The following is a 56,455-nucleotide window of genomic DNA, read 5'->3' as shown; positions in this document are numbered from 1 at the left end:
CGCACCGCGCGGGCGAGCAGCCAGCCCTGTTCGAGCCCGACCACGTTGTCGGTCGCGCGAGGAAAGCGGTTGTGCGGATCGGGCACCACGGCGATGAAGCGCGCCGCAGCGCCATCCAGTTCGCCGTCGCGCGCGCGGACCGGGCCGCTTTCGGCGTCGGAAGGTGCCGTCGTCAGCGCATCCAGCCAGCACGCGCCGCGCGAAGTCATGGCGTTGATCGTGCTCATCGTTGCGATCCTCCAGTCTGGTTCCACAGCGCGCGCAGCGTGTCAGGATCGATCGCGCTGGGGTCGACACGCGCAAGGCGTTCGATAAACCCGTCCACGTCCTCGCTGCGATGCCGCGCCGGCACCCCGCGCGCGAAAGCCGCGAGCACCGCGTCGCGAACCTGCGCCGTATCGTCTTCGACGAGCGTATCCGCCAGCCCGACCGCCACGCGCTCTTCGCCGCCGATCATCGACCAGATGAGCCGGCGATCACCCGCGTCGAGTTCCTCGATGCCCGCTTCCTGCTCGATCACTTCCGGCCCGTTCATGCCGAGGCGCGCCTGCCGCGTCATCACGAGTTCCGTGCACAACGCGGCAGCGAGCGACATGCCGCCGAAGCAGCCGACCATCCCGCCGATCACGCCGACCACCGGCACATGCCGCCGCAGCGCGACGATAGCCGCCTGAATCTCCGCGATCGCCGCAAGGCCGAGGTTCGCTTCCTGCAAGCGGACGCCGCCCGTCTCAAAGAGGATCACCGGACGAATCGCGCGACCCGTCTCGAATTCGCCGAGCGCGAGTTCGAGCGCGGCCGCGATCTTCGCGCCCGACACTTCCCCGATGCTGCCGCCCTGAAACGCCGGCTCGATCGCGGCGATGACGGCCGGCTCGCCGCCGAGCGTGCCGCGTGCGATCACCGCGCCGTCGTCGGACTGGCAGACGATGTTCTGCATCGCGAGCCACGGCGATTCGAGCCGGTCGAACGGGCCGAGCAGTTCGCGGTACGTGCCCGCATCGAGCAAGGCCCGGGCGCGCTCGCGCGCCGTCATTTCGATGAAGCTGTGCCGGGCGAGAAACGTGTCGTGGGCATTCATCGCGCCGCTCCGCTTTGCTCGGCGTCGCTGGCTTCGGCCGCTTCCGAAAGGCGCAGCATCACGACGCCGGGCGTCGCGCCGAAGTCGTTCAGCTCGAATTTCGCGGCGCCGTCGTAGCGCTGGAAGAAGCGGTCGAGCACGCTTTTCCAGACGTGCTCGTATCCGTCGACGCTCGTACGGATCACCACTTCCGCGTTGGCCGTCTGCGACGGCGTGAGCAGCACTTCGAGATCGCCCGATCCGACCACGCCCACGTGCGCGCGGCGCGTGACGGGCCGTTTGGCGGGATATTCGTATCGCATGTTTTCCATCTTCGTTCCTCTGGTTGCGTCTCAGGACGATTGCCCGAGGCTGTCGAGAAAGAGCGTGGCGGCGAGCAGGTCGGCCGCGCCGCCGGGCGATGCGTGCAGCGCCAGCAAGTCACCGTCCAGCCGCGCGAGCGCGGCGCGTCCCGCTGCGTGCGCCATTCCGCCGTGTTCGATCACGCGTCGCGCGCCGTCTTTGGCGACGGCGAGCGCCTGCATGCCGCCGCGATGCAAGAGGCATGTATCGTCGAGCGAGGCCATGATGGCGACGAGCGCGTCGAGCCGCGCGTACGTGTCGGAAAGGCCGCGGCGGCGCGCATCGGCGAGCGCCGGCAAGCCGATTCGCAACGCATGCGGAAAGCCCTCGCGCGCTTCGCCGCGCGCGCCCGCGACGCGAAAGCGCGCCGTCACGCGCGCGCCGTGGCTCGCCTGCGCACACGCGGGCGCGAAGCGGTCGTCGTATCGCGCGATGCTCGCCGCCGACGCGCAGATCGCTTCGCTGTCGCCGGGCGCATGCATCGCCGCGCCGGCGCACAACAAGCCGACGATCCAGATTGCGCCGCGATGCGCATTGCTGCCGCCGGTCGCGCGCAGCATCGCGGCTTCGCCTTCGCGGCCGATGCGCGCGAGCCGTTCGCGCAGCGCCTGCGACGGCGCCACGCCCGACGCGGCCCGCGCGATGGCGAGAAACGTCGGTTGCAGCGCGCCCGCCGAGCGCAGCATCGTGTCGAGATCGAGATCGCGATGCGCGCCGCTGCCGCGTTCGTCGACGAGCGCGGGTTTCGGCGTGAGACGCGCCTCGGCGATCAGCGCATCGACGGCGAGCGCGGCGATGACACGCGCGGACGCGGCGCGCTCGCTCCGGCAGGCGTCATCGAGAAGAAGGGGAAGGGCGGCGGTCATCGCGCTCACCAGCTTCTGAAGCGCGCGGGCGGCGCATACAGACCGCCCGACCACGCGGCGAGATCGTCGATGCTGCGCGCGGCGAGTAGCGACCGTTTCGCGTCGCCGCGCCGCACGCCGAGGTCTTCCGGGAACGCAACGATGCCGCGCCTGCGCAGCTCTGCCGTCTTGTTCGCATCGGCGCGCATGCCGATCGGCGTCACGCCCGCGACGGCGGCGAGCGCCGCGCGCCGTTCGTCGATGCCTTCGGCCGCGTGCAGATACGCGATGCCTTCTTCGGTCACCACATGCGTGACGTCGTCGCCGTAGATCATTACGGGCGCGATCGGCATGCGGCTCTTTTCACCGACGGCGATCGCGTCGAGCGCATCCACGATGGTCGGCTCGCCGCCTTTCTTGTACGTCTCGGCGGTCTGCACGACGAGCTTGTGCCCCCGCGCGATGGCCGGATTCGGGCCGTCGTTTTTCAGGAGCCTGAGCCACGCCTCGCTCGAATGGCGGCGTCCGCGCGGATCGTGGCCCATGTTCGGCGCGCCGCCGAAGCCCGCGAGCCGCCCGAGCGTGACGGTCGATGAATTCGCGTCCGCGTCCATCTGCAAGGTCGAGCCGATGAACAGATCGACGCCGTACTGTCCCGCAAGCTGACAGAACACGCGGTTCGACCGCAGGCTGCCGTCGCGCCCGGTAAAGAACACGTCCGGGCGCGCCGCGATGTACTTCTCCATGCCGACTTCGCTGCCGAAGCAGTGCACGCTTTCGACCCAGCCGCTTTCGATGGCGGGAATCAGCGTCGGATGCGGATTGAGCGCCCAGTGCGTGCAGATCTTGCCCTTGAGCCCGAGCGATTCGCCGTACGTCGGCAGAAGCAGTTCGATCGCGGCCGTGTCGAAGCCGATGCCGTGGTTCAGCGACGTGACGCCATAGCGCGCGTAGATGCCGCGAATGGTCATCATCGCCATCAGAATTTGCAGCTCGCCGATGTGGCGCGGATCGCGCGTGAAAAGCGGCTCGACGGCGAACGGCCGGTCCGCCTTCACGATGACATCGACCCACGAGCCGGGAATATCGACGCGCGGCAGTTCATCCACGATCTCGTTGACCTGCGCGATCACGATGCCATGCCGGAACGCGGCCGCTTCCACGATGGTCGGCGTGTCCTCGGTGTTCGCGCCGGTGTACAGATTGCCGTGGCGGTCCGCCTTTTCCGCGCAGACGAGCGCGACGTTCGGCGTGAGATCGATGAACATGCGCGCGTACAGTTCGATGTACGTATAAATCGCGCCGATTTCGAGCAGCCCGTCTTCCAGCAGTTGCGCGACGCGCAGGCTCTGCGGACCGGCATAGGCAAAATCGACCTTGCGCGCGATGCCCTGTTCGAAGAGCGTCAGATGCTCGGGCCGGCTGATGCTCGAAATCAGCAGATGCACGTCGTGCACGCGCTCCGGATCGAGCCGCGCGAAGGCGCGGGACAGAAAATCCGCCTGCTTCTGGTTATTCCCTTCGAGCGCGACGCGGTCGCCCGTGACGATCAACGCATGCAGCGCGTCCACGATGCGTTCGGTGTCGAGCACCGGACCGTCGAGCCACGGCTCGATCAGCTTCAGGCGCCGCGCTTTTTCCTGCGCGCGCGTGTTCCAGCTTCGGGATGGCGTGAGGGCATCGGCGGAAGGGGACGAATTCATCGGTCGGCCTGTCGGGAAGTCGTTCGTGAGGATGCAGCGGCGGAAGGGCGCGCGCGGCGCTTGTTTTTCACCTCTTTCGATGCGGCAAGCGCCTGCGCATCGGCGAGAAAGCGGTGAATCAGCTCGCCCGTCGCCAGCAAGTGACGCGCGACGAGCGTCTGCGCAGCTTCGATGTCGCGTGCGGCGAGCGCATCGAAGATCGCGCGGTGCTCGGCATCGGAGGAATCCTTGTGGATCGGCAAGCCGAGTTTCAGGCGCAGATACCGCTCGCCGCGCCGGTGCATCTGGCCGATCAGCTCCATCAGATGCGGGCGACTGGCCGGCGCGTACAGGCTCGCATGGAACTGCTCGTTGCGCATGACGTAGAGCGCGGGGTCCCGCTCGTTCTCGGCGGCTTCGAGCAGGCGTTTGCATTCCGTGAGCGTTTCCGGCGTGTGGTGCGCGATTGCAATGCCGATGGCGAGACTTTCGAGCGAGGCGCGAATCTCGTAGATCTCGCGCGCTTCGTCCGCCGATTGCGGGCTGACGGCGGCGCCGCGATTCGGCTCGATCTTCACCCAGCCTTCGCTTTCCAGTTGACGGAAGGCTTCGCGCACGGGTATCGCGCTGACCGAAAACTGCCGTGCGATCGCATCCTGACGCAGCGGCTCGCCGGGCGTGAGCGAGCCTTCGACGATGGCGGCGCGCAACGCATCCGCGATGAAGCGCGACGTGCTCTGGCGCGGCTCGAACTGCGCGTCGCGAAACGAAGCCGCTTGTGAAGAGAGATTTGTCGACATGGCTGCTAGGTGAAAGTGCGGAGTTGTCGCGTGCTGTTGTTCAAATATTATATATAAAACCGTATGCCGAACCACGGTGCTTTCCCTAGACGCCGACACCCATACCGATAACACGCGCGTCGAATTTCCCGTCAGTTGCCGACCCGCAGAGAAAGGAGAGACACGCCATGCCTAGCACGCTAGATCGACCGATCAGCGCCACGCGCGCCACGAGGACACCGCTCAACCGTTCGCAAATCACCGGCTTCTGGGGCGCATGGGCGGGCTGGACGCTCGACGGGATGGACTCGTTTATCTACGCGCTCGTGCTCGCGCCGGCGCTGACCGAATTGCTGCCGCGCTCCGGCTATGCCGCGACGCCCGCGAATGTCGGTCTCGCCGGATCGATCCTTTTCGCGCTGTTTCTGGTCGGATGGGGACTGTCGTTCATCTGGGGGCCGCTCGCGGACCGCTTCGGGCGCACGAAGGTGCTCGCGGCGACGATCTTCACGTTCGCCATCTTCACCGGACTGGCCGCCACCGCCCACACGGTCTGGGCGCTCGGCATCTACCGCTTCTTCGCGGGCGTGGGCATAGGCGGGGAGTGGGCGCTCGCCGGGACGTACGTCGCGGAAGCGTGGCCGGAAGACCGCCGCAAAATGGGCGCGGGCTATCTGCAAACCGGCTACTACGCGGGCTTCTTTCTGGCGGCGGCGCTGAATTACACCATCGGCGCTGCGTTCGGCTGGCGCGCGATGTTTCTCGTCGGGCTGTTTCCCGTCGTCGTGTCGATTCTCGTGCTGACGCGCGTCAAGGAAACCGACAAGTGGGAGCGCGCCGAAGCCACGGCGGCGCCCGCGGTCAAGCATCAGAGTCCGCTGCGCGCCATTTTCTCGGCGCAGTATCGCAAGCGCACCATCGTCGCGGCCGTGCTGCTCACGGTGGCGATCATCGGGCTGTGGGCCGGCGCGGTGTATGAACCGTCGGCGGTCATCCAGCTTGCGACGCGCGCCGGCATGACCAAGCCCGAAGCGGCGCGCATGGCGTCGATCGCGACGGGGCTCTTGTCCATCGGCACGATCATCGGCTGTCTCGCGCTGCCGCCGATGGCCGAGCGCATCGGCCGCCGCAAGACGCTCGCGGTGTACTTCGTCGGCATGGCGGTGTCCATCGCGCTGTCGTTCGGCTGGGCGTTCTATCTGAACAACGGGCTCGTGCCGTTCATCGCGCTTCTGTTCGTGCTCGGCTTCTTCGGCGGCAACTTCGCGCTCTTCAGCCTTTGGCTCCCCGAGCAGTTCGAGACCCGCGTGCGGGCGACGGCGTTCGCGTTCTGCACGTCGATTGGGCGCTTCTTCGGCGCGATCGTGAACTTCGGCATCGGCGCAATGGTGCTGAACATGAAGACGCTCGGCGTGCCGATCGCGCTCACGGGCATTGCGTTCCTGATCGGCCTCGCGGTCATTCCGTTCGCGCCGGAAACGAAGGGCCAGGAATTGCCCAACTGATTGGTATGACATGCGGTACTATCGCGGGGGCCCTGCTTGGGCCGCCGTTCGTTTTGGCGCGGATAGTGGAAGCGGCAACGCCTGGCTGCTCGTCAGGATCTCGCCCGAAAGAAGCGGCGAGCGGCTGGTAACGAGAGGTTACGAACTCGAACAACTGTCTGGCAAATCGTTCGATATAGTCGATTCAACACAACAAACATCCCATCGAGGTGGGCTTCACATGAACAAGGTTTCGAAGGCTTCCGTGGCGTACGCGCTCGTGCTCGGCGGCTTGACGTTGTCGGGCGCGGCAATGGCGGGAGTGTCGGTGGGCGTGAACATCGGGGTGCCCGCGCCGGTTTACGTCGCGCCGGCGCCGGTGTATGCGCCGCCTCCGCCGCCCGTCGTGTACGCGCCGCCGCCGCCGGTCTATGTGCAGCCGGCCGTCGTGATCGGCTGGCACGGCGATCGTTACTGGGACGGCCGTCGCTACTGGGATCGCGACGACTGGTATCGGTATCACGGACACGGCCACGCCTATGGCCACGAGGAACACGGTCACGGAGACCACGGGCATCACGGCTGGCATTGAGCGTCGGCTTCGCTCGCTTGGTTTTCTACCGGAAGCCACCCGCACGAGCGCGGGTGGCTTTTTGTTTTGCGGCTTTGCGATGTAACTAAACGTAAGCTTTCCTCTGACTTAACGCCGAATGGCGCACGAACTTACAAAGCGGAAATATCCGACTGAAAGCATTCCGTTATATTTCGTGGCACGCCAACAACGAGAAAACGAGGATCGAAGCCATGAAAGTCAATACGACGAGGGCGTCGCTCGCAGCCGCGCTGAGCGTCGCGGTCTGGGCCGCGGGCAGTTCCGCGCAAGCGGCGGATGTGCACGTCGGCGTGAATATCGGCGTCCCGGCGCCCGTATATGTCGCGCCCACACCTGTCTACGCGCCGCCACCGCCGCCGGTCATCTACCAGCCCGCGCCAATGTATGCGCCGCCCCTGGTGATCGGCTGGCACGGCAACCGGTACTGGGACGGACGGCGCTACTGGAGCCGCGCCGACTGGAATCGCTATCACGGCTACGGCCATGAATACGAGCACAGACACGGGAACGGTCACGGCAATGGCCACGGCCACGGCCACCGTTGATCTCTCGACTGCCGCCAAACGACGAAGGGGCCGTTCCGCGAAGGGACAGCCCCTTTTTTTAACCCGATGCAGCGAAAGCGCTTACTCGCCGATGCCCGCCATGCCGCCGACGACCGCGTGGAAACCGGCATCGACATGCACGATTTCCGCGCTCACGCCGCCCGCCAGATCCGACAGCAGGAACGCGGCGACGTTGCCGACCTGTTCGATCGTGACGTTGCGCTTGAGCGGCGCGTTGTCTTCCACGAAATCGAGAATCTTGCCGAAGCCCTTGATGCCGCTCGCCGCGAGCGTCTTGATGGGACCGGCCGAGATGCCGTTCACGCGCACGCCCTTCTGGCCGAGCGATGCCGCGAGATAACGCACGCTCGCTTCCAGCGACGCCTTCGCGAGTCCCATCGTGTTGTAGTTGGGAATCGCGCGTTCCGCGCCGAGATAGCTGAGCGTGAGCAGCGACGCGCTGTCCGATAGCATGGAATGCGCGGCCTTGGCGAGCGCCGGGAAGCTGTACGCGGAGATATCGTGCGCGATGCGGAAGTTCTCGCGCGTCATGCCTTCGAGAAAATCGCCGGCAATCGCTTCGCGCGGCGCGAAGCCGATGGAATGCACAAGGCCGTCGAGCGTATCCCAGCGTTCCTTGAGCGACGAAAAGAGCGTCTCGATGTCGGCGTCGCTGCTGACATCGCACGGGTAGATCATGTCGCTGCCGAATTCGGTCGCAAATTCGGTGATGCGGTCCTTGAAGCGCTCGCCGACATACGTGAACGCCAGTTCCGCGCCCTCGCGCTTGCAGGCCTCTGCGATGCCGTAAGCGATCGAGCGGTTCGACAGCAAGCCGGTCAGCAGAATTCGTTTTCCAGCGAGAAAGCCCATGAATGCTCCTTGAATGTCAATGTCACGCGAGGCTCGCAAGGCGTCTCGATTGCGGCTTCGCGTCGGGTGCGGCGCGCATCGGTCGGGCGGACGAGAGGGCATCGGAGGAGACGCCTTCCGTGCGCCAAACCGCATGGCGTTTGGATTGGGTAGAATTCTCTCACATCGCCAGAGCCGTCCGGCCGCTCGCTCGGGTCCTGCGTCTCGCGTTCCGTGAGCGCCGGGCCATTCACTCATCTCGCAAGGAGCCTATGACCGGGCTGTCGACGTCCCGCCTGCCGTTCGCATCACCGCCCGCGCGGGGCAAGCGCCTCGCGCTCATGCTCGCCGCGTGCATCGCCTTCTTCGCGGGCGGCCCGGCGTTCGCTGCGCACGCGTACGCGCAGTACGGCGAGCCGAAGTATCCGCCGGACTTCAAGCACTTCGATTACGTGAATCCCGACGCGCCGCGCGACGGCACGCTGGTGCTCGCCAATCCGAGCCGCCTGACGAGCTTCGACAAGTTCAATCCGTTCACGCTGAGAGGCAATCCCGCGCCGGGCCTCGGGCTCATGTTCGAAAGCCTGACGACGGGAAGCTCCGACGAAGTGGCGAGCGCTTATTGCCTGCTCGCGGACAATATGGACGTGGCGCCGGACGGATTGTCGACGACCTTCCACATCAACCCGAAAGCGCGCTTCAGTAATGGCGATCCGGTCACGGCCGAGGACGTCAAGTTCTCCTTCGAGACGCTCAAGAGTCCGAAGGCCGCGCCGCAGTTTTCGGTGTACTTCGGGCAGATCGCGCGGGCAGTCGTCGTCGATCGCCTGACGATCCGCTTCGAATACAAAGTGGCGACGCGCGAAATGCCGCTGCTCGCGGGCGGCATTCCGGTGTTCTCGCGCAAATGGGGCATGCGGGCCGACGGCACGCGCATTCCATTCGATCAGCTCGCGTTCGAAAAGCCGATTGCGAGCGGCGATTACCGGATCGACTCGTTCGACAACGGCCGCACGATTACCTACAAGCGCGATCCGCATTACTGGGGCGCGTCGCTGCCGGTGCGCGTCGGCACGCACAACTTCGCGCGCATCGACTACAAGCTGTATTCGGACGCCACCGCACGGCTGGAAGCGTTCAAGGCCGGCGAGTACGACGTGCTCGTCGAGAACGTCGCGCGAAGCTGGGTCCGGCGCGATATCGGCAAGCGCTTCGACAACGGCGAACTCATCAAGCGCGAGTTTCCGCATCACAACGGCACCGGCATGCAGGGCTTCTTCATGAACCTGCGCCGGCCGCTTTTCAAGGACGTGCGCGTGCGGCAGGCGCTCGATCTCGCGCTCGACTTCGAGTGGCTCAACCGGCAACTGTTCTTCAGCCAGTACAAGCGCACGGACAGCTTTTTCGTCAACACGGACTTGCAGGCGAAAGGCATGCCGAGCGAAGGCGAGCTCGCGATTCTCAATCCGCTGCGCAAGCAGCTCGATCCCGCGGTCTTCGGCGAGATGCCGAAGCAGCCTGACACCGATCCGCCCGGCTCGCTGCGCGCGAATCTCATCAAGGCGCGCGAGTTGCTGGCGCAAGCCGGCTGGACGTATCGCGACGGCGCGCTGCGCAATGCGAAGGGCCAGCCGTTCGCGTTCGAGATACTCGACGACACGGGCGGCGGGGCATCGATGGAGCCGGTCGCGGCCGCGTTCGGGCGCAACCTGCAAAAGCTCGGCATCACGATGAATTTCCGCACGGTCGATTACGCGCTGATCCAGAAACGCCTCGATGCGTTCGACTTCGACATGACGAGCGTGCGTCTGCCCGACGTGCAGGTGCCGGGCACCGAGCAGGTGTCGCGCTTCGGCAGCAAGTACGCGGACGAGCAGGGCTCGGATAACCTCGCGGGCGTGAAGTCGCCGGCCATCGACGCGATTCTGCGCAAGGTCGTATCCGCGCAGACGCGCGATCAGCTCGTGGACGCCACGCACGCGCTCGACCGCGTGCTGATGAACGGCTACTACGTGGTTCCGCACTGGTACTCGGCGACGCATCGGGTCGCGTACCGCAACACGCTCGGCTATCCGTCGACGCTGCCGCTCTATTACGTCGCGGACGAATGGGTGCTCTCGACGTGGTGGCAGAAGCCCGCGGCGGTATCTAAATAAGGACGACGCGATGTGGAGCTACATCCTCAAACGCATTTTGCTGATGATCCCGACGCTCGTCGGCGTGCTCACGCTGACTTTCGTCGTGATCCAGTTCGTGCCGGGCGGTCCGGTCGAGCAGGCCGTTCACGATTTGCGGCGCGGCAACGCGGAAGGCGGCGCGGCGTTCGGCATGCGCTCGCACACCGGCGTCGATGCGCAGCAGATCGCGCAACTCAAGGCGCTTTACGGCTTCGACAAGCCGCCGCTCCAGCGTTATCTCCTGATGCTCGGCAAGTTCGCGCGCTTCGATCTTGGCGAGAGCTACTTCCGGCATCAGAGCGTGTGGTCGCTCATCGTGTCGAAGCTGCCGGTGTCCATCAGCATCGGCTTGTGGACGTTCTTCATCACGTATCTGATATCGGTGCCGCTCGGCATCGCGAAGGCCGTGAAGAACGGCTCGAAGTTCGATGTCGCGACGAGTCTCATCGTCCTGATCGGCTTCGCGATTCCCGGCTTCGTGCTGGGCGTGCTGCTCCTCGTGCTGTTCGGCGGCGGGACGTTCTGGCAACTGTTCCCATTGCGCAACCTGACCTCCGACAACTGGGCGACGCTCTCGCTCGGCGGCAAGATTCTCGATTATCTGTGGCACATCACGTTGCCCGTGGTGGCGTCGGTGGTCGGGAGCTTCGCCATCGTCACGATGCTGACGAAGAACGCGTTCCTCGACGAGATTCGCAAGCAATACGTGCTCACCGCGCGCGCGAAGGGCCTGAGCGAGCGGCGCGTGCTCTGGAAGCATGTCTTTCGCAATGCGCTTTTGCCGCTGATCGTCGGCTTTCCGGCGGCCTTCATCGGCGCGTTCTTCACGGGCAGCCTGCTGATCGAAACACTCTTTTCGCTCGACGGCCTCGGGCTGCTTTCGTATGAATCGGTCGTGCGGCGCGATTATCCCGTCGTGCTCGGCACGCTGTATCTCTTCACGCTGATCGGCCTCGCGACAAAGCTCATCTCGGACCTTTGCTACGTATGGGTCGATCCGCGCATTCAATTCGAGCAACTGGAGCGTTGACTTGAACCGAGCCGCATCGTCGCGCCGCGCCGCGACCGCAACAGACGGCCAGCCGCTGCGCCCCGAGGTCTCGATGACGCCCGGACGGCGCGTGTGGCAGCGTTTCAAACGCAACCGGCTGGGATACTGGAGCCTCGTCGTGTTCGTCGCGGCGTTCGTCATCAGCCTCGCGGGGCCGCTATGGTCGAACGACAAGCCGCTCGTCGTGCGCTATCAGGGGCAGTTCTACTTTCCGCTTGTCAAGAATTACGCGGAGACGGCCTTCGGCGGCGACTTCCCGACGCCCGCCGATTATCTCGATCCTTTCGTGCGCGACCGCTTCAACGCGCCCGGCAACTTCGCGATCTATCCGCCGAATCACTATTACTACGACACGCTCAACTACTTTTCGAAGGGCTCGAACCCGGCGCCGCCGTCGCGCGAAAACTGGCTCGGCACGGACGACCGCGGCCGCGACGTGTTCGCGCGGCTCCTCTACGGTTTTCGCGTGTCGGTGCTATTCGCGCTCGTGCTGACGGCCATCGGCACGGTGCTCGGTGTGATCGCGGGCGCGGTGCAGGGCTATTTCGGCGGACGCATCGACATTACCGGGCAGCGGCTGATCGAAATCTGGAGCGCGTTGCCGGAGCTTTATCTGCTCATCATCTTCGCGTCGATCTTCGAGCCGAGCCTGATCCTGCTCATCGTGCTGCTGTCGCTTTTCGGCTGGATCGGCCTGTCGGATTACGTGCGCGCGGAGTTCCTGCGCAACCGCACGCAGGACTACGTGCGCGCCGCCCGCGCGATGGGCTTGTCCAACTGGCAGATCATCTGGCGGCATGTGTTGCCCAATAGCCTGACACCCGTCATCACATTCCTGCCGTTTCGCATGAGCGGCGCCATACTCGCGCTGACGAGCCTGGATTTCCTCGGCCTCGGCGTGCCGCCGCCGACGCCGTCGCTCGGTGAACTGCTCGCGCAAGGCAAGGCCAATCTCGACGCGTGGTGGATTTCGGTCTCGACCTTCGGCGTGCTCGTCGCGACGTTGCTCCTGCTCACCTTCATGGGCGATGCGCTGCGCAATGCGCTCGACACGCGCATCGCGGATGCGGTCAAGGCCGGAGGCGGTCAATGAGCGCGCCGCTGCTGTCGATCGACAATCTGCGCGTGCGCTTCGGCGACACGCTCGCCGTCGACGGCGTGAGTCTCGACGTTCGCGCGGGCGAACGCGTCGCGCTCGTCGGCGAGTCGGGCTCGGGCAAGAGCGTGACAGCGTTGTCGGTGCTGCGTCTGGTGCGCGACGCCGAAATGACGGGCGCAATCCGCTTCGGCGGCGAAGATCTGCTCGCGAAAAGCGAACGCGAGATGCGCGGCCTGCGCGGCTCGGATATCGCGATGATCTTTCAGGAGCCGATGACCGCGCTCAATCCGCTGTACACGGTCGGCGATCAGATCGGCGAGACGATTCAGCTTCACGATGGCGCGACCCCGCGACAAGGCCGCGAGCGCGCCATCGCGCTCCTGGCGCGCACGGGCATCACGGAACCGGAGCGGCGCGTCGACAGTTATCCGCATCAGCTTTCGGGCGGGCAACGGCAGCGCGTGATGATCGCGATGGCGCTCGCGTGCCGCCCGCGTCTGTTGCTCGCCGACGAGCCGACGACCGCGCTCGACGTGACGATTCGCGCGCAGATCGTCGAACTGCTGCTGGAACTCCAGCGCGACGAGGCCGAGAAGCGCGGCATGGCCGTCCTGCTCATCACGCACGATCTGAATCTCGTGCGGCGTTTTGCAGAGCGCGTGGCGGTGATGGAAAAGGGCGTGCTGGTCGAAAGCGGTGCGGTCGACGCGATTTTCGAGTCGCCGCAACACCCGTACACGCAGCGCCTGCTGAACAGCCGTCCGGAGCGGCGCGTGCTGCCGGTGCTGCCGATCGCGCCCGTGCTGCTCGATGCCAAAGACGTGCGCGTCGACTATCCGACGCGGCTACCGGGCTTTCAAGGGTGGTTCCGGCGCGGCCGCTTCAAGGCCGTCGACGACGTGACGCTCTCGGTTCGGCAGGGCGAAACGCTCGGCATCGTCGGGGAATCCGGCTCAGGAAAATCGACGCTCGCGATGGCGCTGCTCGGCTTGCAGCGCATCTCGCATGGAAGCGTGCAGTTTCAGGGCAGGGCGCTCGGCGATTTTCGCGGACGCGAAAAGACCGTGTTGCGCTCGAAGCTGCAAGTGGTGTTTCAGGACCCGTTCAGTTCGCTGTCGCCGCGGCAGACCGTGGAGCGCATCGTCGGTGAAGGGCTCGCGCTGCATCGCCCTGAACTGGATGCCGCCGCGCGTCGCGCAAAGGTGATTGCCGTGCTGCGCGAAGTCGGGCTGGACCGCACGGCGCTCACGCGCTACCCGCACGAGTTCTCGGGCGGGCAGCGGCAGCGCATCGCCATTGCGCGCGCGCTCGTGCTGGAACCGAGCATCCTTATTCTCGACGAACCGACGAGCGCGCTCGATGTCTCAATCCAGACTCAAGTTCTGGCGCTGCTTGCCGACATTCAGAAGAAGCACAACCTGGGATATGTCTTTATTAGCCACGACCTACAGGTGATCGGCGCGATGGCGCATCGCGTCGCGGTCATGCGAGATGGAAATGTCGTCGAGGCGGGCGAAGTAGAGAAGATTTTTGCGAATCCTTCCGACGAATACACACGAAAGCTACTGGCGGCAGCCCTGAATTCCTAAAATTCTTTCTTTTTCGTCAATTGCGTGTCCGTCTCAATTGTATTTTCCTATTTCTTTTGACAGTTAAATACTTTGTGGCTAGTATGCGTTCAAACTTTCACATATCTCACTGATTTTTCAGTCTTTAATTGTAAAACCTACCGACCGATGCAACCACTCACGTTGACTCAGACATGTGCGCGCGCTGCCGCGGGCATGTTGCTCGGCCTTCTGATGACCACCACTTCCGGCGCCTTCGCCGACGAAGTCAGCAGTAACAGCCAAACTGCCGGCAACGGCATCTCCTCCGCTTCGAAAGCCGCCGACACCGCGGCCGTCGCAGCCGCGGCGGATACCGCCAGCGCACCGCGCGGCGCGAAGGCGTTCTTCTCCGGCGTAGCGAGCAAGGCAGGCGACGTCGTCGTCGGCGCGCTCAACATGATCGGCGTGCGCTATCGCTGGGGCGGCGACACGCCGGATTCCGGCCTCGATTGCAGCGGCTTCGTGCGCTACGTCTTCCAGGACACGCTCGGCATGACGCTGCCGCGCCGCGCCGAAGAAATGAGCCGCGTCGGCGAGAAGGTTCGCGTGTCGGACCTCAAGCCGGGCGATCTAGTGTTCTTCAACACCATGCGCCGCTCGTTCTCGCACGTCGGCATCTATATCGGCGACAACAAGTTCGTTCATTCGCCGTCCACCGGCAGCACGATCCGCGTCGACGACATGGAAAACGGCTATTGGGAAAAGCGCTTCACGGGCGCGCGCCGCATCGAGAACGCGCAGTTCAACGACGGCACCGAATTGCGTCAGCGCGTGAGCGCGACGCTCGGCGGTTACTGACCGACGCATCGCTTCTCGCGCTCGTCACAAAAAGCCTGCTTTCTCGCGAATGCAGGCTTTTTGTTTTGTGGCGTCGTCGCGAAGTGGCTATTGATTCGATCGTAAAGCCTCATTGCACGCGTGTCTGAAAGCCGTTATAGTTTTCGGATGAACATTTCTCTGTTCCTCTTCTCGTCTTCTTCGGCTGGTGCGTTCCTACGCGCACTATCGCTACTAGCGCGCCTACCGCGCTGATCTGTCTCGCCTCCCGTCTGCTCGTTCAAGGTTTTCGACGCCAGCGGTGGCGCGAACACCCGGATTCCGTTTTGTCGTTCTATCTCGATATTTCCAACAATCGATAAATCTCCCCCAGGAGCCCAACATGGCAGCAGACAAGTTGATCATCTTCGATACGACCTTGCGTGACGGCGAGCAGTCCCCCGGCGCTTCGATGACGAAAGAAGAGAAGATCCGCATCGCGAAGCAGCTGGAGCGCATGAAGGTCGACGTGATCGAGGCCGGGTTTGCCGCCAGTTCCAACGGCGACTTCGATGCGATTCAGACGATCGCCTCGCTCGTGAAGGACAGCACGGTCTGCTCGCTTGCCCGCGCCAACGACAAGGACATCCAGCGCGCCGCCGATGCGTTGAAGCCCGCGGACCGCTTCCGCATTCACACGTTCATCGCGACTTCCGCGCTGCATATGGAAAAGAAGCTGCGCATGTCGCCGGAGCAGGTGTACGAACAGGCGCGGCTCGCGGTGCGCTTCGCCCGCAAGTTCACCGACGACGTCGAGTTCTCGCCGGAAGACGGCAGCCGCTCGGACATCGACTTCCTGTGCCGCGTGCTCGAAGCGGTGATCGATGAAGGCGCGCGCACGATCAATATCGCCGATACGGTCGGTTATGGCGTGCCGGAACTCTACGGCAACCTCGTGAAGACGCTGCGCGAGCGCATCCCGAATTCGGACAAGGCCATCTTCTCCGTTCACTGCCACGATGACCTCGGCATGGCCGTGGCGAACTCGCTCGCGGGCGTGCAGATCGGCGGCGCGCGTCAGGTGGAATGCACGATCAACGGCTTGGGCGAGCGCGCGGGCAATACGTCGCTCGAAGAAATCGTGATGGCGGTCAAGACGCGCAAGGATTACTTCGGGCTCGACCTGGGCATCGACACGACGCAGATCGTGCCGACTTCGAAGCTCGTCTCGCAGATCACCGGCTTCGTCGTGCAGCCGAACAAGGCGGTGGTCGGCGCGAATGCGTTCGCGCACGCGTCGGGCATCCACCAGGACGGCGTGTTGAAGGCGCGTGACACCTACGAAATCATGCGCGCCGAAGACGTGGGCTGGAGCGCGAACAAGATCGTGCTCGGCAAGTTGTCCGGCCGCAATGCGTTCAAGCAGCGCCTCGAAGAGCTCGGCGTGCAGCTCGAATCGGAAGCGGAAGTGAACGCCGCATTCGCGCGCTTCAAGGATCTCGCGGACCGCAAAGCCGAAATCTTCGACGAAGACATCATGCAGATTGTCTCCGAGGAATCGCCGGAAGCGCAGGCGAAGGAACATTTCCGCTTCGTGTCGATGAAGCAGCATTCGGAGACCGGCGAGCAGCCGCAGGCGCGCGTGGTCTTCGCCGTGGACGGCACCGAAATGACGGGCGAGGCACGCGGCAACGGCCCGGTCGATGCGACGCTGCACGCGATCGAATCGAAGGTTGAAAGCGGCGCGGAACTGGTGCTGTACTCGGTCAACGCGATCACGACCGGCACGCAGGCACAGGGCGAAGTGACGGTGCGTCTGTCGAAGAGCGGGCGTATCGTGAACGGCGTCGGCACGGATCCGGATATCGTCGCCGCTTCGGCAAAGGCGTATATCGCCGCGCTCAACAAGCTGCATTCGAAGGTCGAAAAGCTTAATCCGCAGCTTTGACCGACAGGGAGTCGCAAGAACGCAAAAGCCCTCCAAGGAGGGCTTTTTTGCGCGCGCCGCTTGTCAGAACAGATTGCGCTGATCGGGATCGTGCAGCGGATCGGGCGACTTCTGCATCAGCCGCAGGACGCCCTGGTCGTCGAAATAGAAGCTGTACATCAGATACCAGAAGTTCGCCTCCATGTAGCGATACGTCCAGACTTCGCGCTTCATCAGCGGGTAATACGACGTCTCCACCGGCCGGCCGAAGTTCACGAGCACGTCCTTCTTGGTCCACGTGCCGATTTGCGCCTTGTAGAACTCGTTCTCGTCGAGAACCTGCCGCACGCTGACGATCTTGCCCGACGCGTCGATGTCCGCGGCGGTCGTGAATTCGCCGAGCGGCTGCGTCGGCCACATGAGGCGCTTGCCGCCGTTCGGCAGATCGTAGACTTCGCGCGGCGGGCCGAGTCGGGCGGTGATCGTCGAGGCATCCGCGCCTGCCTGATAGTTCTGCCACGGCTGCGCGCAACCCGCGAGCAGCAACGCCGTCCCGGCGCAGACGAGCGCGCCGCGCAGACGGTTGAGTGAGTGCAGCATTGAAGCCTCCACGTGCAGGTCCCTCGCGATGACGAGGGTTTTTCTTCGCTTTGCTCGATTTTGACATGCGGCGCAAGAACCATGCGTCGCGCCGGCTTGCATGCCGCCCGCGCCGCAGCCTATGATCCGCGCTTTCATCTTCGGAAAGAGCGATGGCAAGCCTGGGTCTCATGAAGTCGCGCGCGCGGTGGCTGCGGATCGCGTTGACGTGCGTTGGGTTGGCGTGCGTTGGGTTGACGTGCGCAGCGAAGGCCGGCGCCGCCGATCTCCCGCCGATCAGGCTCGCGATGATCGAAGGCATGTCCGGTCCGTTCGCCAACGCGGGCGCGGCTGTCGAGCGCAATCTGCGATTCGGCGTCGAGCGGGTGAATGCGCGAGGCGGCGTCAAGCTGGCGGACGGCATGCATCCGCTCGCGCTCGTCGTGCTCGACGGCAAGGGCAGCAGCGAGGCGAGTCTCGTGCAGTTGCGCGCAGCCATCGACGAGAAGATCGGCTTCGTCATGCAGGGCAACAGTTCGGCGGTGGCGGCGGCGCTCGTTGCGGCGATCGACAAGCAGAACGAGCGCGAGCCGGAGCAGCGCGTACTGTTTCTGAACTATTCCGCCGACGATCCCGCGCTCACCAACGACGCGTGCAGCTTCTGGCACTTCCGTTTCGACGCGCACGCCGGCATGCGCATGGACGCGCTCGCAGACGCGCTGCAACGCGACCGCGCCGTGAAGAAGGTCTATCTGCTGAATCAGGACTACAGCTTCGGCCACGACGTGAGCCGCGAGGCGCGGCGGGCGTTGCATGAAAAGCGTCCCGACATTGCGATCACAGGCGACGAGTTCCATCCGATCGGGCGCGTGAAGGACTTCGCGCCGTATATCGCGAAGATTCGCGCGAGCGGCGCGGATGCCGTCATCACTGGGAACTGGGGCAACGATCTGACGCTACTCGTGAAGGCGGCGCGGGAGCAGGGGCTCGGCGCGAAGTTCTACACCTTCTACGGCAACAGTCTGGGCGCGCCCGCCGCGCTCGGCGATGCCGGCGTGAAGCGCGTCATCGCCGTCGCCGACTGGCATCCGAACGCAGGCGGCGCGGCCTCCGACGCCTATTACCGCGCGTTTCGCGCCCGTTTTCCCGCCGCCTCGGATGATTACCTCGTGCTGCGCATGCCGCTCATGATCGACATGCTCGCCACCGCCATGACGCGAGCCGGCAGCGCGGACCCGCTCGCGGTGGCGCGCGCGCTCGAAGGCATGGCGTTCGATGGCGCCGGCTTCCATCCGTCGACCATGCGCGCGTCGGACCATCAGCTGATTCAGCCGCTCTACGTGATGGAGATGGACAAGTCGGGCACGCCGGGCGTGCGGTTCGACAACGAAGGGTCGGGCTACGGCTTTCGCACGCTGCTGTCGGTGCCCGCCGCCGACACCGCGCCCCCGACCACGTGCAAAATGACGCGTCCGTCGCGTTGAGCGCATGGAGCCGTCCGCTCGGCGAAGCGCGGTGTGCTATACTCTGCGCTTCGTTTTTCGTTGGAAGCGGCGTTCGCAAGGCGCGCAAACCTCGAAAACGAAGTGAAATTGGGCGCGACTCGTCGCGTTGCGCCTGTCGACGCAAACCACGGCACGGCCATTCTTCCGTGACCGCCTGTCTGTTTCAAAGGAAAAGCAAATGTCCGTAGCAGAAATCAAGAAGTCCGACGTCGTCGCTGAATACGCGCGCGGCGCCAACGATACCGGCTCCCCCGAAGTGCAAGTCGCACTGCTCACGAGCCGAATCAACGAACTGACCATCCACTTCAAGGCCCACTCGAAGGATCACCACAGCCGCCGCGGTCTGCTGCGCATGGTCAGCCGTCGTCGCAAGCTGCTCGACTATCTGAAGGGCAAGGATGCGGATCGTTACCGCTCGCTGATCGAAAAGCTGGGTCTGCGCAAGTAATTGGCTCCTAGCGTGGCTTCGCGGCCAGTGTTCTAACGAAGTGCCTGTGTCAGTTCGCTGATGCAGGCATTTTGTTTTTGCGCGATCCGCTCGCGAAGTGGTGCCTGATCGGTTTCATGGGTCGGCACGTCGTACTTAGTCGTTCTCGGCAGTCATACGCTTTACCCGACACTCGGTCCAGCCTCGCGGCAGAGCTTTGTGTCATTCCAGCGCGGCCCCGCGCCCGTTCGCGCGCCGCGCTGGAATGGCATAACACACCTCTCACGCGCGGCCCCGGACCGTCCCGCCCAGCGCCGCAGAGACAGCCTCACGCGCTCGACCGAAGGCGCGGCGCAACATAGAAGGAGTCGCAATGTTCAATAAGATCGTCAAAGAGTTCAAGTGGGGACAACACAACGTCCGCCTGGAAACGGGTGAAATCGCGCGTCAGGCAAGCGGCGCGGTGATCGTCGATGTCGAAGACACCGTGGTGCTCGCGACCGTCGTCGGCGCGAAGACCGCCAAGCCCGGCCAGGACTTCTTCCCGCTGACCGTCGACTATCTGGAAAAGACCTACGCCGCCGGCAAGATTCCGGGCGGCTTCTTCCGTCGCGAAGGCCGTCCGTCGGAAGGCGAGACGCTCATTTCGCGCCTGATCGACCGTCCGCTGCGTCCGCTTTTCCCGGAAGGCTTCTATAACGAAGTGCAGGTCGTGATTCACGTCCTGTCGCTGAACCCGGAAATTCCGGCGGATATTCCCGCGCTGATCGGCGCTTCCGCCGCGCTCGCCGTGTCCGGCCTGCCGTTCAACGGCCCGGTCGGCGCTGCGCGCGTCGCTTACATCAACAACGAGTACGTGCTGAACCCGACGCGCGCGCAGATGAAGGAATCGGCGCTCGATCTGGTCGTCGCGGGCACGGAGCGCGCGGTGCTGATGGTTGAATCCGAAGCGCAGCAGCTTTCGGAAGAAGTGATGCTCGGCGCGGTCGTGTTCGGTCACGAGCAGATGCAAGCCGCCATCGACGCGATCCACGAACTGGTCCGCGAAGGCGGCAAGCCCGAGTGGGACTGGCAGCCGGCGCCGAAGAACGAGGCGCTGATCGCGCGCGTCACCGAAATCGCGAAGCCGGAACTCGAAGCCGCGTACCAGCTGCGCAACAAGCAGGCGCGCTCGGCGAAGCTGAAGGAAGTCTACGCGGCGACGTCGGCGAAGCTCGCCGAGGAAGCGGCGGCATCGGGCACGGCAGCAGCGGATGCGGCTACCGTCGGCAACGTCCTGTTCGATATCGAAGCGAAGATCGTCCGCTCGCAGATCCTGAACGGCGAGCCGCGTATCGACGGCCGCGACACGCGCACGGTGCGCCCGATCGAAATTCGCACGGGCGTGTTGCCGCGCACGCACGGCTCGGCGCTCTTCACGCGCGGCGAGACGCAGGCGCTCGTGATCGCGACGCTCGGCACGAAGGGCGACGAGCAGAACATCGACGCGCTCGAAGGCGAATACCGCGAGCGCTTCATGCTTCACTACAACATGCCGCCGTTCGCCACGGGCGAAACCGGCCGCGTCGGTTCGCCGAAGCGCCGTGAAATCGGCCACGGGCGTCTCGCCAAGCGCGCGCTCGTCGCGTGCCTGCCGAGCGCCGACGAATTCGGCTACTCGATCCGCGTCGTGTCGGAAATCACGGAATCGAACGGTTCGTCGTCGATGGCGTCGGTCTGCGGCGGCTGTCTCGCGCTGATGGACGCCGGCGTGCCGATGAAGGCGCACGTCGCGGGCATCGCGATGGGCCTGATTCTCGAAGGCAACAAGTTCGCGGTTCTGACGGACATTCTCGGTGACGAAGATCACCTGGGCGACATGGACTTCAAGGTGGCCGGCACGGCGCAAGGCGTGACCGCGCTGCAGATGGACATCAAGATCCAGGGCATCACGAAGGAGATCATGCAAGTCGCGCTCGCGCAGGCGAAGGAAGGCCGCATGCACATTCTCGGCAAGATGACGTCGGCGGTTCCGGGCACGAACACGGAGCTGTCGGAATTCGCGCCGCGCATGATCACGCTGAAGATCAATCCGGAAAAGATCCGCGACGTGATCGGCAAGGGCGGTTCGGTGATCCGCGCGCTGACCGAAGAGACGAACACGACCATCGACATTTCGGACGACGGCGTCGTGACCATCGCGAGCACGAGCGCCGAAGGCATGGCCGAGGCGAAAAAGCGCATCGAGAACATCACGGCCGAAGTGGAAGTGGGCCAGGTGTACGAAGGTCCGGTGCTCAAGCTGCTCGATTTCGGCGCGATCGTGAATATCCTTCCGGGCAAGGACGGTCTGCTGCACATCTCGGAGATCGTCAACGAGCGCGTGAAGGACATCAACGATTACCTGAAGGAAGGCCAGATCGTGAAGGTCAAGGTCATCCAGACGGACGAAAAGGGCCGCGTGCGTTTGTCGGCCAAGGCGCTCCTGAACGAAGCCGCGCAACAAACGGAACCGACGCAGCCGCAGCAGTAATGCGGTAATGTGTAGACGGCCGGCCGCATCTGCGAGCCGGCCGTTTTCTTGTATGGCGTCAATCGGACGATGCGGGACTATGCATTGTCCGATGCGTCGCCGGACTCGATGGCACTGTGGAGCGTGAATTGCTCGTCGCGTGCACAGCGCCATCCGGTTCGAGCCGTTCGAATCGATCCATCCCGCCATGCCCATTCAGGGGAATGCTATGAAGGCCGTCGAAATCACCGAGTTTGGCGCACCCGAAGTCCTCAAACTGGGAGAGCGCCCGATGCCCGAAGCCGGCAAGTGCGAGGTGCTCATCAAGGTGGCGGCTTCCGGCGTGAACCGGCCGGACGTTTTTCAGCGCAAGGGCGCCTATGCGCCGCCGCCGGGCACGTCCGACCTGCCGGGGCTGGAAGTGGCGGGCGAAATCGTCGACGGCGATCTCGATTCCAAGCACAACCCGTTCGGGCTCAAAAAGGGCGATCGCGTATGCGCGCTGCTCGCGGGGGGCGGGTATGCCGAGTATGCGGTTGCGCCGCTGGAGCAATGCTTGCCGGTGCCCGCCGGTTTGTCCGATATCGAAGCGGCATCGCTGCCGGAAACGTTCTTCACGGTGTGGAGCAACGTCTTCGAGCGCGCGCATCTCGGCTCGGGCGAAAACGGCGAGGAAGAGACGCTGCTCGTGCAAGGCGGATCGAGCGGGATTGGCGTCACGGCCATCCAGATTGCGCGCGCGCTCGGCTTTCGTGTCTTCGCGACCGCGGGCAGCGACGAGAAGTGCCGCGCGTGCGAGATGCTCGGCGCCGAGCGGGCGATTAACTACAAGACAGAGGATTTCGTCGAAGTGGTGAGGTCGCTCACGAACGATCGTGGCGTCGACGTGATTCTCGATATGGTCGCAGGCGACTACCTGCCGCGCGAGCTAAAGGCGCTCGCCGATGGCGGGCGCATCTGCGTGATCGCGCTCCTGGGCGGGGCCAAGGCGGAAATCAACCTCAACGACATTCTGCGCCGCCGGCTCGTCATCACTGGCTCGACGCTGCGTCCGCGTCCCGTCGCGTTTAAGGCGAAGATCGCCGCGAAGCTGAAGGAACGCGTATGGCCCGAGATCGAGGCGGGGCGTATCAAACCAGTCATTCACCAGGTGTTCCCGGCAAGCGAGGCGGCGGCCGCACATGCGCTGATGGAAAGCAGCACGCATGTCGGCAAGATCGTGCTCGACTGGCGGGAAAATGGGCAGACAAGCGGGCAGCAAAGCGGGCAGTAGACGCGGATCGGTTATCGGCGGTTTGACCGAATTATCTGTAACACAGTAAAATCGCCTGTTTTGCAAGCAGTTCGCAGTTTGTAGCGGTTCATTCCCATAACGCGGCGGCTGATTGAAAAGCACGGCCGCTAAAACTAAAGCGGCCGTCGCAAGCCGCCGAGTGACGAGACAATGTCGAGACAACGAGCGAAACTGGTGGTCGGCAACTGGAAGATGCACGGCCGCATGCAGGAAAACGCGGTTCTGCTGACCGAAGTGGCGTCGGGGGCATCGGCTCTGCGCAACGGCGTGGACGTGGGCGTGTGTGTGCCGTATCCGTATCTCGCGCAGGCGCAGGCGCTGCTGGAAGGGTCGGTGGTGCGCTGGGGCGTGCAGGACGTGTCGGCGCATGCACAGGGCGCGTACACAGGCGAAGTCGCGGCCGAGATGACGCTCGACTTCGGCGCGACTTACGCGATCGTCGGGCACTCGGAGCGCCGCGCGTATCATCAAGAAACGCCGGAACAGGTCGGGGCGAAGGCGCGGCGCGCGCTCGAGGCGGGACTGACGCCTATCGTCTGTGTCGGCGAAACGCTCGGCGAACGCGAGCGCGAGGCGACGGAGCAGGTCATCGGCGCTCAACTGGATGCGGTGCTTCTGATGCTGGACGAGGAGCAGGCGGCGCGCATTGTCGTCGCGTACGAGCCGGTCTGGGCGATCGGCACGGGCAAGAGCGCGACCGCCGACCAGGCGCAGCGCGTTCACGCGTTCCTGCGCAAGAAACTGGCGGAGAAAGGTGCCGCCGCAGCCGAAGTGCCGCTGCTCTATGGCGGCAGCGTCAAACCCGAGAACGCGCAAGAATTGTTCGGGCAACAAGACATCGACGGCGGGCTGATTGGCGGCGCGTCGCTGAAGTCGAAAGATTTTCTTGCGATCTGCCAGGCGGCGCGAACCGTGTTGCAATAAGCGGTTTGTGGCGAGAGCAGTCGAAAGAGCATGTCGCGACACGTGAGTGTCACGGAAACATCAAGATCCAGGTGAGTTGAAATGCTGTATTTGAAGACATTGATTATCGTCGTCCAGTTGCTGTCGGCGCTTGGCGTGATCGGGCTCGTGCTGCTTCAGCACGGAAAGGGCGCCGACATGGGCGCGGCGTTCGGCAGCGGCGCGTCGGGTAGTTTGTTCGGCGCGACCGGTTCGGCGAACTTTCTTTCGCGTACCACCGCTGTGCTCGCCGCGATCTTCTTTATCACGACGCTCGCGCTCACGTACCTCGGAAGCTATAAGCCCCAGACGTCAGCAGGCGTGCTCGGCGCAGGTCCGACGTCTGCTTCAGCGCCTGCTGCGGCTGGAAAGAGCGCTTCGGCTCCGGTCAGTGCGCCTGCGTCGGCCGCAGCTGCTTCGTCCGCGCCCGGCGCCGACGTGCCGAAATAAACGCCAAACAAATTTTCGCGAAATTCGTGTTTTGTGCGTTGAACAATTCGCGGGACCTAGTTATAATTCAAGTCTTGAAGCGATTCGCGGCAATTAAGAAGTTTGTTTTCCCGGATTGCAGTACAGTGCCGACGTGGTGAAATTGGTAGACACGCTATCTTGAGGGGGTAGTGGCGAAAGCTGTGCGAGTTCGAGTCTCGCCGTCGGCACCAAAAGTTATCCAATGCCAGCCGCATGCATCGCTTCGGCTGGCATTGTCACTTCTGGAGTACCCTTACGATATCGTTGATATCGTGAGCGGTCCCAAGTGAATCCCGTCGCCGGGTGGTCTGTCCCGGCAAGCATCTCAATCATCACTGACCGAAACTACCGATCAGAGGAAAGCCTTGAACCTCGCACCCTATTACCCCGTCTTCTTGTTTCTTGTGGTGGGCCTTGGTTTAGGTATAGCGCTGGTCAGCATCGGCAAGATTCTCGGTCCCAACAAGCCCGACACCGAAAAGAATGCCCCGTACGAATGCGGCTTCGAAGCATTCGAAGACGCGCGTATGAAGTTCGATGTGCGCTACTATCTCGTCGCAATTCTTTTCATCATCTTCGACCTTGAGACGGCGTTCCTGTTTCCGTGGGGCGTGGCCCTGCGCGACATCGGCTGGCCCGGCTTCATGGCCATGATGATCTTTCTGCTCGAATTCCTGCTCGGCTTCGCCTACATCTGGAGAAAGGGCGGTCTCGACTGGGAATGACGGGTAGATCACCGGATTCATGGGCGGCTTTGGCTGGCTGCTCATCTGGAGTGGAAATCAAATGAGTATCGAAGGGGTCTTGAAGGAAGGCTTTGTCACCACCACGGCTGACAAGCTGATCAACTGGACGCGCACCGGCTCGCTGTGGCCGATGACGTTCGGTCTCGCGTGCTGCGCGGTCGAGATGATGCATGCGGGCGCTGCCCGTTACGACCTGGACCGCTTCGGCGTGGTGTTCCGTCCGAGCCCGCGTCAGTCCGACGTGATGATCGTCGCCGGCACGCTGTGCAACAAGATGGCGCCCGCGCTTCGTAAGGTGTACGACCAGATGGCCGAGCCGCGCTGGGTCATCTCCATGGGTTCGTGCGCGAATGGTGGCGGCTACTACCACTATTCGTACTCCGTCGTGCGCGGCTGCGACCGTATCGTTCCGGTCGACGTCTATGTCCCGGGCTGCCCTCCGACGGCCGAGGCGCTGGTCTACGGCGTGATCCAGCTGCAGGCGAAGATCCGCCGCACGAACACCATCGCCCGTCAATAAAGGCCTGAGCCTCCCCAACTATGGCAAGCAAACTCGAGACCCTCAAAGCGAACCTCGAGGCGGCGTTTGGCGACCGTCTCCAGAACATCACCGAGTCGCTGGGTCAGGTGACGGTCGTCGTGAAGGCGGCCCATTATCTTGAAGTCGCGACCCGGCTGCGTGACGACCGCTCGCTCGGCTTCGAGCAGCTCATGGACCTCGCCGGCATCGACTATTCGACCTTCGGCGACGGCGTCTACGAAGGCCCGCGCTTTGCGGCCGTCGTGCATCTGCTCTCCATTTCGAACAACTGGCGCCTGCGCGTGCGCGTGTTCGCACCGGACGACGAAGTGCCGATCATTCCGTCGCTCGTCGATATCTGGTCGTCGGCCAACTGGTACGAGCGCGAAGCGTTCGACCTGTACGGCATCGTGTTCGAAGGCCACCCCGATCTACGCCGCATTCTCACGGACTACGGCTTCATCGGCCACCCGTTCCGCAAGGACTTCCCGGTCTCGGGCTTCGTCGAAATGCGCTACGACCCGGAAGAGAAGCGCGTCGTGTATCAGCCTGTGACGATCGAGCCGCGCGAAATCACGCCGCGCGTGATCCGCGAAGATCGCTATGGTGGTCTGAAACATTAAGAGAGCGTCATGGCAGACATCAAGAACTACACGCTGAATTTCGGCCCGCAGCACCCTGCCGCGCACGGCGTGCTGCGCCTCGTGCTCGAACTCGACGGCGAAGTGATCCAGCGCGCCGATCCGCACATCGGCCTGCTGCATCGCGCGACCGAGAAGCTCGCCGAGACCAAGACCTTCATTCAGTCCGTGCCGTACATGGACCGTCTCGACTACGTGTCGATGATGGCCAATGAGCACGCCTACGTGATGGCCATCGAGAAGCTGCTCGGCATCGACGTGCCGATCCGCGCGAAGTACATCCGCGTCCTGTTCGACGAAATCACGCGCGTGCTGAACCACCTGATGTGGATCGGCTCGCACGCGCTCGACGTCGGCGCGATGGCGGTCTTCCTGTACGCGTTCCGCGAGCGTGAAGACCTGATGGACGTGTACGAAGCGGTCTCGGGCGCGCGGATGCACGCGGCGTATTACCGTCCGGGCGGCGTGTACCGCGATCTGCCCGACGCAATGCCGCAATACAAGGTCTCCAAGATTCGCAATGCGAAGGCGCTGGAGAAGATGAACGAGAACCGTCAAGGTTCGCTGCTCGACTTCATCGAAGACTTCTTCAATCGCTTCCCCGGCTATGTCGACGAGTACGAAACCTTGCTCACCGACAACCGTATCTGGAAGCAGCGTCTCGTCGGCATCGGCGTGGTGAGCCCCGAGCGCGCGTTGCAACTCGGCATGAGCGGCGCCATGTTGCGCGGCTCGGGCATCGAATGGGACCTGCGCAAGAAGCAGCCGTACGAAGTCTACGATCAACTTGACTTCGACATTCCGGTGGGCGTGAACGGCGACTGCTATGACCGGTATCTCGTGCGTGTCGAGGAAATGCGGCAGTCCACGCGTATCGCCAGACAGTGCATTGCCTGGCTGCGCAAGAATCCCGGCCCTGTGATGGTCGATAATCACAAGGTTGCGCCGCCTTCGCGCGTCGGCATGAAGAGCAACATGGAAGAGCTGATTCACCACTTCAAGCTCTTCACGGAAGGCTTCCACGTGCCGGAAGGCGAGACGTACGCCGCCATCGAGCATCCGAAGGGCGAGTTCGGCATCTATCTCGTGTCGGACGGCGCGAACAAGCCGTACCGCCTGAAGATCCGCGCGCCTGGCTTCGCGCATCTGGCCGCGCTCGACGAGATGGCGCGCGGCCACATGATCGCCGACGCCGTCACGATCATCGGTACGCAAGACATCGTGTTCGGCGAGATTGATCGCTGATTCCGTCGTCCGCTCGTGCGGCGCGCTCGTCGGCCGGGTCGCCGTTGCGCTGAATCGGGCGCAAAGCGTTGAAGCAATTACAGGAAACCGCAGGACGCCAGGTCTGCCGCAATAAGATGCCCGCGGCAGGTTTTCGTTCGGTAGGAATTGAAAGAGTCGTGTCTGAAAATGATCTCAGCTGAAGGCCTGAAAGAAATCGATCGCGCGATCGCGAAGTATCCCGCCGAGCAGAAGCAGTCGGCGGTGATGGCTGCGCTTGCTGTCGCTCAGGAAGAGCACGGATGGCTCTCGCCCGAACTCATGAAGTTCGTCGCCGACTATCTGAGCATGCCGCCTGTCGCGGTGCAGGAAGTCGCCACGTTCTACACGATGTACGAGCTCGCGCCGGTCGGTAAGCACAAGATCACGCTCTGCACGAACTTGCCCTGCCAGCTCGGTCCGGACGGCGGCTCGGATAGTGCTGCTCAATATCTCAGGCAGAAGCTCGGCATCGACTTCGGCGAAACCACGCCCGACGGCAAGTTCACGCTGAAAGAAGGCGAGTGCTTCGGCGCGTGCGGCGATGCGCCGGTCATGCTGGTGAACAACCACCGCATGTGCAGCTTCATGAGCCGCGAGAAGATCGACCAGTTGATCGAGGAACTTTCGAAATGACGTCTCTTCACGATCGTCACATCAAGCCGCTGATCCTCGCTGGCCTTAACGGCGAGAACTGGCATCTCGAAGATTACGTTGCGCGCGGCGGCTACAAGCAGCTGCGCCGCATTCTGGAAGAAAAGATTCCGGCCGAGCAGGTGATTGCCGACGTCAAGGCGTCGGGTCTGCGCGGTCGCGGCGGTGCCGGCTTCCCTACCGGACTGAAGTGGAGCTTCATGCCGCGTCAGTTCCCGGGGCAGAAGTATCTCGTCTGCAATTCGGACGAAGGCGAGCCGGGCACGTTCAAGGACCGCGACATTCTTCGCTGGAACCCGCACGCGCTGATCGAAGGCATGGCCATCGGCGCGTATGCGATGGGCATTACCGTCGGCTATAACTACATCCACGGCGAGATCTGGGAAGTCTATAAGGTGTTCGAAGCGGCGCTGGAAGAAGCGCGCGCAGCCGGCTATCTCGGCGCGAACATCCTCGGCTCCGGCTTCTCGTTCGAGTTGTACGCTCACCACGGTTACGGCGCGTACATCTGCGGCGAAGAAACCGCGCTGCTCGAATCGCTCGAAGGCAAGAAGGGCCAACCGCGCTTCAAGCCGCCTTTCCCGGCGAGCTTCGGCGTGTACGGCAAGCCGACCACCATCAACAACACCGAGACGTTCGCTGCGGTGCCGTTCCTGCTGGAAATCGGACCGCAGAATTACCTCGAAATCGGCAAGCCGAACAACGGCGGCACGAAGATTTTCTCGGTGTCGGGCGACGTGAATCGTCCGGGCAACTATGAAATTCCGCTCGGCACGCCGTTTTCGACGCTGATGGAACTGGCCGGCGGCGTGCGCGGCGAGTCGATCAAGGCGGTGATTCCGGGCGGGTCGTCGGCGCCGGTGGTGCCGGGCGAGATGATGCTTGCGACCGACATGGACTACGATTCGATCGCCAAGGCGGGTTCGATGCTGGGCTCGGGCGCGGTCATCGTCATGAACGAAACGCGCTGCATGGTGCGTTCGTTGCTGCGTCTGTCGTACTTCTATTACGAAGAGTCGTGCGGTCAGTGCACGCCTTGTCGCGAAGGCACGGGCTGGCTGTATCGCGTGGTGCATCGCATCGAGCACGGCCTCGGCCGCAAGGAAGACCTGGATCTGCTGAATTCCGTCGCCGAAAACATCATGGGCCGCACGATCTGCGCGCTCGGCGATGCGGCGGCCATGCCGGTGCGCGGCATGCTGAAGCACTTCTGGAACGAATTCGAATATCACGTCGAGCACAAGCATTGTCTCGTCGGCGGGCACGCGCATCATGCGGCGTCCGAGGCGCTTACCGCGTAATCAGGCGCACAGTCAGTTGCGCGAAAGAGGTTGAGGACCATTCCCCATCATGGTTGAACTAGAAATTGACGGCAAGACGGTCGAGGTGCCCGAAGGCAGCATGGTGATCCAGGCTGCCCACAAGGTCGATACGTACATTCCTCACTTCTGCTATCACAAGAAGCTGTCGATCGCGGCGAACTGCCGGATGTGCCTCGTCGAAGTCGAAAAGATGCCGAAGGCCGTCCCCGCGTGCGCCACGCCCGTTTCGGCCGGCATGGTCGTGCGGACCGCCTCCGACAAGGCCGTGAAGGCGCAACAGTCGGTGATGGAGTTCCTGCTGATCAATCACCCGCTGGATTGCCCGATCTGCGATCAGGGCGGCGAGTGCCAGTTGCAGGATCTGGCCGTGGGTTACGGCAAGTCGCAGTCGCGCTACAACGAAGAAAAGCGCGTCGTGTTCCACAAGAACGTGGGTCCGCTCATCTCGATGGAAGAGATGACGCGCTGCATCCACTGCACGCGCTGCGTGCGCTTCGGCCAGGAAGTCGCCGGCGTCATGGAACTCGGCATGCTGGGCCGCGGCGAGCATTCGGAAATCACGTCGTTCGTCGGCAAGACGGTGGATTCGGAGTTGTCGGGCAACATGATCGACCTGTGCCCGGTCGGCGCGCTGACGAGCAAGCCGTTCCGCTACAGCGCGCGGACGTGGGAATTGTCGCGCCGCAAGTCGGTGAGCCCGCACGATTCCGTCGGCGCGAACCTGGTGGTTCAGGTCAAGAACAACCGCGTGATGCGCGTTCTGCCGATGGAAAACGAAGCCATCAACGAATGCTGGATCTCGGACAAGGACCGTTTCTCGTACGAGGGCCTGAATAGCGACGACCGTCTCACCGTGCCGATGCTCAAGCAGGGCGGCAACTGGATCGAAACGGACTGGCAGACGGCACTCGAGTACGTCGCGAAGGGCATCAAGGGCATCAAGGCGGATCATGGCGCGAACGCCATCGCCGCGCTCGCGACGCCGCATAGCACGGTCGAAGAACTGTATCTGCTGAAGCAGTTCGCGGAAGGCGTCGGCTCGCCGAACGTCGATTTCCGTCTGCGCCAGAACGACTTCTCCGCGCCGGTGGGCGCGGGCGCGCCGTGGCTCGGCGTGAAGATCGCGGACCTGTCGAACGTCGATACGGCGTTCGTCATCGGCTCGTTCCTGCGCCGCGATCATCCGCTCTTCGCCGCGCGTCTGCGTCAGGCTGCGAAGAACGGCGCGATGCTCACGTTCCTGAACGCGAGCAACGACGACTCGCTGATCCCGACCGCGCATCGTCTGGTCGCGGCGCCGTCGGCGTGGCTCGACCAACTCGCGGGCATTGCGGCGGCGGTTTCCGAAGCGCGCGGCGTCGCGTTGCCGGACGCATTCGCTGGTCGCGAAGTGTCGGCAGCGGCGAAGGACGTAGCCGCTTCGTTGTCGGCGGGCGAGAAGCGTGTCGTGCTGCTCGGCAATGTGGCGGTACAGCATCCGGACTTCGCGCAGATTCAGGCGGCGGCGCAGTGGATCGCCGACAACACGGGCGCGACGCTCGGTTTCCTGACGGAAGGCGCGAACTCGGTGGGCGGTTATCTCGTCGATGCGCTGCCGGGCGAGGGCGGTCTCGACGCCCGCGCGGCGTTCGAACAGCCGCGCAAGGGCTATGTGCTCTTCAACGCGGAGCCGGAACTCGATGCGGCGAACCCGGCGCAGGCCGTCGCGGCGCTGAAGGCAGCCGAAATGGTAGTCGTGATGTCGCCGTTCAAGCACGGCATGGAGTACGCCGACGTGCTGCTGCCCATCGCGCCGTTCACGGAGACGTCGGGCACGTTCGTCAACGCGGAAGGCACGGCGCAGTCGTTCAACGGCGTCGTCCGCGCATTGGGCGAGACGCGTCCGGGCTGGAAGGTACTGCGCGTGCTAGGCACGATGCTCGGCCTGCCGGGCTTCGAATTCGACACGGCGGAAGAAGTGCGCGTCGCGGCGCTCGGCTCGGGCGACCTCGCCGCGCGTATGTCGAACAAGACGACGGTCGCGGCAAAGCGCGCTGCATCGAATATTTCGGTGAAGGGCGGCTTCGAGCGTCTCGCCGACGTGCCGATCTATCACGCCGACGCGCTGGTGCGCCGCGCCCCCTCGCTGCATCTGACGGCAGCCGCGCGCGACGCGAATGTCGCCGGCCTGCCGACGACGCTCTTCGACAAGCTCGGCCTGAAGGACGGCGATGCGGTGCGTATCAAGCAAGGCAATCTGTCGGTGGTGATGCCCGCGGTTCGCGACGCGAACCTGGCGGAAACGGTGGTCCGCGTGTCGGCGGCAACCGCGGCTGGCGCCGCACTCGGCGGCCTGTTCGGTGAACTGGTAGTGGAGAAGGCGTAAATGGGCTTGTTCGATACGATCAACGCAGGCGGCACGCAGCTTCTCGGCGTTGCCTGGCCGACCGTGTGGGCGCTCGTGCGCATCCTCGTGGTCGCGGTGGTGATCCTGCTGTGCGTCGCGTACCTGATTCTCTGGGAACGCAAGCTCATCGGCTGGATGCACGTGCGTCTCGGTCCGAACCGCGTCGGCCCGGCAGGCTTGCTGCAACCGATCGCGGACGTGCTGAAGCTGCTGCTGAAGGAAGTCATTCAGCCGACTCAGGCGAGCAAATGGATCTACGTCATCGCGCCGATCATGACCGTGGTGCCGGCCTTCGCGGTCTGGGCGGTCATTCCGTTCCAGGCGAAAGCCGTGCTCGGCAACATCAACGCGGGTCTCCTGTACGTCATGGCGATCTCGTCGATCGGCGTGTACGGCGTGATCCTCGCGGGTTGGGCGTCCAACTCGAAGTACGCGTTCCTGGGCGCCATGCGCGCGGCGGCGCAGATGGTGTCCTACGAAATCTCGATGGGCTTCGCGCTCGTCGTGGTGCTGATGGTGGCGGGCACGCTGAACATGTCGGATATCGTCGCTTCGCAGCAGCGCGGCATCTTCGCGGGCTTCGGCGTCAACATCCTGTCGTGGAACTGGCTGCCGCTTCTGCCGATGTTCGTCGTGTACTTCATCTCGGGCATCGCTGAAACCAACCGTCACCCGTTCGACGTGGTGGAAGGCGAGTCGGAAATCGTCGCGGGCCACATGATCGATTACTCGGGCATGGCGTTCGCGCTGTTCTTCCTTGCCGAGTACATCAACATGATCGTGATCTCGGCGATCGCGACGACACTGTTCCTTGGCGGCTGGGACGCGCCGTTCGGCTTCCTGTCGTTCATTCCGGGCGTGTTCTGGTTCGTGCTCAAGGTTTTCTTCTTGCTGTCGGTCTTCATCTGGGCCCGCGCGACGTTCCCGCGCTATCGCTATGACCAGATCATGCGTCTCGGCTGGAAGGTGTTCCTGCCGGTCTCGGTAGTGTGGGTGGTCGTGATCGGCTTCTGGATCATGTCGCCGCTCAACATCTGGAAGTAGTCGGACGAACCGAGGACAAGAGCGGACCAATCATCATGAACGCAATTCAGAACTTCTTTAAGACCTTCTTCCTGACCGAACTGCTGAAGGGTCTCGCGCTGACGGGCCGTTATGCGTTCCAGCGCAAGATCACGGTGCAGTTCCCGGAAGAAAAGACGCCGGTGTCGCCCCGTTTTCGCGGGCTGCACGCGCTGCGGCGGTATGAAAACGGCGAAGAGCGATGCATCGCCTGCAAGCTGTGCGAAGCGGTGTGCCCGGCGCTTGCGATCACCATCGAATCGGAAACGCGCGCGGACAATACGCGCCGCACGACGCGCTACGACATCGACCTGACCAAGTGCATCTTCTGCGGCTTTTGCGAAGAGAGCTGCCCGGTCGATTCGATCGTCGAGACGCATATCCTCGAATATCACGGCGAAAAGCGCGGCGATCTTTACTTCACGAAGGACATGCTGCTTGCAGTGGGCGATCGCTACGAGACGGAAATCGCCGCATCGAAGGCGGCCGACGCGCCTTACCGTTGATGCGAACCCGGTGCCGGCGCCTCGCGCGAAGCAAGATTCGCATCCCGCGAGCGCCGGTGTCGAAGTCGAAGCGATTTTGCTGTTGGCGCGTTGCGCCGCGCGCCGACACACCCTGCCTGATGATGGCCTAACGATGAACCGGTAATCATGGAATTCACAACCGTACTGTTCTATATCTTCGCGCTGCTGTTGACTGTGTCCGCGCTGAAGGTGATCACCTCGCGCAATCCGGTGTCATCCGCGCTCTTTCTCGTGCTCGCGTTCTTCAACGCGGCCGCGATCTGGATGCTGCTGCAAGCCGAATTCCTCGCGATCCTGCTGGTTCTCGTGTATGTCGGCGCAGTGATGGTGCTCTTCCTCTTCGTCGTGATGATGCTCGACATCAACATCGACGTGCTGCAGCGCGACTTCAGGCGGTTCGTGCCGCTCGCGACCATCGTGGGCGCGATCATCGTCATCGAAACGGCGCTGATTCTGTGGCACGGCTACGGCGCGACGGTCACGCCGCTGCGCGATGCCGGCACGGCCGCCGCAGGCGCCGGCGTGGGCGGCGCGGCGCTGATGCCGAATACGCAGCTCATCGGCAAGGTCATCTACACGGACTACATCTTCGCATTCGAAATCGCGGGTCTGGTGCTGTTGGTGGCGATCATCGCGGCCATCTCGCTGACCGTGCGCGACAAGAAGGACAAGAAGACGCAAACCGTCAGCAAGCAGGTCAAGGTTCGCCGTCAGGATCGCGTGCGTCTCGTGAAGATGCAGGCTGAGAAGCAGGCGCCGGATGCATCGGTGGAGCCTGCCGTGACCGGCAACATCGGCGCGGGTGCCGTGGACAACAAGGGCTGAGCGCGAAGGAGAGAACAAACATGTTGAGTCTTGCCCATTACCTCGTGCTCGGCGCGATCCTTTTCGCGATCAGCATCGTCGGCATCTTCCTGAACCGCCGCAACGTCATCATCATCCTGATGGCCATCGAACTGATGCTGCTTGCGGTGAACACCAATTTCGTCGCGTTCTCGCACTATCTGGGCGACGTTCACGGCCAGATCTTCGTGTTCTTCGTCCTGACCGTGGCCGCAGCGGAAGCCGCGATCGGTCTCGCGATTCTTGTGACCCTGTTCCGTAGCCTCGACACGATCAACGTCGAGGACCTCGATCAGCTCAAAGGTTAAATTCAGGCTAGGCTGTTATGTCCACGACACTCAATGAAAACCTCCTGCTCGCGGTCCCGCTGGCTCCGCTCGCGGGCTCGCTGATCGCGGGGCTGCTCGGGAAGACGGTGGGGCGCAAGGGGTCGCACCGCGTCACCATTCTCGGCGTCTTCATCTCGTTCATCCTGTCCGCGTTCGTCTTCTACGACGTGATGATGGGCGCGAGCTTCAACGGCACCGTCTACGAATGGATGACGATGGGCTCGCTCAAGATGGAAGTCGGCTTCCTCGTCGATTCCCTGACGGCGATGATGATGGTCATCGTGACCTTCGTCTCGCTGATGGTGCACATTTACACCATCGGCTACATGGCGGAAGAAGACGGTTATCAGCGCTTCTTCTCGTACATTTCGCTTTTCACGTTCTCGATGCTGATGCTCGTGATGAGCAACAACTTCCTGCAGCTCTTCTTCGGCTGGGAAGCGGTGGGTCTCGTCTCGTATCTGCTGATCGGCTTCTACTTCACCCGCGAAAGCGCGATCTACGCGAACATGAAGGCGTTTATCGTCAACCGCGTCGGTGACTTCGGCTTTCTGCTCGGCATCGGCCTGCTGCTGGCGTTCGCCGGCTCGCTGAATTACGGCGACGTCTTCGCGCAAGGCGAAAAGCTCGCGGCCATGACGTTCCCGGGCACGAGCTGGGGCCTGCTGACGGTCGCGTGCATTTGCCTCTTCATCGGCGCGATGGGCAAGTCGGCGCAGTTCCCGCTGCACGTGTGGCTGCCGGATTCGATGGAAGGCCCGACGCCGATCTCCGCGCTGATTCACGCGGCAACGATGGTGACGGCCGGCATCTTCATGGTGACGCGCATGTCGCCGCTCTTCGAGCACTCGGATGCCGCGCTGTCCTTCGTGACGGTCATCGGCGCAATCACGGCGTTGTTCATGGGCTTCCTAGGCGTCGTGCAGAACGACATCAAGCGCGTGGTCGCGTATTCGACGCTCTCGCAGCTCGGCTACATGACGGTCGCGCTCGGCGTGTCGGCGTACCCGGTCGCGGTGTTCCACCTCGGCACGCACGCGTTCTTCAAGGCGCTGCTGTTCCTCGGCGCAGGCTCGGTCATCATCGGCATGCACCATGACCAGGACATGCGCAACATGGGCGGGCTGGCCAAGTACATGCCGATCACCTGGATCACGTCGCTGATCGGTTCGCTGGCGCTGATCGGCACGCCGTTCTTCTCGGGCTTCTATTCGAAGGACTCGATCATCGACGCGGTGAAGCTCTCGCATCTGCCGGGTTCGGGCTTCGCGTATTTCGCGGTGGTCGCGAGCGTCTTCGTCACGGCGCTGTATTCGTTCCGCATGTATTTCCTCGTGTTCCACGGCAAGGAGCGGTTCCGCGGTCCCAAGCATCCCGATTCGCCGATGGGCGCCGAAGAGGCGACGCACGGCCAGGGCCACGGTAGCGACAATCATGGTCACGCGCACGGCCACGGCCACGATGACCACGGCCACGGCCACGCACACGAGCCGCATGAAAGCCCGTGGGTCGTCACGCTGCCGCTGGTTCTGCTGGCGATTCCGTCGGTCGTCATCGGCGCGATCATGATCGGCCCGATGCTCTTCGGCGACTTCTTCTCGCACGGCGTCGTGTTCGACAAGGTGATCTACATCGCCGAGAACCACGAAGGCATGCGCGAAATGGCCGAAGAGTTCCACGGCTGGTTCCCGATGGGTCTGCATTCGGTCGCGGGTCTGCCGGTGTGGCTGGCGCTCGCGGGCGTGATCGTCGCGTGGTTCCTGTACATGAAGCGCCCGGACCTGCCGCCGGTCATCCGCCGCCGCTTCGGCCCGATCTACACGCTGCTCGACAACAAGTACTACTTCGACAAGATTAACGAAGTGGTCTTCGCCCGGGGCGCGGTCGCGATCGGTCGCGGGCTGTGGAAAGAGGGCGATGTGGTCGTCATCGACGGCGTCGTCAACGGCAGTGCGCGGTTCGTCGCCTGGTTCGCCGGTGTGATCCGCTTCCTTCAATCCGGTTACATCTATCACTACGCGTTCGCCATGATTATCGGCATGTTGGGGCTCTTGACCCTGTTTGTAACGCTCGGCGGCAAATAAGGCGAGGGACCCTATGCACTCTTTTCCGATTCTCAGTGTCGCGATCTGGCTGCCGATCATCTTCGGCGTCCTGGTTCTGGCTGTAGGTTCTGACCGTAACCCCGCGCCCGCGCGCTGGGTCGCGTTGATCGGCTCGGTTCTCGGTCTGATCGTGACCCTTCCGCTGATCACCGGCTTCGATACGTCGAGCGCCGCGCTGCAATTCGTCGAACAGGCGAACTGGATCGAGCGGTTCAACATCACGTATCACCTGGGTGTCGACGGCATCTCGATGTGGTTCGTCGTGCTGACCGCGCTCATCACCGTGATCGTCGTGATCGCCGGGTGGGAAGTCATCACGGAGCGCGTCTCGCAGTACATGGCCGCGTTCCTGATCCTCTCGGGCATCATGATCGGCGTGTTCTCCACGGCCGACGGCCTGCTGTTCTACGTGTTCTTCGAAGCCACGCTCATTCCGATGTACATCATTATCGGCGTGTGGGGCGGCCCGAATCGCGTGTATGCGGCGTTCAAGTTCTTCCTGTACACGCTCGCCGGCTCGCTGTTGATGCTGGTCGCGTTGCTGTACCTGTACACGCAGACGCACACGTTCGACCTCGCCACGTGGCAAGCCGCGAAGATCGGCATGACGCCGCAGGTGCTGCTCTTTATCGCGTTCTTCCTGGCGTTCGCCGTGAAGGTGCCGATGTGGCCGGTTCACACCTGGCTGCCGGACGCACACGTAGAAGCGCCGACCGGCGGTTCCGTGGTGCTGGCGGCGATCATGCTGAAGCTCGGCGCATACGGTTTCCTGCGCTTCTCGCTGCCTATCGCGCCGGACGCAAGCCACTTTCTGGCGCCGGTCGTCATCACGCTGTCGCTGATCGCGGTCATCTACATCGGCCTCGTCGCAATGGTGCAGGCCGACATGAAGAAGCTGGTCGCGTATTCGTCGATTGCGCACATGGGCTTCGTCACGCTCGGCTTCTTCATCTTCAGCCAGCTCGGCGTGGAAGGCGCGATCATCCAGATGATCTCGCACGGCTTCGTCTCGGGCGCGATGTTCCTGTCCATCGGCGTGCTCTACGACCGCGTGCATTCGCGTCAGATCGCGGATTACGGCGGCGTCGTGAACACCATGCCGAAGTTCGCCGCGTTCTCCATGCTCTTTGCCATGGCCAACTGCGGTCTGCCGGGCACCTCGGGTTTCGTCGGCGAGTTCATGGTGATTCTGGCTGCCGTGAAGTTCAACTTCTGGATCGGCTTCCTCGCCACGTTCACGCTGATTCTCGGCGCGGCCTACACGCTGTGGATGTACAAGCGCGTGTATTTCGGCGCAGTGGCGAACGACCACGTCGCGAAGCTCGCGGACATCAACAAGCGTGAAATGTTCATGCTCGTCGTGCTCGCGCTGTTCACGCTCTATATGGGCCTGCATCCGAAGCCCTTCACCGACGTGATGCACGAGTCGGTGGCAAACCTGCTCTCCCACGTCGCGCAGTCCAAGCTGCCGCTGGCTCAGTAACGCCGTGCGGAGGAACTAAAAGATCATGCAAAACGCCCCTATGAGTGTCCTGTTGCCCGACGGCATCCTGATGGCTGCCGTCGTCGTGGCCTGGCTGAACGACACGATGTTCGGTCCGTCGAGCCGCCGTACGACTTACGCGATCTCGCTGATCTCGACCGTCGTCGTCGGCGTGTGGTTCGCGTTCTCGGCGCTCGATCCGACGCCGCATTACTTCTTCGCGCGCATGTATATCGTCGATCCGTTCGCGAGCGCGATGAAAGCGGTCGTGACGCTCGGCTACGCGGTGTCGATCATCTATTCGCGCAAGTATCTGGAAGACCGCGATCTGTTCCGCGGCGACTTCTTCCTGCTCGGCCTGTTCTCGCTGCTCGGCCAGTGCGTGATGATTTCGGGCAACAACTTCCTCACGCTGTATCTCGGCCTCGAACTGATGTCGCTGTCGCTGTACGCGGTCATCGCGCTGCGCAAGGACGCGCCGCAGTCGAACGAATCGGCGATGAAGTACTACGTGCTCGGCGCGCTGGCGTCCGGCTTCCTGCTCTACGGCATCTCGATGCTGTACGGCGCGACCGGCTCGCTGGAGCTGAACGAAGTGCTGAAGGCGGTGGCGTCGGGCCGCATCAACGACGCCGTGCTGCTCTTCGGCGTGATCTTCATCGTAGCGGGCGTGGCGTTCAAGATGGGCGCGGTGCCGTTCCACATGTGGGTGCCTGACGTCTACCAAGGCGCACCGACGGCCATGACGCTGCTGACCGGCGGCGGCCCGAAGGTCGCGGCGTTCGCATGGGGCCTGCGCTTCCTGGTGATGGGCCTGCTGCCGTTCGCGGTCGACTGGCAAGAGATGCTGGTCATCCTCGCGGCGCTGTCGCTGATCGTCGGCAACATCACGGGTATCGTGCAGAAGAACATCAAGCGGATGCTGGCGTACTCGGCCATCTCGAACATGGGCTTCGTGCTGCTCGGCCTTTTGGCCGGCGTGGTCGACGGCAAGGTGACGGGCGCGGCGGGCGCGTACAGCTCGGCGATGTTCTACAGCATCATCTATCTGGTGACGACGCTCGGCACCTTCGGCATCGTCATGCTGCTCGCGCGCCGCGACTTCGAAGCCGAACAGATCGACGACTTCAAGGGCCTCAACCAGCGCAGTCCGGTGTTCGCCTTCGTCATGATGATCATGATGTTCTCGCTCGCCGGCATTCCGCCGACGGTCGGCTTCTACGCGAAGCTCGCCGTGCTGGAAGCGACGATGAACGCCGGTCTGACGTGGCTCGCCGTGCTGGCCGTGCTGACGTCGCTCGTGGGCGCGTTCTACTACCTGCGCATCGTGAAGCTGATGTACTTCGACGCGCCGCAAGACGCTTCGCCGATCGTCGCGGATAGCCTCAATCGTTCGCTGCTGGCGTTCAACGGTCTGGCCGTGCTGGTACTGGGCCTGGTTCCGGGTCCGCTGATGACCGCGTGCCTGCAAGCAATCACGCATACGCTGCCGCTGTAATGTCGGCTGCAGGCTGGTTCATCGTGCTGTTGGCGCTCGTCGGCGCCAACGTGCCGTTCCTGAACCAGCGCCTCTTCGCTGTCGTGCCGGTGCGGTTGCCGGCGCCGACCCGCCATCAGGCGGCGAAGAAAAGCGCGTGGATCAGGATCGGCGAGTTGATCGTTCTCTACTTCGTGGTCGGCGCGCTCGGCTTCATGCTCGAAGCGCGCGCCGGCAACCGTTTCGATCAGGGATGGCAGTTCTACGCCATCACCTTCAGTCTGTTCGTGGTGCTCGCGTTTCCGGGCTTCACCTATCAATATCTCGTCAAACGCCGCTGATGGCTTCGCGCCCTCGGCGGCTGTTTGCTTAACCGGCACAGGGTGCAAGATGGCAGACCAGTTCTCCGTTTCCGATAACGACGACGGCCTCATCGAGACGAAGGTCGAAAGCGTCACGCTGCATGAAGGCAAGTTCCTCACGCTCAAGCGCGATACGGTGGCGTTGCCCGACGGCAAGCACGCCACGCGCGAATTCGTGGAGCATCCGGGCGCGGTGATGATCCTGCCGGTTTTCGACGACGGCCGCGTGCTGCTCGAACGTCAGTTCCGCTATCCGGTCGGGCGCGTGCTGCTCGAATTTCCGGCAGGCAAGCTCGATCCGAACGAGGACGAACTGACGTGCGCCAAGCGCGAATTGCAGGAGGAAACCGGCTATACCGCGCGTGATTGGATCTTTCTGACGCGCATTCATCCGGTCATTTCGTATTCGACCGAATTCATCGACCTGTACCTGGCGCGCGGTCTCACGGCTGGCGACGCCAAGCTCGACGAAGGCGAGTTCCTCGAAACGTTCATCGCGGACGAAGCGCAACTGATGGCGTGGGTCAAAGACGGCACGATCAGCGACGTGAAGACGATCATCGGCGCGTTCTGGCTGGAGAAGATCCGCTCGGGCGAATGGCAGGCGGGCAGGACGGCGGCTGTGTAAGACGCCGGCTGGCTCTGTCATCACGGAAAGCGGCCGCGTTGGCCGCTTTTGTCGTTTTGACGCCAGCGCTCGGCGGCGAAACCGCCGAACAGCTAGAATCTGAAGTCGCTCGCTCACGCGGGTATTTCCCGACGCCCCGAGGTCACGAGATCAACGCACGATCGTTCGAAAAACGCGATTCTGAGATAAACTCACCGAAGTCCCATCAGCATGAAGGTCCTCGATTTAAAGTGCTCGCACGAACATCGCTTTGAAGGCTGGTTTGCTTCGACCGAAGAATTCGAGTCGCAGCTGAGCCGCAAGCTGGTCGCGTGCCCCGTTTGCTCGACGACGGATGTCAGCCGCATGCCGTCCGCGCCGCGCCTGAATTTGTCTTCGGCGCGTGGGGAGGCGCAGGCGCAAGCGCAAGCGCCCAAAGCATCGCCCGATGCGGCCGCCATCCAGGCGCGTGCGCTCCAGTTCATGCGAGAGCTGATCGAGAAGACCGAAAACGTGGGCGAACGTTTCGCTGAAGAGGCGCGGCGCATTCACTACAACGAAGCGCCGGCGCGCAATATTCGCGGCGTCACGACGCCGGAAGACGCGCACGCTTTGCTGGAAGAAGGCATCGAAGTAATGCCGCTGCCCGTGCCGGCCGCGTTGAAGGAGCCGCTGCAGTAAAGGCTGAACGCGGCGTCTTCCCGGCTTCGGCCCGACAAGGAGACATCGCGTATGAGTCGTCATTCCTTCGTTGCGTGTCACGGCTGCCGTCTTGCCGCCGTCTCGCCTCGCATTGCCCCATTTCCCCGCATCAATCGCACCGAACGCGCTTCTTGGAGCGCGATCCGGCGCTTCCTGCCGCCTTCGATTGTCTGACGCTAAAAAGAGGACCTACCCATGACCTACAGCTTCGAGGATTTTGAAGTCGGCGCGGCGGTGACGCTGAGCGCGCATACCTTCAGCCGCGAGGAGATCATCGACTTCGCCAGCCGCTACGATCCGCAGCCGTTTCATCTCTCGAAGGAAGCGGGCAGGGCGTCGCATTTCGGCGGACTGGTCGCGAGCGGATGGAACACGTGCTCCGCAATGATGGGCATTCTCGTGCGCGACATGCTCGCCGATTCGACGTCGATGGGCTCGCCCGGTCTCGACAACATTCGCTGGCTCAAGCCCGTGCGCGTCGGCGACTCGGTGCGGCTCACCGTGCGCGTGCTGGACAAGCGCGTGTCGAAGAGCAAGCCCGATCGCGGTATCGTCTCGACACGCTGGGAAGCGCATAATCAGGACGGCGAACTGGTGCTGACCGTCGATTCCGCTGCGCTCTTCGGCCTGCGGACGCCTGCCGCGATCTAGCGCTTCGCGTACTGCGTCGCGCCGAACAGCACTTCCTTCTCCTTGTCCGTGAAGGGCTTGCGTTCGCGCGCCAGCACCTGCACGCCGCGCTCCACGGCCGGCCGCGCCGCGATCGCATCGAACCAGCGCCTCACGTTCGGGAATTCATCGAGCACGATACCCTGGTTCTCCCACGAGCGCGTCCACGGAAACGTCGCGATGTCCGCAATCGTGTACTCGTTTCCCGCGAGGTATTGCGTGACGCCGAGTTGCTTGTCCATCACGCCGTAGAGCCGGCGCGCTTCGTTGGTGTAGCGGTTGATCGCGTAGTCGATTTTCTCGGGCGCGTAGTTACGGAAGTGATGCGTCTGCCCGAGCATCGGTCCGACGCCGCCCATCTGGAACATCAGCCATTGAATGGTCGTATAGCGTCCGATGGCGTCGGCGGGCAGGAACTTGCCGGTTTTCTCCGCGAGATACACGAGGATCGCGCCCGATTCGAACAGCGCGAACGGCTTGCCTTCCGGACCGTCGTTGTCGATGATCGCGGGAATCTTGTTGTTCGGGCTGATGGCGAGAAAGTCGGGCGTGAACTGGTCGCCCGCGCCGATATCGACGGGATGAGCCCGGTATTCGAGGCCGGTTTCCTCCAGCATGATGTGAATCTTGTGCCCGTTGGGCGTCGGCCAGCTATACACGTCGATCATGTGCGCTCCTCGTTCTTGCAGGTGACGCATTCGCGCGCGGCTCGCGGAATGGCAGCGAAAATTAGAGCATGTTTGCGCTGGCCGTGCAGAATTCGCCCGTGGCTCGCTACGGTGAATCAGTGGCGCGGTTCCATGTATTTCGCAAGCTCCAGCTTTGCAATCGCATTGCGATGCATTTCGTCGGGTCCGTCCGCAAGCCTCAACGTGCGCGCCGAGGCGTACGCGTACGCGAGCGGAAAATCGTCGCAGACGCCCGCCGCGCCGTGCGCCTGGATCGCCCAGTCGATTACCTGACACGCGACGTTCGGCGCGACCACCTTGATCATCGCGATCTCGCCGCGCGCGCCCTTGTTGCCGACGGTATCCATCATGTAGGCGGCCTTCAGCGTGAGCAGCCGCGCCTGGTCGATCATGATGCGCGCCTCGGCGATGCGTTCCTGCGTCACGCCATGTTGCGCGACGGGCTTGCCGAACGCGACGCGCGTAAGCGTGCGCTTCGCCATGAGTTCCAGCGCGCGCTCCGCGAGCCCGATCAGCCGCATGCAATGATGGATGCGTCCCGGCCCGAGCCGCCCCTGTGCGATCTCGAAGCCGCGTCCTTCGCCGAGCAGCATGTTGGCGGCCGGCACGCGGACCTTGTCGAGCGTGATGTCCATGTGACCGTGCGGCGCGTCGTCGTAGCCGAACACGTTCAGCGGGCGATGCACGGTGATGCCTTCCGCATCCGCCGGCACGAGACTCATCGACTGCTGCGCGTGCTTCGGCGCGTCCGGGTCGGTCTTGCCCATCACGATGAACACCTTGCAGCGCGGATCGCCCGCGCCGGACGACCACCACTTGTGGCCATCGATGACGTAGCTGTCGCCGTCGCGCGTGATGCTACAGCGGATATTCGTGGCATCCGATGAAGCGACTTCCGGCTCAGTCATCAAAAACGCCGAGCGGATCTCGCCCCGCAGAAGCGGTTCGAGCCATTGGGCTTTTTGCGCATCCGTGCCGTAGCGTTCGATGGTCTCCATGTTGCCCGTGTCGGGCGCGCTGCAATTGAAGACTTCGGGCGCCCACGGCACGCGGCCCATGATCTCGCAAAGCGGCGCGTATTCGAGATTCGTCAGACCGGCGCCGCGTTCCGACGACGGCAGGAACAAGTTCCACAGCCCCTCGCCGCGCGCTTTGTCCTTCAACGCTTCGATGAGGCGCGTCGGAACCCACGCGTTGCCGGCCGCGCGATTCGCCGCGATTTCGTCGCGGAATGCGTTCTCGTTCGGATAGATATGCGCGTCGAAGAAAGCGTGCAGTTTCGCGCGCAACGCCTCCACTTTCGGCGTGTATTCGAAGTTCATGGGCTCGTCTCCTGATCCGTTGTCATGCGCCGGCTTTCTGCGCGTATCGCCATGCGAGTTCGGCCATCGGCCGGGCGCGGCGGCCTGCGTCGATGGCTTGCGCGCTCGCCGCCGTGCCATCCACGACGCGCTTCATGATGCCTTGCAGGATCGCGGCGATGCGGAACATGTTGTAGGCGAGATAGAAGTTCCAGTCGCCCTCGATGTTCAAGCCCGTCCGCTCGCAATAACGCGCGACGTACGCGGCTTCGTCGGGAATGCCGAGCGCGGTCCAGTCCAGCCCGGCGATGCCGCGGAACTGCGACGGATCGACATGCCACGCCATGCAGTGATACGCGAAATCGGCGAGCGGATCGCCGAGCGTCGAGAGTTCCCAGTCGAGTACCGCGAGCACGCGCGGCTCGTTCGGATGAAAGATGAGGTTATCTAGCCGGAAGTCGCCATGCACGACACTGACTTTCGCCGCCGACGACGCAGGGACATGCTGCGGCAGCCAGTCGATTAGGCGATCCATCGCGTCGATCTTCTCGGTCTGCGACGCGACGTACTGCTTGCTCCAGCGCCCGATCTGCCGCTCGAAGTAATTGCCCGGCTTGCCGTAGCTGTTGAGTCCGGCGGCTTCGACATCGACCGTGTGAAGCGCCGCGATGACGCGGTTGGTTTCGTCGTAGATCGCGGCGCGTTCGGCGGGCGTCATGCCGGGCAGCGACGGGTCCCACAACACGCGGCCTTCGACGAACTCCATCACGTAGAACGCCCGGCCGATCACGCTTTCGTCCTCGCACAAGGCCAGCATGCGCGCGACCGGCACGCCTGTAGTGGCGAGCGCATCCATCACGCGATACTCGCGCTCGATTGCATGCGCCGACGGCAGCAGCTTGGCGGCGGGGCCGGGCTTTGCGCGCATCACGTACGCGCGCGACGGCGTCACGAGCGACGGCGTCACGAGCTTGAACGTGGGGTTGGACTGACCGCCCGCGAACTGCTCGACGGCGAGCGGGCCGGCGAAGCCATCGACGTGCGCGGCGAGCCATGCCGCGAGCGCATCGGCGTCGAAGCGTTGGCCTTCGTGCACGGGGCGCGTGCCTTCGAATGCTGAAAAGTCGGAGTGCTGATTTGTATCGTTGTCTGCCATCGTCTCCTCCGTTTTTGTATGCGCGATGCCTAGTCCATGTCGCTCGCTTTGAACTTCACGAACTGCGCGTAAAGCAGTTCCATCGTCGTGTTCCGCACGTCCGCGTGCAGCGGCGAGGGCGGCGAATGATTGATGGCGTGCACGACCCAGTCGCCGGGTTTGTCGCCGACATCGAGCGCGTTGATGCAGCCCGTTGCCTGCGACAAATGCCCGAAGAACGCGCGCCCGCCCGCCGTGATCGCATGCGAGAGCAGCGCGCGATTAACGCCGCCGTGCAGCACGAGCAGCACCGTGTCCCACGACGTGTCCGCGCGCAGCCTCGTCACGGCGGGCAAGGCGCGCTCGAGCAACTGGCCGATGGTCTCGCCGCCAAGAAACTGCGTCTCTTCGGGCACGACGCCGTCGAACACGGAGAGGAAGGCGCGCTCGATATCGCTCGTGGAAAGATTCGCGAGCCGTCCGCCACGAATCTCCTGCCACTCCGGCCAGATTTCGATTTGCGCCGCCTGGCCCGTTTCCGCGAGCACGCGCTCGGCCGTCTCGATGGTGCGCGGCAGGCCGCTCGCGATCACGCGATCGAAGCGGACGTTTTGCGCGGCGAACTCGCGGCCCGCCGCGCTCGCTTCCTCGCGGCCGCGCGCGTTGAGCGGCACGCTTTCAGGGTCGATGGCGCGGCCGGTGTCGTCGAAATAGGTCACGTCGCCGTGACGCATCAGGAAAATGCGCCGCCGCTTCGGCAGGTCGTAGCGAGCCATGATCTCAGCGATAGTTCGGCTGGCGTTTTTCGAGGAACGCGGTGATGCCTTCGAGCGCGTCGCCGTGATGAAGCGCATCCACGAAAGCGTCGCGCTCCATATCGAGATGCGCGGCGAGCGGCTGCACGTCTGCCGCATTCATCAGCGACTTGATGCGCGCGAGCGCCTTCGGCGACACGCTGCCGAGATCGTCGGCCCACGCGATAGCGGCATCCAGCGCGATGCCTTTCTTCGTCAGCCGGTTGACGACGCCGACTTCGTGCAGACGCGACGCGCCGATGGGCTTCGCTTCGAGCAGCACCTCGCTCGCGAGCGTGCGCGGCAGGGCGCGCGACAGGAACCATGAAGCGCCGCCGTCCGGCGTGAGGCCCACGCGCGCATACGACATGACGAATTTCGCGTCGTCGGCGGCGACGATCAGATCGCACGCGAGCGCGAGCGAAAAGCCCGCGCCGGCCGCCGCGCCTTCGACCGCCGCGATGACCGGCTTCGTCGACGCCCGCAGCGCGCTGATCCATTCGGCCAGCATGTCGATGCTTTGCGCCTGCACCGACGGGTCTTTCGCGCGATTTTCCAGCAGCCGGTTCAGGTTGCCGCCCGCGCAGAAGAAGTTGTCGGCGCCGGTGAGCACGATGGCGCGTACGGAGTTGTCGCGCTCGGCCGTCGAAAGCGCTTCGATGCCGGCCGCGTACATGTCCGGATGCAGCGCGTTGCGCGCGCCCGGATTGGACAGCTTGAGCACGAGCGTGGTGTCGCTGCCTGCGGGCCGGTGTGTCAGCAGTTCGGCGCTCATCGGAGCTCCTCGGTATGGGTAAGCGAAAGTCCGAGCTGCGCGCGGCGCGTGAGCCACGGAGAAGGGCGATAGCGCGGATCGCCGAGCGCGCTCTGAATGTTGCGCAGAATCGTGAGAATGGTCGTGGCGCCGAGCGAATCGCCGAGCGAGAGCGGCCCGCGCGGGTAGCCCAGCCCGAGCGTCACGGCGAGGTCAATGTCCGCAGGCGTCGCGATGCCTTGCTGCGCGATGTCGCAGCCGATATTCACGATGGTCGCGACCACGCGCTGCGCGACGAAGCCGGTCGAATCGCGGATGACGGTGACCGGCACGCCGTCGGCGGCGAAGAGCGCGTGCGCTGCGTCGCGCATGGCGGGCGTGGTCGCGGGCGTCGTCATGACGGTGCGGCGCGCGACCGTATCGAGCGGAAAGAGCGTATCCACGGCGACGACGCGCGTGGCGTCGAGATGTTCGGCGACGGCGGTCGTGGTCGCGTCGAAGCCGAGCGGCGTCACGACGATGAGCGAATCGGGCGCGGGCGTGTTGCCCGTGTCGATGTGCACGGCGGCGTCGTGCTTCGCGATCACTTTGAGCACCTGCTCGCGCGCAGCGGGCGACGCGCGGCTGATCCATACGCGCGCCGGCAATTGCGTCGGCGCGGGCGGCTCGTCCGGCACTTGCTGCTTGCCTTCCACGTAGCGATAAAACCCTTCGCCCGCCTTGCGCCCGATCAGCCCGCCCGCGAGCCGCGTGCCGGTGATGGGCGAAGGCGTGAAGCGCGGCTCCTCGTAGAACTGGTGATAGATCGACTCCATCACCGGATGCGAGACGTCGAGCGCGGTCAGATCCAGCAGCTCGAACGGCCCGAGCCGAAAGCCCGCCTGCTCGCGCATGATGCGGTCGATGTCCGCGAAACTCGCGACGCCTTCGCTCGCCACGCGCAGGCCTTCGGTGTTCATGCCGCGCCCGGCGTGATTCACGATGAAGCCCGGCATGTCTTTCGCGCGTACCGGCGTGTGACCGATGCGGCGGGCGAGTTCCATCAGCGCGTCCCCGGCTTTTCGGTCGCCGCGCAAGCCGTCGATGACTTCGACCACGCGCATGAGCGGCACCGGGTTGAAGAAGTGAAAGCCCGCGACGCGTTCCGGTTTCGCGCAGCCCGCCGCGATCGCGGTAATGGACAGCGACGACGTGTTCGACGCCAGAATGCACGCGTCGCCGACGACCGCTTCGAGTTCGCGAAAGAGTCCGCGCTTGATCTCGAGATTCTCGACGATCGCCTCGACGACCGCGCCGCAGTCGGAAAGCTCGCCGATGTCCGTCGCGTCTTGGACGCGGGCGAGCGCGGCGTGCGCGTCCGCTTCCTTCAGCTTGCCCTTGGCGGTGAGCTTGCCGAATGTCTCGGACAGATACGCACGCGCGGCTTCCAGTGCTTGCGGATTCGCATCGTAGAGACGCACGGTCAGTCCGGCGAGCGCCGCGATCTGCGCGATGCCGCGCCCCATCGCGCCGCTGCCGACAATGCCCAACGTTTCGATCTTGTATTCCTGCGGACTCATGATGCGCTTCGACTCCTCGATGTTCTCTGTGTTGTCTATCGTGTCCGGCAGCAAGACGACGCTCAGAGCTTGCGCAGTCGGTCCAGCGCGAGCGCGAGCGTCTCTTCCTTCTTCGCGAAGCAGAAGCGCACGACGCCCGACTCGTGGGACTCGTGATAGAACGCCGACACGGGAATCGCCGCGACGCCGATCTCGCTCGTCAGCCATTGCGAGAATTCGGCCTCGGGCATGTCGCTGATCGCGGAATAATCGACGCACTGGAAGTAGGTTCCGTCGCAAGGCAGAAGCGAGAAGCGCGTATCGGCGAGCCCGGCGCGGAAGAAGTCGCGCTTCTTCTGATAGAACGCGGGCAGTTCCAGATACGGCTTCGGATCTTCCAGATAGTGGGCGAGCCCGACTTGCATCGGCGTGTTCACCGTGAACACGTTGAACTGATGAACTTTGCGGAACTCGGCGGTCAGCGCGGCGGGCGCGGCCACATAGCCGATTTTCCAGCCCGTTACGTGAAAGGTCTTGCCGAAACTGGACACGACGAAACTGCGCTGCGCGAGCTCCGGATAGCGCGACACGCTTTCGTGCGGCGCGCCGTCGTAGACCATGTGTTCATAGACTTCGTCGGACACGATCAGCAGGTTCGTCCCGCGCACGATGTCTTCGAGCTTGCGCATGTCCGTATCGCGCCACACGCGGCCCGTCGGATTGTGCGGCGTGTTGATCATCAGAAGGCGCGTCTTCGGCGTGATGGCCGCAGCGATCTTATCGAAGGGCAGCGCGTAGTCGGGCGCTTCGAGCGAGACGAATACCGGCTTGCCGCCCGCGAGTTCGATGGCCGGCACGTAGCTGTCGTACATCGGCTCGATCACGACGACCTCATCGCCCGGATGCACGCAGCACAGCACGGCCGTCAGCAGCGCCTGCGTCGCGCCTGCCGTGACGGTGATCTCGCGGTCGGCGTCGTAGGCGCGGCCGTAGAGCGCCTCGATCTTGCGCGCGATCGCCTGGCGCAACGGCGCGGCGCCCGACATCGGCGGATACTGGTTGTGGCCGTCGCGCATGGCGGAGGCGACGGCATCGACGATGCGCGCGTCGCAGTCGAAATCGGGGAAGCCCTGGCCCAGATTCACCGCGCCTTTTTGCGCGGCGAGCGCGCTCATCACGGTGAAAATAGTCGTGCCGACATTCGGCAGACGCGACGGGAAGGACAGATCGGGTGCGGCCGGATTCAGTTCGTGCGTAGCGTTCATAGCGTAGTAGGACGTGGGCTGAGCGGTAGTCACATGCGGTGATCAGGCAAGGGCGGCCATGCCGGCGTGCGCTTCGAGCGCGGCGACGAACGGCTTGGGCTCGGCGATGCGAAACGCGAAGTCGCGCGCGACGCGGCGCGCGAGCTTCAGCACCGCGCGATCTTTCGAGACGAGCCAGTCCGCCTGCGAGGCCTGCGCGAGTTCGAGAAACTTCTGGTCGTCGCGGTCGCGGCACTTCGGCAAGGCAGGCGCATCCGGCGATGCTTCGGGGGCAACCAACTGCGACAGACTCGCGAGCTTCCCGAGCGCCGCCGACTTGTCGATGCCCATGCGCACGAACTGCGGATAGTCGAGCACGTGCGTGAGTTCCGCAAGGCACCGGGCGTCGATCAGCGCATCGAGCGCGCGGGCTTCGAGCGCGGCGCGGATCGGCCGCGTGGCCGGATCGTCGAACACGAGTATGTCGATCCACACGTTCGAATCGAGCACGACCCGCAGATTGTGAGGCGGCGCGGCGGAATTTTCCATTCGATACAATCGGGGGTTTATGCCTATGTCGCCGGCGGGGTGCCGGCGAGCCTCCATGATAATCGTTCTCTCGCCCGCTAAATCGCTCGACTACGAGACGCCCGCTCACATCAAGAAGCACACGCTGCCCGAATTCGTCGATGACGCCGCCGAGTTGATCAAAGGCTTGCGGCAGCTTTCGCCGCAGCAGATCGGCGGCATGATGGGCATCTCGGATCAACTCGCGGCGCTCAACTTCCAGCGTTATGCCGAATGGTCGAAGACCTTCGACGCGCACAATTCGAAGCAGGCGGTGCTCGCCTTCAACGGCGATGTGTATGAAGGCTTCGCGGCTAAGACGCTGACTTCCGCCGATCTCGACTACGCGCAGAATCATGTGCGCGTGCTGTCAGGCTTGTATGGACTGCTGCGGCCGCTAGACCTGCTGCAGCCGTATCGGCTGGAAATGGGCACCAAGTTTCCGAACGCTCGCGGCAAGGATTTGTATGCATTCTGGGGCGAGCGCATCACGGCGGCGCTCAACGAGCAGTTTAGGCGGCAGCGCGGCGCGCGCGTGCTGGTCAACTGCGCGTCGGAGGAATATTTCAAGTCGGTGAAGCCGAAGCAGCTCGACGTGCCCGTCGTCTCGCCGGTCTTCGAGGACTGGAAGGGCGGCCGCTACAAGATCATCAGCTTTCACGCGAAGCGCGCGCGAGGTCTGATGGCGCGTTACGCGGTGCAGAAGAGAATCGACGAGCCAGAAGCGCTGAAGGGCTTCGACAGCGAAGGCTACCGGTTCGACGCGAATGCATCGAACGATACGACTTATGTGTTTCGCCGCCGCGTCGCGGAGTGAGACAGGCGCATCAAGGACATCATCATGAGCATTTCGATTACCAGCAATTTCGACGCAGGCGCGGTCGAGATCATCGACGCGAGCAATCCCGCGAACGTTCGCCTGCGCGTGCGTCCGGACACGAAGGCCGACTTCGCGCAGTGGTTCTACTTTCGCGTCTCGGGCGCGCGCGGCGAGCGCCTCGTGATGACGTTCGAGAACGCGGCGCAGTGTGCCTTCGCCGATGGATGGCGCGACTATCGGGCGGTCGCGAGCTACGATCGCGTGAACTGGTTCCGCGTGCCGACGCAGTACGACGGCCGCGTGCTGACGATCGATCACACGCCGGACTTCGATCGCGTCTACTATGCGTATTTCGAGCCGTATAGCGAGGAGCGTCATTCGGAGTTTCTCGGCGCGGTTCAGCAGATGCCGCATGCAACGTTGACGGAACTCGGCCGCACGGTCGAGAACCGGCCCGTGTCGTTGCTCACGCTGGGACTGAACGACGAGGCGGCCGCGCGTCCCAAGAGGAACGTATGGATCATCGCGCGCCAGCATCCTGGCGAGACGATGGCGGAATGGTTCGTCGAAGGGCTCGTGAAACGTCTTGCAGGCTGGGGCGATTGGTCGGGCGATCCGGTCGCGCGGGCGCTGTTCGATCGCGCGGTGTTTCATATCGTGCCGAACATGAATCCCGACGGCAGCGTGCTCGGCAATCTGCGCACGAATGCCGCGGGCGCGAACCTGAACCGCGAATGGATGGAGCCGAGCGCCGAGCGCAGCCCCGAAGTGCTGGTCGTGCGCGACGCGATTCGTGCGACGGGTTGCGACATGTTCTTCGATATCCACGGCGACGAAGCCATCCCGCACGTGTTCGTCGCCGGGTCGGAGATGCTGCCGGCCTTCACCGAGCAACAGGCGAAGGAGCAGAAGGCGTTCGTGGAGTTCTTCAAGCAGGCAAGTCCTGACTTTCAGGATGTGCACGGCTATGAGAGCGGCAAATATCGCGAAGATGCGCTCAAGCTCGCGTCCAAGTACATGAGCCAAGAGTACAAGTGTCTGTCGCTCACGCTCGAAATGCCGTTCAAGGACAACGCTGATCTGCCGGACGAGCGCGTCGGCTGGAACGGTGAACGCAGTGCGGCGCTCGGCGCCGCCATGCTGCAGGCGATTCTCTGGCAATTGCAGGCGTTCGCGGCGTGACGGCGGCCGCTATCTGCAAACAATGAAAAGGGCGCGGCCGTCTTGCGATGGCCACGCCCTTTGTTCATGCCACGCCGCTTAGGCCGGCTAGTGTTTCTTCGACGCCTTTTTCGCGCTCTTGCCGCTGCTCGTGCCGCTGCTCGTGCTTTTGCCTGCCGCTGCCGCTTTCTTCGATGACGACTTCGTCTTCGCGCCGTGCTTGCCTTTCTTGCCGGACGTGCTGCGCGGCTCTGCATGCGGACGCAACGGCGGGACCGGGTCGTTCCATCCGAAGGCGAGCATTTGACTGCCGACATAGCCACAACGGAATTTGAGCGGCGTCGAATCTTTCTCGCCGCTTTTCCCGACGCCTTGTCCTTCGACGGTCACCACATTGTCGACCTTGATGCGCTGCTTCTTCTCGTCGAACGAGTCGTTCCACGGTTCGATGGTGGAATGCGATGAATCGAATGAAACAGGCGGGAATTCGACGTGATCGAAGGCCGCCGACGTGCTGGCGATGAAGTTGCCATGCGCGGCGCAATCCGCGACCAGCGGATTGGCGTTGAAATCGGTCACGAAGTGATGAACCAGTTCATTGCGCTCGTCGAGCGTATCGGCAAAGGCGGACGTCGCGCACAGAAGCGCGGCGCATACCGCGAACCGGCCGACGAGGCTCATCAGCCGGCGCGGTGCAAAGTTACTTTCCATCAATTTGGCGCTAAGAAGACACGGGCAAGTAAGATGCCTCGTGTGGGGAAGGAGTTCAATCTTATCGCACTTTGTGCGCGTGTCGGAACGCGAAGCATGCGAGAAGGCGTGGTCTGCGGTGCGCGCGGATGTTCTTCTAGATCGACGTCAAACCCGCGGACCACGGTCCAGGCGATAGCGGCGCACGTCGTACGTGGTGATCCACGCCGGCTTGTACACCGTGATCAAAATGGTGAGAAGTCCGGTGAACAAGGACTCACCGGCACCGAGCAATAGCGCTCCGCGCGTGAATGCAGCGGGCACATTCACCGCACCACCGGCAAGCGCTGCCTCGAGTAACACGGTCGAGCCGCAAGCAGCCGCCACTGCTGCGGCCGACACGATAAACCCGTGGCCTGCGATGAAGGTGAAGAGGTTGCGCGGCAGCCATGCGTTGGACAGACGCTGCAGCAGTGTCGATACCGCGACGGGCACGGCACCGAAGAGAAGGTACGTGATTGCGACCGAGAGCCAAGAGGCGTCGAGCACCACGGCTGCGAGCCCTGTGCTCGCGGCCGTGCCGATGAGCGCGAGCCGCCAGTCGAACAGCGTGACCATTAGCGTGGCGCCCAGCAGGTGGATGACGGGCCCGTCATCGAACCATGCGTTGCAGGCCCATAGCACCGTTACCGAGACGATCACGCCGAGCCAGACGTGCTGGAGCGTGGCGTCCTGCAGGCGATTGAATGGCCGCTGCACCAGGACGAGTGCAAGCAGCCCCGCGGCAACAATCCAACTGCCGACGGTCAGCCAAAGCGGTAGCGGTGTGTAGAAGAACCCCATGCCTGCATATTACTCGTTACGTTTGAAACGTGTGCGCAATCAACGAACCCGAATCCCGCGATTGTTGCTAGAACGACGCCTCGGGCTCTGCGGCCATGGGCAGCGAAGCGCCTTCCTGGTTCTCGAGCGGCGGATATTTCGCGCGCCGCCTGCGCAGCGGGACCACATGGGACTCGCCCGGCGTTGCGCGGATGGCTTGCTCGGCATCGCTGCGCAGAATCTCCAGATACGAATTCTGCACGCCGTTGTAAATGGCGACCGCCGCCGCACGGTTCGTCGCCCCGAGCTGCTGGAAGATACTTGCAAGATGAATCTTGACGGTGCCTTCGCTGATGCCGAGCGTCTTCGCGATCATTTTGTTCGTGCTTCCCATATGCACGCAGCGCATGATCTGTTGCTGGCGCGGCGAAAGCGTCGGATGAGCGCGCACGGTATCCGGCATTGCGGCAAGGGCGTGCTGACGGCGGATGGGCAGACCGCGGATGGGCGCGAGATCGATGACATCCGGCGGAACATAGTGACCGCCGATAAGCACCATCTCGAGCGCGCGCAAAATGAGGATGGGTTCGAGCGTGCGAGGAATGACGCCCATTGCGCCCGCGCTCATGAGCATGTAGACCTGTGCGGCGCCGGAGCGGTCAACCATGACCGCGGCGGGAACGGCGGGCGCGTTGTCGAGCAGCGTTTGGAGCTCGCTCATGCGCATGCTGTCCGCCCAATCAATGACGATCATGCGGGCCTCCATGCGCTTCAGCGCAGATCCCGCCTGCCGCCAGTCTCTGACTTCAGTGAACTGCGCTTGACGTGCGACACGGCGCAGCAGTGTTTTGAGGCCCGCACGGCGCTCCGCGTCCGAACCCATGATCATTATTTTCATGCTTAACCTCTTGTCAATACATCCGACGCTCACTCGCGGCGGAACCGAACGCCAGCGAATGTCGGCGTTGGCGTGATATTGACAAACTTCTTGCGATCGCGCCCCCTATCCGAATGGCATAGGCGAAAAGCACAAAGCCCCGCGCGAGGGCGGGGCTTTTGCCGATCTGCTGAAGCATTGACGCGTGTCAATGGAAGTGGGGCTGCGCGGGTTCGGCGTCCTCGGGCATCTCGGCGTGAACGATCTCGCCTAGCGGATCGGCGTAAAGCGGCACGCCGCAGTCATCGCAGAACTCCGGCTCGAAGCGTCCGGCGTGGCGACGAACATCGGTGACGCCGGACTTTCTGAGCAGCTCGACGATCTCTTCGACCGGACCGTCAGCGCCTTCCAGTTCGGCTTCATCTTCGAGGCCCGCCTCGCCGTTCTCGCGTCCGTACAGCGGCCAAACGACGCCATAGATCACGTCGTTGCTGCCGCGCCGGGTGAATCCAATGCGATATTCGTCGATGCGGCGCTCGCCGAAGCCAGCGATGACCGCGCGCAATTCTTGCGGGCCGGTGCCGAGCGTATCGAAGAGGTATCGGACAGCGGTGCGCACGGTGTGAGGGCGTACTTGCTCGTCGGCATCCCGACACGCCGAATAGTAGGCATCAGGCAGCAAACATTCGAATTCGCAGCCGGGAAGAATGCTCGCGAAGCTGGCGCCGCCCTGCGCCGCCCATTGTTCGAGACATTGACTGCGCTCGATCCGCGCTCCGTTCTCGTCTTCCTGCCAGCGGAAGAAGGCTTCGCCCGCCGGGACAACGGCGACAGCGAGCAGAAAGCGCGGATCGGCGAGGATCGGCGACGTCTCCGGCAAGTCAGCCAGATTGATGCGCGCGCTGGCACCGCCGAGCGCCGCCTGCGTCAACTGTTGCGCGAGACGCGCCGTATCGACATGATGCCGCGGCAATTGGTCGATGCTGTACAGATACGGCGCGACGGCAAGGCGTGCGCCGCTAGCCAGCACGTGCGCCTGCAACTGCGTGCGGAGGGCGTCGACAGAGTCGGTCTTGAGCGTGCCTGATGGAATCGCATAGCGCGTCCACGCGAGCACCGGCGCGGCGATCAGGAGAGACTCGTGCGGCACGCCGTCGATATCGATCTTGAACGACTCGCTATGCGTTTCCGCCATGTCGGCCAACGCGCCGTAGGCGTCGGGATGAGCTTGCTGCAGGTGATCCAGCGCAGCATCTAGAGTTGTTTGGTTGCCGTTGCGCACCAGTTTGGCGATGAGGGTGTCCAGGCGGGCTTCCCAGAAGCGATCTTCGACGCGGCTGCCCGAGGCGAAAAGCGCGAGAGAGAGGCTGACGAGTTTGTCCGCGTCTGGTGGGAGGCGTTTAGAAGTTCGCGTGCGCATATTAATACAGGTTCATTGGGGCGAAGAACCTTTTATTGTAGTCGTTCGGCCGGCTGTTTTACGGGATGCGCGCGTCGGCTGTCGATAGGCGCCCGGGAGCCACGTTGATGTTTCGAACGATCGCAAAAAAAATTGCTAGTGCCCTTGCGATCGGCGTTGGCACTCACTACAATTCCGTTCCTTCGCGATTCAACGAACGCGAAGGAAGCGGGAGGTAGTGGTGTCGTGGTTGGGGCTTGGAAAGTGAGAAGTGTTTCAAGCGCGGTTGACGAGTGAAATGCTTCAAAAACTTGTTGACACTGACCGAAACGACGTACATAATCTCGTTTCTCTGCTGCTGATGCAGCGACGCAAGACGAAGCGGTTGAGCTAAGTGCTCGATGCGGCGAGGTA

Annotated in this window: 56 protein-coding genes and 1 tRNA gene (1 of these 57 cut by a window edge); 36 read left to right on the top strand and 21 right to left on the bottom strand. The window is 63.5% G+C overall.

Annotated elements, in window-relative coordinates:
- The 6 genes in view from mdcE to NCR37_RS08285 are tightly spaced (at most 21 nt apart) and all read right to left on the bottom strand, a layout consistent with a single transcriptional unit that may run on beyond the window.
- Positions 1–227 carry the beginning of a biotin-independent malonate decarboxylase subunit gamma gene (mdcE, locus tag NCR37_RS08310; RefSeq protein ID WP_250472579.1) on the bottom strand. Its footprint begins 598 nt before the window's first position, so only the first 227 of its 825 coding nucleotides appear in the window; it begins with the start codon at positions 225–227; the stop codon falls past the left edge of the window.
- On the bottom strand, positions 224–1,081 hold the full coding sequence (locus NCR37_RS08305) for a biotin-independent malonate decarboxylase subunit beta (RefSeq protein WP_250472578.1): 858 nt from the start codon (positions 1,079–1,081) through the stop codon (positions 224–226). Before NCR37_RS08305 ends, mdcE begins: the two co-directional genes overlap by 4 nt.
- On the bottom strand, positions 1,078–1,392 hold the full coding sequence (locus NCR37_RS08300) for a malonate decarboxylase subunit delta (RefSeq protein ID WP_250472577.1): 315 nt from the start codon (positions 1,390–1,392) through the stop codon (positions 1,078–1,080). The genes NCR37_RS08305 and NCR37_RS08300 overlap by 4 nt, the downstream gene beginning before the upstream one ends.
- A 21-nt stretch (positions 1,393–1,413) precedes the next feature.
- A complete protein-coding gene (locus tag NCR37_RS08295; RefSeq protein WP_250472576.1) occupies positions 1,414–2,289 on the bottom strand; it encodes a triphosphoribosyl-dephospho-CoA synthase in 876 nt (291 codons plus the stop codon).
- A 5-nt stretch (positions 2,290–2,294) separates the two neighbouring features.
- Positions 2,295–3,971, bottom strand: a complete 1,677-nt coding sequence (gene mdcA / locus NCR37_RS08290; RefSeq protein WP_250472575.1) for a malonate decarboxylase subunit alpha — start codon at positions 3,969–3,971, stop codon at positions 2,295–2,297.
- Positions 3,968–4,750 (bottom strand): GntR family transcriptional regulator, encoded by a 783-nt coding sequence (locus tag NCR37_RS08285; RefSeq protein WP_250472574.1) that lies wholly within the window; start codon positions 4,748–4,750, stop codon positions 3,968–3,970. Before NCR37_RS08285 ends, mdcA begins: the two co-directional genes overlap by 4 nt.
- Positions 4,751–4,917: 167 nt before the next feature.
- On the opposite strand from NCR37_RS08285, the gene NCR37_RS08280 reads away from it, so the two are divergent.
- From NCR37_RS08280 to NCR37_RS08270, 3 genes are all read left to right on the top strand, one after another.
- On the top strand, positions 4,918–6,234 hold the full coding sequence (locus NCR37_RS08280; RefSeq protein WP_250472573.1) for an MFS transporter: 1,317 nt from the start codon (positions 4,918–4,920) through the stop codon (positions 6,232–6,234).
- 220 nt (positions 6,235–6,454) lie between these two features.
- Complete coding sequence (locus NCR37_RS08275) at positions 6,455–6,805, top strand: hypothetical protein (protein WP_250472572.1); 351 nt, start codon at positions 6,455–6,457, stop codon at positions 6,803–6,805.
- A gap of 212 nt (positions 6,806–7,017) precedes the next feature.
- Positions 7,018–7,371 carry a hypothetical protein gene (locus tag NCR37_RS08270; RefSeq protein ID WP_250472571.1) on the top strand — a complete coding sequence of 118 codons (354 nt, stop codon included), beginning with the start codon at positions 7,018–7,020 and terminating at the stop codon, positions 7,369–7,371.
- 81 nt (positions 7,372–7,452) lie between these two features.
- Here NCR37_RS08270 and fabI read toward each other — a convergent pair whose 3' ends face one another.
- Positions 7,453–8,244, bottom strand: a complete 792-nt coding sequence (gene fabI, locus NCR37_RS08265; protein ID WP_250472570.1) for an enoyl-ACP reductase FabI — start codon at positions 8,242–8,244, stop codon at positions 7,453–7,455.
- Positions 8,245–8,495: 251 nt separating this feature from the next.
- On the opposite strand from fabI, the gene NCR37_RS08260 reads away from it, so the two are divergent.
- The 6 genes from NCR37_RS08260 (at position 8,496) to NCR37_RS08235 (ending at position 16,864) form a co-directional block, all read left to right on the top strand.
- Complete coding sequence (locus NCR37_RS08260) at positions 8,496–10,379, top strand: extracellular solute-binding protein (protein WP_502800501.1); 1,884 nt, start codon at positions 8,496–8,498, stop codon at positions 10,377–10,379.
- 10 nt (positions 10,380–10,389) lie between these two features.
- Positions 10,390–11,430, top strand: coding sequence for a microcin C ABC transporter permease YejB (locus tag NCR37_RS08255; RefSeq protein ID WP_175944131.1), 1,041 nt, complete (start codon positions 10,390–10,392; stop codon positions 11,428–11,430).
- Between the two features lies 1 nt (position 11,431).
- A complete protein-coding gene (locus NCR37_RS08250) occupies positions 11,432–12,544 on the top strand; it encodes an ABC transporter permease (protein WP_502800500.1) in 1,113 nt (370 codons plus the stop codon).
- On the top strand, positions 12,541–14,139 hold the full coding sequence (locus tag NCR37_RS08245; RefSeq protein WP_250472569.1) for an ABC transporter ATP-binding protein: 1,599 nt from the start codon (positions 12,541–12,543) through the stop codon (positions 14,137–14,139). The genes NCR37_RS08250 and NCR37_RS08245 overlap by 4 nt, the downstream gene beginning before the upstream one ends.
- Positions 14,140–14,286: 147 nt before the next feature.
- Positions 14,287–14,958: a C40 family peptidase gene (locus NCR37_RS08240; RefSeq protein WP_250472568.1), complete on the top strand. Its 672-nt coding sequence runs from the start codon at positions 14,287–14,289 to the stop codon at positions 14,956–14,958.
- Positions 14,959–15,319: 361 nt separating this feature from the next.
- Positions 15,320–16,864 carry a 2-isopropylmalate synthase gene (locus NCR37_RS08235; RefSeq protein ID WP_250472567.1) on the top strand — a complete coding sequence of 515 codons (1,545 nt, stop codon included), beginning with the start codon at positions 15,320–15,322 and terminating at the stop codon, positions 16,862–16,864.
- A gap of 63 nt (positions 16,865–16,927) precedes the next feature.
- Here NCR37_RS08235 and NCR37_RS08230 read toward each other — a convergent pair whose 3' ends face one another.
- A complete protein-coding gene (locus NCR37_RS08230; protein ID WP_250472566.1) occupies positions 16,928–17,443 on the bottom strand; it encodes a hypothetical protein in 516 nt (171 codons plus the stop codon).
- A 170-nt stretch (positions 17,444–17,613) separates the two neighbouring features.
- Here NCR37_RS08230 and NCR37_RS08225 point away from each other — a divergent pair, with 170 nt between their 5' ends.
- The 25 genes from NCR37_RS08225 to NCR37_RS08105 all read left to right on the top strand — a co-directional run bounded on the left by NCR37_RS08225 (position 17,614) and on the right by NCR37_RS08105 (position 42,232).
- On the top strand, positions 17,614–18,906 hold the full coding sequence (locus NCR37_RS08225; RefSeq protein WP_250472583.1) for a branched-chain amino acid ABC transporter substrate-binding protein: 1,293 nt from the start codon (positions 17,614–17,616) through the stop codon (positions 18,904–18,906).
- Between the two features lie 199 nt (positions 18,907–19,105).
- Entirely contained in the window at positions 19,106–19,375 is a 270-nt protein-coding gene (rpsO, locus tag NCR37_RS08220) for a 30S ribosomal protein S15 (protein WP_250472565.1), read from the top strand.
- A 352-nt stretch (positions 19,376–19,727) separates the two neighbouring features.
- The gene (gene pnp / locus NCR37_RS08215) at positions 19,728–21,866 is read left to right on the top strand and encodes a polyribonucleotide nucleotidyltransferase (RefSeq protein ID WP_250472564.1); all 2,139 of its coding nucleotides are present in this window, start codon (positions 19,728–19,730) and stop codon (positions 21,864–21,866) included.
- Between the two features lie 208 nt (positions 21,867–22,074).
- On the top strand, positions 22,075–23,118 hold the full coding sequence (locus tag NCR37_RS08210) for an NAD(P)H-quinone oxidoreductase (protein ID WP_250472563.1): 1,044 nt from the start codon (positions 22,075–22,077) through the stop codon (positions 23,116–23,118).
- 171 nt (positions 23,119–23,289) lie between these two features.
- Positions 23,290–24,063 carry a triose-phosphate isomerase gene (tpiA, locus tag NCR37_RS08205; RefSeq protein WP_250472562.1) on the top strand — a complete coding sequence of 258 codons (774 nt, stop codon included), beginning with the start codon at positions 23,290–23,292 and terminating at the stop codon, positions 24,061–24,063.
- Positions 24,064–24,144: 81 nt separating this feature from the next.
- Complete coding sequence (gene secG, locus NCR37_RS08200; protein WP_250472561.1) at positions 24,145–24,531, top strand: preprotein translocase subunit SecG; 387 nt, start codon at positions 24,145–24,147, stop codon at positions 24,529–24,531.
- Between the two features lie 127 nt (positions 24,532–24,658).
- A tRNA-Leu gene (locus NCR37_RS08195) sits at positions 24,659–24,743 on the top strand.
- A gap of 174 nt (positions 24,744–24,917) precedes the next feature.
- Positions 24,918–25,277 (top strand): NADH-quinone oxidoreductase subunit A, encoded by a 360-nt coding sequence (locus NCR37_RS08190; protein ID WP_159836469.1) that lies wholly within the window; start codon positions 24,918–24,920, stop codon positions 25,275–25,277.
- A gap of 61 nt (positions 25,278–25,338) precedes the next feature.
- Positions 25,339–25,818 carry a NuoB/complex I 20 kDa subunit family protein gene (locus NCR37_RS08185; RefSeq protein ID WP_006052903.1) on the top strand — a complete coding sequence of 160 codons (480 nt, stop codon included), beginning with the start codon at positions 25,339–25,341 and terminating at the stop codon, positions 25,816–25,818.
- A gap of 20 nt (positions 25,819–25,838) precedes the next feature.
- A complete protein-coding gene (locus NCR37_RS08180) occupies positions 25,839–26,441 on the top strand; it encodes an NADH-quinone oxidoreductase subunit C (RefSeq protein WP_250472560.1) in 603 nt (200 codons plus the stop codon).
- A 9-nt stretch (positions 26,442–26,450) separates the two neighbouring features.
- Entirely contained in the window at positions 26,451–27,704 is a 1,254-nt protein-coding gene (locus NCR37_RS08175; protein ID WP_250472559.1) for an NADH-quinone oxidoreductase subunit D, read from the top strand.
- Between the two features lie 168 nt (positions 27,705–27,872).
- Positions 27,873–28,358 carry an NADH-quinone oxidoreductase subunit NuoE gene (nuoE, locus tag NCR37_RS08170; protein ID WP_250472558.1) on the top strand — a complete coding sequence of 162 codons (486 nt, stop codon included), beginning with the start codon at positions 27,873–27,875 and terminating at the stop codon, positions 28,356–28,358.
- The gene (gene nuoF / locus NCR37_RS08165) at positions 28,355–29,677 is read left to right on the top strand and encodes an NADH-quinone oxidoreductase subunit NuoF (RefSeq protein WP_244846712.1); all 1,323 of its coding nucleotides are present in this window, start codon (positions 28,355–28,357) and stop codon (positions 29,675–29,677) included. The genes nuoE and nuoF overlap by 4 nt, the downstream gene beginning before the upstream one ends.
- A 49-nt stretch (positions 29,678–29,726) precedes the next feature.
- Positions 29,727–32,063 (top strand): NADH-quinone oxidoreductase subunit NuoG, encoded by a 2,337-nt coding sequence (gene nuoG / locus NCR37_RS08160; protein WP_250472557.1) that lies wholly within the window; start codon positions 29,727–29,729, stop codon positions 32,061–32,063.
- Positions 32,064–33,128, top strand: coding sequence for an NADH-quinone oxidoreductase subunit NuoH (nuoH, locus tag NCR37_RS08155; protein WP_250472556.1), 1,065 nt, complete (start codon positions 32,064–32,066; stop codon positions 33,126–33,128).
- A gap of 35 nt (positions 33,129–33,163) precedes the next feature.
- On the top strand, positions 33,164–33,652 hold the full coding sequence (nuoI, locus tag NCR37_RS08150; protein ID WP_250472555.1) for an NADH-quinone oxidoreductase subunit NuoI: 489 nt from the start codon (positions 33,164–33,166) through the stop codon (positions 33,650–33,652).
- Between the two features lie 147 nt (positions 33,653–33,799).
- On the top strand, positions 33,800–34,498 hold the full coding sequence (locus NCR37_RS08145) for an NADH-quinone oxidoreductase subunit J (protein WP_250472554.1): 699 nt from the start codon (positions 33,800–33,802) through the stop codon (positions 34,496–34,498).
- Between the two features lie 20 nt (positions 34,499–34,518).
- Positions 34,519–34,824, top strand: coding sequence for an NADH-quinone oxidoreductase subunit NuoK (gene nuoK, locus NCR37_RS08140; protein ID WP_007588140.1), 306 nt, complete (start codon positions 34,519–34,521; stop codon positions 34,822–34,824).
- A gap of 17 nt (positions 34,825–34,841) precedes the next feature.
- Positions 34,842–36,929, top strand: coding sequence for an NADH-quinone oxidoreductase subunit L (gene nuoL / locus NCR37_RS08135; RefSeq protein WP_250472553.1), 2,088 nt, complete (start codon positions 34,842–34,844; stop codon positions 36,927–36,929).
- A gap of 13 nt (positions 36,930–36,942) precedes the next feature.
- Entirely contained in the window at positions 36,943–38,433 is a 1,491-nt protein-coding gene (locus NCR37_RS08130) for an NADH-quinone oxidoreductase subunit M (protein WP_250472552.1), read from the top strand.
- A gap of 25 nt (positions 38,434–38,458) precedes the next feature.
- Positions 38,459–39,931 (top strand): NADH-quinone oxidoreductase subunit NuoN, encoded by a 1,473-nt coding sequence (gene nuoN / locus NCR37_RS08125; RefSeq protein WP_250472551.1) that lies wholly within the window; start codon positions 38,459–38,461, stop codon positions 39,929–39,931.
- Complete coding sequence (locus tag NCR37_RS08120) at positions 39,931–40,251, top strand: DUF2818 family protein (RefSeq protein WP_250472550.1); 321 nt, start codon at positions 39,931–39,933, stop codon at positions 40,249–40,251. Before nuoN ends, NCR37_RS08120 begins: the two co-directional genes overlap by 1 nt.
- A 49-nt stretch (positions 40,252–40,300) precedes the next feature.
- A complete protein-coding gene (locus tag NCR37_RS08115) occupies positions 40,301–40,900 on the top strand; it encodes an NUDIX domain-containing protein (RefSeq protein ID WP_250472549.1) in 600 nt (199 codons plus the stop codon).
- A 210-nt stretch (positions 40,901–41,110) separates the two neighbouring features.
- Positions 41,111–41,560: a DUF1178 family protein gene (locus tag NCR37_RS08110; protein ID WP_250472548.1), complete on the top strand. Its 450-nt coding sequence runs from the start codon at positions 41,111–41,113 to the stop codon at positions 41,558–41,560.
- 216 nt (positions 41,561–41,776) lie between these two features.
- Positions 41,777–42,232, top strand: a complete 456-nt coding sequence (locus NCR37_RS08105) for a MaoC family dehydratase (RefSeq protein WP_250472547.1) — start codon at positions 41,777–41,779, stop codon at positions 42,230–42,232.
- Here NCR37_RS08105 and NCR37_RS08100 read toward each other — a convergent pair.
- The 8 genes from NCR37_RS08100 to NCR37_RS08065 form a co-directional block, all read right to left on the bottom strand.
- Entirely contained in the window at positions 42,229–42,918 is a 690-nt protein-coding gene (locus NCR37_RS08100; protein ID WP_250472546.1) for a glutathione binding-like protein, read from the bottom strand. The two genes, NCR37_RS08105 and NCR37_RS08100, sit on opposite strands and share 4 nt — an antisense overlap.
- 116 nt (positions 42,919–43,034) lie before the next feature.
- Positions 43,035–44,261, bottom strand: coding sequence for an acyl-CoA dehydrogenase family protein (locus tag NCR37_RS08095; protein WP_250472545.1), 1,227 nt, complete (start codon positions 44,259–44,261; stop codon positions 43,035–43,037).
- A 22-nt stretch (positions 44,262–44,283) separates the two neighbouring features.
- A complete protein-coding gene (locus NCR37_RS08090) occupies positions 44,284–45,396 on the bottom strand; it encodes a phosphotransferase (protein ID WP_250472544.1) in 1,113 nt (370 codons plus the stop codon).
- 29 nt (positions 45,397–45,425) lie between these two features.
- Positions 45,426–46,151 carry a histidine phosphatase family protein gene (locus tag NCR37_RS08085; RefSeq protein WP_250472543.1) on the bottom strand — a complete coding sequence of 242 codons (726 nt, stop codon included), beginning with the start codon at positions 46,149–46,151 and terminating at the stop codon, positions 45,426–45,428.
- A gap of 4 nt (positions 46,152–46,155) precedes the next feature.
- A complete protein-coding gene (locus NCR37_RS08080) occupies positions 46,156–46,944 on the bottom strand; it encodes an oxepin-CoA hydrolase, alternative type (RefSeq protein WP_250472542.1) in 789 nt (262 codons plus the stop codon).
- Positions 46,941–48,482, bottom strand: a complete 1,542-nt coding sequence (locus NCR37_RS08075) for a 3-hydroxyacyl-CoA dehydrogenase (RefSeq protein ID WP_250472541.1) — start codon at positions 48,480–48,482, stop codon at positions 46,941–46,943. The genes NCR37_RS08080 and NCR37_RS08075 overlap by 4 nt, the downstream gene beginning before the upstream one ends.
- A 62-nt stretch (positions 48,483–48,544) precedes the next feature.
- A complete protein-coding gene (locus NCR37_RS08070; protein ID WP_250472540.1) occupies positions 48,545–49,726 on the bottom strand; it encodes a pyridoxal phosphate-dependent aminotransferase in 1,182 nt (393 codons plus the stop codon).
- Between the two features lie 42 nt (positions 49,727–49,768).
- Positions 49,769–50,254, bottom strand: a complete 486-nt coding sequence (locus NCR37_RS08065) for a putative toxin-antitoxin system toxin component, PIN family (RefSeq protein WP_250472539.1) — start codon at positions 50,252–50,254, stop codon at positions 49,769–49,771.
- A gap of 55 nt (positions 50,255–50,309) precedes the next feature.
- On the opposite strand from NCR37_RS08065, the gene yaaA reads away from it, so the two are divergent.
- Both yaaA and NCR37_RS08055 read left to right on the top strand, forming a co-directional pair.
- Positions 50,310–51,089 (top strand): peroxide stress protein YaaA, encoded by a 780-nt coding sequence (yaaA, locus tag NCR37_RS08060; RefSeq protein ID WP_250472538.1) that lies wholly within the window; start codon positions 50,310–50,312, stop codon positions 51,087–51,089.
- A gap of 24 nt (positions 51,090–51,113) precedes the next feature.
- Positions 51,114–52,274 (top strand): M14 family metallopeptidase, encoded by a 1,161-nt coding sequence (locus NCR37_RS08055; RefSeq protein ID WP_250472537.1) that lies wholly within the window; start codon positions 51,114–51,116, stop codon positions 52,272–52,274.
- An 87-nt stretch (positions 52,275–52,361) separates the two neighbouring features.
- Here the strand turns inward: NCR37_RS08055 and NCR37_RS08050 are convergent, their stop codons facing one another.
- The 5 genes from NCR37_RS08050 to NCR37_RS08030 all read right to left on the bottom strand — a co-directional run.
- The gene (locus NCR37_RS08050; protein ID WP_250472536.1) at positions 52,362–52,964 is read right to left on the bottom strand and encodes a BspC domain-containing protein; all 603 of its coding nucleotides are present in this window, start codon (positions 52,962–52,964) and stop codon (positions 52,362–52,364) included.
- A 147-nt stretch (positions 52,965–53,111) separates the two neighbouring features.
- Entirely contained in the window at positions 53,112–53,786 is a 675-nt protein-coding gene (locus tag NCR37_RS08045; RefSeq protein ID WP_250472535.1) for a hypothetical protein, read from the bottom strand.
- A 67-nt stretch (positions 53,787–53,853) separates the two neighbouring features.
- Positions 53,854–54,663 (bottom strand): helix-turn-helix transcriptional regulator, encoded by an 810-nt coding sequence (locus NCR37_RS08040; protein WP_250472534.1) that lies wholly within the window; start codon positions 54,661–54,663, stop codon positions 53,854–53,856.
- A 187-nt stretch (positions 54,664–54,850) separates the two neighbouring features.
- Positions 54,851–56,062: a DUF2863 family protein gene (locus tag NCR37_RS08035; protein ID WP_250472533.1), complete on the bottom strand. Its 1,212-nt coding sequence runs from the start codon at positions 56,060–56,062 to the stop codon at positions 54,851–54,853.
- A gap of 166 nt (positions 56,063–56,228) precedes the next feature.
- Positions 56,229–56,455, bottom strand: a 227-nt coding sequence (locus NCR37_RS08030; RefSeq protein ID WP_250472532.1) for a hypothetical protein, incomplete at its 5' end; no start/stop codon positions are given.

Origin of the sequence: Caballeronia sp. GAFFF1 (assembly GCF_023630705.1) — a bacterium.
Classification (GTDB): Bacteria; Pseudomonadota; Gammaproteobacteria; order Burkholderiales; family Burkholderiaceae; genus Caballeronia.
The sequence above is the reverse complement of the archived record's forward strand: the minus strand, read 5'-3'. Positions and strand labels throughout refer to the sequence as shown.

Coding starts and splice junctions, on each gene's coding strand:
- NCR37_RS08305 (WP_250472578.1), bottom strand. CDS start 1,081: ATGAATGCCCACGACACGTTTCTCGCCCGGCACAGCTTCATCGAAATG.
- NCR37_RS08300 (WP_250472577.1), bottom strand. CDS start 1,392: ATGGAAAACATGCGATACGAATATCCCGCCAAACGGCCCGTCACGCGC.
- NCR37_RS08295 (WP_250472576.1), bottom strand. CDS start 2,289: ATGACCGCCGCCCTTCCCCTTCTTCTCGATGACGCCTGCCGGAGCGAG.
- mdcA (WP_250472575.1), bottom strand. CDS start 3,971: ATGAATTCGTCCCCTTCCGCCGATGCCCTCACGCCATCCCGAAGCTGG.
- NCR37_RS08285 (WP_250472574.1), bottom strand. CDS start 4,750: ATGTCGACAAATCTCTCTTCACAAGCGGCTTCGTTTCGCGACGCGCAG.
- NCR37_RS08280 (WP_250472573.1), top strand. CDS start 4,918: ATGCCTAGCACGCTAGATCGACCGATCAGCGCCACGCGCGCCACGAGG.
- NCR37_RS08275 (WP_250472572.1), top strand. CDS start 6,455: ATGAACAAGGTTTCGAAGGCTTCCGTGGCGTACGCGCTCGTGCTCGGC.
- NCR37_RS08270 (WP_250472571.1), top strand. CDS start 7,018: ATGAAAGTCAATACGACGAGGGCGTCGCTCGCAGCCGCGCTGAGCGTC.
- fabI (WP_250472570.1), bottom strand. CDS start 8,244: ATGGGCTTTCTCGCTGGAAAACGAATTCTGCTGACCGGCTTGCTGTCG.
- NCR37_RS08260 (WP_502800501.1), top strand. CDS start 8,496: ATGACCGGGCTGTCGACGTCCCGCCTGCCGTTCGCATCACCGCCCGCG.
- NCR37_RS08255 (WP_175944131.1), top strand. CDS start 10,390: ATGTGGAGCTACATCCTCAAACGCATTTTGCTGATGATCCCGACGCTC.
- NCR37_RS08245 (WP_250472569.1), top strand. CDS start 12,541: ATGAGCGCGCCGCTGCTGTCGATCGACAATCTGCGCGTGCGCTTCGGC.
- NCR37_RS08240 (WP_250472568.1), top strand. CDS start 14,287: ATGCAACCACTCACGTTGACTCAGACATGTGCGCGCGCTGCCGCGGGC.
- NCR37_RS08235 (WP_250472567.1), top strand. CDS start 15,320: ATGGCAGCAGACAAGTTGATCATCTTCGATACGACCTTGCGTGACGGC.
- NCR37_RS08230 (WP_250472566.1), bottom strand. CDS start 17,443: ATGCTGCACTCACTCAACCGTCTGCGCGGCGCGCTCGTCTGCGCCGGG.
- NCR37_RS08225 (WP_250472583.1), top strand. CDS start 17,614: ATGAAGTCGCGCGCGCGGTGGCTGCGGATCGCGTTGACGTGCGTTGGG.
- rpsO (WP_250472565.1), top strand. CDS start 19,106: ATGTCCGTAGCAGAAATCAAGAAGTCCGACGTCGTCGCTGAATACGCG.
- pnp (WP_250472564.1), top strand. CDS start 19,728: ATGTTCAATAAGATCGTCAAAGAGTTCAAGTGGGGACAACACAACGTC.
- NCR37_RS08210 (WP_250472563.1), top strand. CDS start 22,075: ATGAAGGCCGTCGAAATCACCGAGTTTGGCGCACCCGAAGTCCTCAAA.
- tpiA (WP_250472562.1), top strand. CDS start 23,290: ATGTCGAGACAACGAGCGAAACTGGTGGTCGGCAACTGGAAGATGCAC.
- secG (WP_250472561.1), top strand. CDS start 24,145: ATGCTGTATTTGAAGACATTGATTATCGTCGTCCAGTTGCTGTCGGCG.
- NCR37_RS08185 (WP_006052903.1), top strand. CDS start 25,339: ATGAGTATCGAAGGGGTCTTGAAGGAAGGCTTTGTCACCACCACGGCT.
- NCR37_RS08180 (WP_250472560.1), top strand. CDS start 25,839: ATGGCAAGCAAACTCGAGACCCTCAAAGCGAACCTCGAGGCGGCGTTT.
- NCR37_RS08175 (WP_250472559.1), top strand. CDS start 26,451: ATGGCAGACATCAAGAACTACACGCTGAATTTCGGCCCGCAGCACCCT.
- nuoE (WP_250472558.1), top strand. CDS start 27,873: ATGATCTCAGCTGAAGGCCTGAAAGAAATCGATCGCGCGATCGCGAAG.
- nuoF (WP_244846712.1), top strand. CDS start 28,355: ATGACGTCTCTTCACGATCGTCACATCAAGCCGCTGATCCTCGCTGGC.
- nuoG (WP_250472557.1), top strand. CDS start 29,727: ATGGTTGAACTAGAAATTGACGGCAAGACGGTCGAGGTGCCCGAAGGC.
- nuoH (WP_250472556.1), top strand. CDS start 32,064: ATGGGCTTGTTCGATACGATCAACGCAGGCGGCACGCAGCTTCTCGGC.
- nuoI (WP_250472555.1), top strand. CDS start 33,164: ATGAACGCAATTCAGAACTTCTTTAAGACCTTCTTCCTGACCGAACTG.
- NCR37_RS08145 (WP_250472554.1), top strand. CDS start 33,800: ATGGAATTCACAACCGTACTGTTCTATATCTTCGCGCTGCTGTTGACT.
- nuoK (WP_007588140.1), top strand. CDS start 34,519: ATGTTGAGTCTTGCCCATTACCTCGTGCTCGGCGCGATCCTTTTCGCG.
- nuoL (WP_250472553.1), top strand. CDS start 34,842: ATGTCCACGACACTCAATGAAAACCTCCTGCTCGCGGTCCCGCTGGCT.
- NCR37_RS08130 (WP_250472552.1), top strand. CDS start 36,943: ATGCACTCTTTTCCGATTCTCAGTGTCGCGATCTGGCTGCCGATCATC.
- nuoN (WP_250472551.1), top strand. CDS start 38,459: ATGCAAAACGCCCCTATGAGTGTCCTGTTGCCCGACGGCATCCTGATG.
- NCR37_RS08120 (WP_250472550.1), top strand. CDS start 39,931: ATGTCGGCTGCAGGCTGGTTCATCGTGCTGTTGGCGCTCGTCGGCGCC.
- NCR37_RS08115 (WP_250472549.1), top strand. CDS start 40,301: ATGGCAGACCAGTTCTCCGTTTCCGATAACGACGACGGCCTCATCGAG.
- NCR37_RS08110 (WP_250472548.1), top strand. CDS start 41,111: ATGAAGGTCCTCGATTTAAAGTGCTCGCACGAACATCGCTTTGAAGGC.
- NCR37_RS08105 (WP_250472547.1), top strand. CDS start 41,777: ATGACCTACAGCTTCGAGGATTTTGAAGTCGGCGCGGCGGTGACGCTG.
- NCR37_RS08100 (WP_250472546.1), bottom strand. CDS start 42,918: ATGATCGACGTGTATAGCTGGCCGACGCCCAACGGGCACAAGATTCAC.
- NCR37_RS08095 (WP_250472545.1), bottom strand. CDS start 44,261: ATGAACTTCGAATACACGCCGAAAGTGGAGGCGTTGCGCGCGAAACTG.
- NCR37_RS08090 (WP_250472544.1), bottom strand. CDS start 45,396: ATGGCAGACAACGATACAAATCAGCACTCCGACTTTTCAGCATTCGAA.
- NCR37_RS08085 (WP_250472543.1), bottom strand. CDS start 46,151: ATGGCTCGCTACGACCTGCCGAAGCGGCGGCGCATTTTCCTGATGCGT.
- NCR37_RS08080 (WP_250472542.1), bottom strand. CDS start 46,944: ATGAGCGCCGAACTGCTGACACACCGGCCCGCAGGCAGCGACACCACG.
- NCR37_RS08075 (WP_250472541.1), bottom strand. CDS start 48,482: ATGAGTCCGCAGGAATACAAGATCGAAACGTTGGGCATTGTCGGCAGC.
- NCR37_RS08070 (WP_250472540.1), bottom strand. CDS start 49,726: ATGAACGCTACGCACGAACTGAATCCGGCCGCACCCGATCTGTCCTTC.
- NCR37_RS08065 (WP_250472539.1), bottom strand. CDS start 50,254: ATGGAAAATTCCGCCGCGCCGCCTCACAATCTGCGGGTCGTGCTCGAT.
- yaaA (WP_250472538.1), top strand. CDS start 50,310: ATGATAATCGTTCTCTCGCCCGCTAAATCGCTCGACTACGAGACGCCC.
- NCR37_RS08055 (WP_250472537.1), top strand. CDS start 51,114: ATGAGCATTTCGATTACCAGCAATTTCGACGCAGGCGCGGTCGAGATC.
- NCR37_RS08050 (WP_250472536.1), bottom strand. CDS start 52,964: ATGGAAAGTAACTTTGCACCGCGCCGGCTGATGAGCCTCGTCGGCCGG.
- NCR37_RS08045 (WP_250472535.1), bottom strand. CDS start 53,786: ATGGGGTTCTTCTACACACCGCTACCGCTTTGGCTGACCGTCGGCAGT.
- NCR37_RS08040 (WP_250472534.1), bottom strand. CDS start 54,663: ATGAAAATAATGATCATGGGTTCGGACGCGGAGCGCCGTGCGGGCCTC.
- NCR37_RS08035 (WP_250472533.1), bottom strand. CDS start 56,062: ATGCGCACGCGAACTTCTAAACGCCTCCCACCAGACGCGGACAAACTC.